Genomic DNA, 57,671 nt, shown 5'->3' on the forward strand with positions numbered 1-57,671 from the left:
ACGAAGCGGGAACAACTCCACAGTCGCCAGGTTCGTGCCCGTGCCTGTCAACACCCCGGCCCGCAAGCCGACTTCGGACGCCTAACCTCGGTCGCACGTAGAAGCGGAAGGTGTCCGGGAGGCCGACGGTACGAACGCTCGCATCGGTCTTGGTCTCGCCGGGAGCCCGCTTGCCGTTGGTCCGCTCCCGCAGGTACGCGCCCTGACCCTCGCGCCAGTCGAGAAGACCGGGCCGACGACGCCACTGCGCGCTGCCACGTAACGGGCGTCTCGGAGCAGGGAAGCAGAGGAGGCAGAAGGATGCAGGCGGTCGACCGGTGCCGTTTCCCAGGGCTGCGGGGCTGCTGTCGAACGTGCCCCGCCCCGTCCTCCTCGTCGGGCCGGCAGGTACTGGGTGTGTGTCGCGGGAGTCCGGCCGGGGGCGGCGACGTCGCGCAGGGGAGCGAGGCAGCAGCGTCTGGCTCAGACGACCGGCGTCCCACCGTCCTCCGTCGCTGCGGGGCCCGAGTCAGGGCGGTCGTGGGATGATCCCTGGTGGGTGAGGGTGGCGAAGCAGCGGTGTTCGCTCGTCCACTGGTCGGTGACGGTGAGGGCGAGGTCGGCGGTGATCCTGTGGAGCGCCGGTCGTCCCAGTCGGGCCCAGGGAAAGTACGGTCCGGCCTGGCCCTGGACGTTCTCGAACCGGGCGGTGCACTGCTCCTGCACGTCCTGGGGATCGACCTCGACGACGAGGCATCCGGTGGGGGCGATGAGGCCGCCGCATCGGCGCAGCAGGCCACGCGGGTCGCCTCCGATGCCGATGTTGCCGTCGATGAGCAGCACCGTTCGCCAGCCTTTCTCGGCCGGCAGCCGGTCGAAGACAGATGCCCGCAGTGCGAGCCCGCCCAGGGCGGTGGTCAGCGCGACCGCGCGGGGTGTGATGTCGACCCCGAGGGCGAAGACTCCCCGGCTCAGGAGTGCTCTGCACATGCGGCCCGGGCCGCAGCCGATGTCGATGACGGGGCCGGCGCAGCGTTCCAGGACGGTGTTGTCGGCTGCCGTCGGCTGTTCGTGCCAGCGGTGGACCGGCATCCGGACGCGGCGCCCGTTGTCCAGCCGCAGGTACACCGGTTCCCGGCCGGGACGCAGGGCGAGCGCGTAGGGATCCTCGCCGGCGTCGTGCAGCTCGTCCTCGTCCGTTGTCACGGTGCTGTGCCGTGCCCGGCGGCGGGTTGGCTCTCGTCGGCGCCGCCGGGCCGGTGTACGCGGCGCAGTCTCACGGCGAAGGCGACCGCGGAGGCCGCGAAAAGCACGCCGGTGATCGCCAGCCATCGGCCGAAGTAGACGCTGTCGGACAAGCCCGTGTCACCGGGGTAGGGGACCGCCAGACGGAGGATGAGAGGAAACCAGACCAGCAGGAGCAGACCTGACAGGAAGGTGGGGACGCGCAGGTGGTTGATCCAGGGCACCGTCGGTCTGGCGGAGATATCGGCGCGGTGTCGTAGTACGGAGAGGGCCGACAGGTCGGCCAGCGAGTACAGGGGCAGCAGGATCAGGTCGTGGAGGATCGCCCCACCGACGAACCAGATCGCCACCTCCCAGGGCCGGACGGCGAACAGGCGCACCATGGCGTAGCCGGTCAGGGCGAACGAGGCGATCAGGACGAGCAGGTGCAGCGGGCCGGAGCCGTACCAGCGGACGAATCGTGCCATGGTCACGCCCTGAAGGTGAGCCGGTGGACCCACTTGGTGTTGTTCACGCCGGGGTTGGCCGGGACGATGATGCGGGCCGGGTAGCCGTGGTCGAGCGAGAGGGCCGCGCCGTTGACGCGGAGGGCGAGCAGCGCCCGGGGGTCGTGGATCTGGTTGCCGCGCAGCACCACCCTGGTCGGACACGGCATCGCGGTTCGGGGCGAGAGACGAGAGCCGTGGTCCACCGGCCCGGCACCTCATCCACCTGACGGTGCGCGGCCTGCCCTGACACGTCGGGGACGCGATCTTTCCGGCGTACAAAGGTGGTTCACTTCGCCGTGCCCAGGTCCTGATCGGTTCCCGCCTGCCTGCTGCGGGACCGGGAGTGTCGCCGACGTCGGTCTCGTACCGGCCAGAGCAGGACATATGCGGTGGAGGCGATGGCGAAGCCCAGGCGGATCAGGCCGCGGGCCGCGTCATCGGGAACGACGAAGACCGTGCCGTACAGGCTGATCAGGCCGATCCAGCTCCACCAGGGCACCAGGCGCCTCTGTCCGATCACATCCCACAGCAGTGTGCCCAGCAGGACGGAGGCGGTGTAGTACGTGTAGACGCTGGGGTCCAGGGCGATCCGGGCGTTGGCGCCGAGCAGGACGACGGCGGGCCAACGGCCTCGCCGGACCGCGACGCAACCCAGCGCCAGCCCCACCGTGGCCTGTGCGGGCCGGTCCCAGGGAGGGGTTCGCGGATCGTCGACGCCGAGCCAGTGCAGCGCGGACGCAGGCTGGTTGGGGATGGCGAACTCGGCTGCGGTCAACGACTGCGGGGCACTGAGGAGGAACGGCATCCAGGCGAGCGCGACCAGAGCCGCGCACCACAGGCCCGCGCGCAGCCACTGCCCCCTCGGTAGTGCGAGCAGCAGCGGCAGGAAGGCCAGCGCGGTCGGTTTGGAGTCCATGGCCAGGGCCAGGAAGACGCCCGTCGCAGCGGGGTTGCCGAGGGTGAGAGCGCGTACGGCAAGGGCTGTGAAGAAGAGCGCCAGTACGTCGTCGAGGTGACCGAAACGGACGGCGACCTCGATCCACATCGGGATGAAGGCCAGGCCCGCGATCAGCACCCGCTGCCGCAGTCGCTGGTGATTGGTGCCCGTGCCCAGGAGATGCCAGGCGGCGCTGCGTCCGACCACCACCAGGACCAGCAGACCCAGCAGGGACATCACAGCGGCGGCCAGGAACTGCCCGACGGACTCGGGAAAAGGGTTGAACAGGCCCGCCGCCAGGAAGCTGACGGGACCCATCTGGAGTTCGGGGTGGTGGGCGTACAGATTCAGACCGCCATCTGCCATGCCCGAGCCCGCGTAGAGCAACTTCCCACCAGTACGCAGGTAGTGCCAGGAGAACCCGCCGTGCGGCTGGACCACGGCGAACCAGAGGATTGTCCAGGCGGTGAGCAGCACCAGGTGTACCCGCTGGCTGATGGCCGACACGCTTTCTCACTTCCGGTTCTTGTCGCCTCGCTCGGTCCCCGCACGTCATGCGCCCCTCCTAGAGATGGCCGGAAGGCAGGGCAGGTTCTCGGTGTGAGGTAAGAGCGGCCGCCTGGTCCGCTGAGCCGGACAGGCTACGGAGCGCAGGGCTGCGGCCGGAAACAGCGGCAGTCGCTGTTGGGCATCCGCTGGACTTGAGCCACCAATGGGAGCTCTCCAGACCTCCGAGTCGACGGGCGTGCCCGTAGCGTGCCCATAAGACCGGTAAACCACGGTCAATGCCTTATCAGGCGCTACGCCATACCGCATAAGACCAGTTCAGAGGCCATCCAGCTCTCCAAGCGCCGTCGCTTCCCAAGCTGAGAGCGCGAGTTCGATTCTTGTCACCCGCTCTTATTGACGCCCCAGGTCAGCGGCCTGGGGTTTGTGTTTTGCCGAAGGTTGTCCGGCAGGTTCCGGCTCGCCAGGCGGGCGAAGTTCGGGCACGCGGTGGGCACGGGTTCCGGGCGGCAGCCGTACGTGCAACGCTTCCAGGCTCGGAAGCTCGGCTTGACCTGCGGCTTCGTGGTTCGGGCCGGAACCTCTCCGCGTCAGGAGACCTCAGCCTGCTGTTCCCTACGCAAGTCTGAACGCCGTTGTGTGCGCAGCGGAGGTGATGCCGGCCGAAGTCCCTTTCGCCGACTGGAACTTCGGTGCCGGAAGTCAGTCGCGGCGGCAGATCGTCGGGCAGGACCCGGAATGCCTTGTGACGACCCAAAGGCCGTACGGCACGGAAGTCACGCGGGTCGAGGGTGCGGATCGCGTCGTTGTCGTAGGTCGTGACCGGTGCCATGTTCGCAGCCGGCCATCATTGTTCGGCCTCGGCTGCCCACTACGGCCGCATCTCGGGGAGCCGAGCGGTTGTGGCCGCCAGGTCGGCGGGTGTGTTCTGTTCGGCCTGCTGCTCGCTGGCGGACTGCTGGGCACGGGCCGGTCGAGGGCCCCGTCGAGCAGGGCCCTTCGACGCCCTCTCGGGCGAGCCGCCCGCGATCGCGTCAGGCAGTTGCTGTCCGCGGTGTTTCCCGGCTCCGGGGTCGGGTGGCCGCCGCGACCGCGGTGGCGGTGCGGACGAAGGCTGCGACGGCCGCGGAACGGGAGCCCTGTGGCCATGCGACCGCCAGGGCCGCAGGCTCCAGGTCGTCGACCGGCCGGTAGGCGATCTCGGGTCGCGGATAGCGCCGGGTGAGCGAGGCGGGGAAGAAGCAGACGAGACTGCCGAGTTCGACGAGCTGGAAGATCTCTGGCAGGTCGGAGGTGCCCTGCGCGGTGCTCGCCGTAGTCATGTCGCCGCGTGACCCGGTCCGGCCGTGCCGGCCGACACCGGGGCCCTGGTCCGCGGGCGAGCCGTCGGGAAGGCTGAGGCCCGCCAGGTCGGCCAGCCGCAGGGACGGGCGGGCGGCCAAGGGGTCGGTGGCGGCCAGGGCGAGCAGGAACGGTTCGGTGATCAGAGGCTCGGAATCCAGGCCACGGTCGTCGAAGGGACACAGCAGCAGCGCGGTATCGGCACGGCCGTCCCGCACCGCCTGGGCCTGCTCGTCGATGCGGCCGAGCACCAGGTCGACCGGCAGGGCCGCATCCTCTCCGGCGTACGCGTCGAGGATCCGCGGCAGCAGCCCGCCGTCGATATCGGGCTTGAGCGCGAGCCGCAGCCGAGGCGTGGGCTCGCCGGCATGCTGGGCGCGTCGGGCGGCGGAGCTGACCGCGTCGAGGGCGATCCGGGCGTCCCGCAGCAGGACTTCCCCGGCCGGGGTGAGCGTGACCCGGCGTGTGGTGCGCCTCAGCAGCGCGACACCGAGCTGGCGCTCCAGCTCCCGGATCGCGCGGGACAGCGGTGGCTGCGCCATGTCGAGCCGCTCGGCGGCGCATCCGAAGTGCAGTTCTTCGGCGACCGCGACGAAATACCGGAGCTGCCGCGTCTCCAGATCATTCATACCCGCAGGGTATCAACCTCGCCGGAATCGGTCCTTCAGGTTCGCCGCCGTACTGGGTTGACTGGCAGCCGTCGGCGCCTCGTTCGTCCACCGGCGGACAGTCGCCGCAGAGCAGGCGCAGAACAGGAGATGAGCCATGCGCGCTGTCGCGGTGCACCGGATCGGTGACACGCCCGAACTGATGGAGCTCCCCGCCTCCGGCCCGGGACCGGGAGAGGTCCTGGTCGAACTGGCGGCGGCGTCGCTGAACCCGGTCGACATGGGTATCGCCGAGGGCCGACTGCCCATGCCGTACGTGACGCCGCTCGTCCTGGGTGTGGACGGGACAGGCCGGGTGGCGGAGACCGGGGAAGGCGTGCTCGGGTTCCGGCCCGGCGACACCGTGCACGGCCAGTTCCTCCGTGCGCCGTTGGGCCACGGCACCTTCGCCGAGTACGCGGTAGTGCCGGAGGTCCCGGACGGCGGGGCACTCCAGCGGGTCCCGGACGGCATGCCCGCCGAGATCGCGGCGGCACTGCCGACCGCGGGCATGACCGCCCTCGGCGTCATCGAGGCCATCGGCCTGCGCGCCGGTCAGTCGGTCCTGATCGCGGGCGCCACCGGCGGGGTGGGCGTAATCGCCGTCCAGCTGGCGGCCGCCCGCGGCGTGGAGGTCATCGCGACCGCCCGGCCCGACGACGCCCGGTGGATCCGCGGTCTCGGCGCCGCCGAGACGGCCGACTACACGGCCGGCGACATCGTGGAGCAGGTCCGCAGGGCGCGTCCCGACGGGATCGACGTCTTCCTCGACCTCACCCGCGACACGGCCCGCTTCGGCGCGTACGCCGGACTCGTGCGCGACGGTGGCGCGGCGGCGTCCGTGTCCTTCTCCGCGCCGCCAGAGCTGCTCGCCTCCGAACGGATCGCCGTAAGCAACTACATGATGCGAGACAAGCCGGACCTGCTCGCCCGGATCACCGCAGAGGCCGCATCGGGCCGGATCGCGGTCCCCGTCCAGCGGACAGTTCCGCTGGAGGGGGTTCCGGAGGCGCTGGCGCGCGGGGGCGGCGCCCGCGGCAAGACGACCGTACGGATCTGATGTCCGGCACCGACCTGCAAGGACTGCAAGGACTGGAAGGACCCTCATGGACTACGTCAAGCTCGGCGGCACGGGCCTCGATGTCTCGCCGATCGCGATCGGCGCGATGACCTACGGCGAGCCGGACCGCGGTCACCCGGTCTGGTCGCTGGGCGAGCAGGAGAGTCGCCTGCTCGTCAGGCACGCCCTGGAGCAGGGCATCAACTTCTTCGACACGGCGAACGTGTACTCGCAGGGCTCCAGTGAGGAGATCCTCGGCCGGGCGCTGCGGGACTTCGCTGACCGCGACGACGTCGTGATCGCGACCAAGCTGCGCAATCCGATGCGCTCGGGCCCCAACGGAAAGGGCCTGAGCCGCAAGGCGATCATGACCGAGGTGGACCACTCGCTCAGGCGCCTCGGCACGGACTACATCGACCTGTACCAGATACACCGCAACGACCACACGACCCCGCTCCAGGAGACCCTCGAAGCGCTGCACGACCTGGTCAAGGCCGGCAAGGTCCGCTACCTCGGTGCCTCGTCGATGCCGGCCTGGGAGTTCGCGAAGGCGCTGCATCTCCAGAGCGAGCACGGCTGGGCCCGCTTCGTAGCGATGCAGGACCACTACAACCTGCTCGCCCGCGAGGAGGAGCGCGAGATGATCCCGCTGTGTCTGGACGAGGGCGTCGGCACGGTCGTCTGGAGTCCGCTGGCCCGGGGGCGGCTCGCGCGCGCGTGGTCCGATGCGAGGTCGACCTTGCGGGGTGGCAACGACGGGTTCGCCGACATGCTGTACACGGCGCGGACCGAAGCATCCGACCACGCCGTCGTCGATGCCGTCGGCCGCGTCGCGGACGCCCGGGGCGTCGGGCGTGCGCAGGTCGCCCTGGCCTGGCTGCACAGCAAGCCGGTCGTCACCGCCCCCCTCGTCGGAGCGAGTACGACACAGCAGATCGACGACGCGGTCGCCTCGCTGGCCCTGGAGCTGAGCGACGAGGAGATCCGCGCGCTCGAAGCGCCCTACACCCCGCGCCATGACTTCCAGGGTGTCTCCGACGACGCGGAGATCCGGGCCATCATGGCGCGCCTGCCCCAGTTCACGCCCGCCGACCAGCCGGGACGAGCAGACCGTTGACCTCGGCTCAAGGAGTGTTCCATGCGTGTGTTCGTCACCGGTGCGACCGGATTCGTCGGATCCGCAGTCGTCCGTGAGCTGCTGGACGCGGGGCATCGCGTGCTTGGTCTCGCCCGCTCGGACAGCGCCGCCGCGACACTGACGTCCGTCGGCGCCGAGGTGCACCGCGGCGACCTCGATGACCTGGACAGGGCGGCCGGATTCATCCCGCTCATGATCTCCATCGCCCGGAGGACGGGAGTGTCGGCCTACGTCGGTGACCGTTCCCCGCGGTGGGCCGCCGTGCACCAGCGGGACACCGCGCGCCTGTTCCGGCTGGCTGTGGAATCGGCTCCCGCCGGCGCCCGGCTGCACGCGATCGGCGACGAAGGCGTGTCGGTGCGGGACATCGCCCAGGCCATCGGCCGGCGCTTGAACCTGCCGGCGACCGGCATGCCCCAGGACGAGGCCGACGGCCATTTCGGCTTCCTCGGCGCCATCCTCGCGCGGGACAGCCCGGCCTCCAGCACCCGGACCCAGCAGCGACTGGGCTGGCAGCCGGTGCGGCCCGGGCTCATCGCGGACATCGAGGACGGCCACTACTTCACGGTTCGATGATCACCGGTGTGAGTTTCGTGAACAGGCCGATCGCTCTTGCTGGAACAGTGCAGAGACGAAATTGCACAGATTGGGAAAATGGTATGGATTACGTGCTCGACCCTGAGTTGGCTGCCGCAGCGCCGATGATTCCGGCCCTCGATCTCTCCGATGTGCCGGGCATGCGCGCTCTGACCAGACGGTTTCTCGGGCAAGCCCCACAGTACGAGTCAGCGAGGGCGTTGCACGTCGAAGACGTCGCGATTCCCGGGTACCAGGCGGCGCCGGACGTCAGGGGGCGTGTCTACGCCCCAGCCGATCGGACCGGCCCCGTTCCTGGTCTGCTTTACCTGTACGGCGGAGCCTTCGTCATGGGCGGACTGGAAAGTGTGGACAATCAGGCCCGCCTGATCGCCGACCGGGCAGGTGTCGCCGTGGTGAGCGTGGATTACCGGCTCGCTCCTGAAAACCCTTATCCGGCCGCCCTTGACGACTGTTACGCGGCCGTCCTCTGGATGGCCGGCGAAGCGGGCCGTGCCCACGGAATCGACGGCGCACGCATCGGTGTCCTGGGAGAGAGCGCAGGAGGCGGGCTGGCGGCCGCCCTGGTCCTGGTCGCCAGGGACCGCGGAGGACCGGTGCCGGCCGTGCAGTTCCTGGACGCCCCGACGGTGGACGACCGGCTGCGGACCCACTCCATGCGGAACCTTCCCGAAACCCCCACCTGGAGTGCCGCCAACTCGCCCTACAGCTGGAAGTACTACCTCGGTGACACGGCGCAGCCCGGCGGTCCGGACGTGCCCGTGTACGCGGCTCCGGCTCGCGCGGGTCTCAAGAACCTGATCGGTCTGCCTCCCGCCTGGGTGGCCGCCTACCAGGTCGACCCCACCCGCGACGAGGGGCTTGATTACGCGCGCCTGTTGATTCAGGCGGGCGTGCCCACCGAGGTGCACCATTACAGCGGGGCCTTCCACCTGGCCCACATGATCCCCGGGACAGCGATCGGCAACCGCATGATCGCCGCACGGGTCGACGCGATCCGGCGACTGCTGAACACGTCGTGAGCACTGTCGTGCGGCACGCAGACGTGGACAAGGGCCGTTCCTCGGATGCAGCTGTGCCACCGGCGGTGGCGGAACACTCCGAGACCGAGGCCCTGTTCCAGTTCGAGCCCGGCACACCCGGGCCCGTACGCCCGGCGCTCGGCATGAACGCCACCCGTATCCGGCACGCCGTCGTGCCTCGTGACGCGGCAAGGCGACCCTCGCTGTCCCGTCTGTGGCAGGTGTACTGGGGACTCGTTGGCCTTCGCTCGCCGAGAGTCCGGCCTCGACCGGGCGCGGTGGCGCTGGGCCTGGCCGTGCCGCTGACCTGGAGTCGCAGCGATCTTCCCGACGGCCGGTGTCGTTGAGATTCCGCGGGCTCGGAGCGGAGTGGGGAACGGGTCGGGATGCGGCCGTCGGAGTCGGCGGGGGCGAGGCCGATCCCGCGGGTCGGATGGCGGGCCCGGCTCGCTGAAGCCGGCGCGCCGCTTGTTCACCGCGGATTCCGGCTGCACTTCGCCGCCCGCCTGCTGTCGTGGTCGGGCTCGGCCGTCGCTCCCCTGACTCTCGCGTTGGCGGCACTGCACCTCGGCGGCGGTCCGCGCGCCCTGGGCCCGGTGCTCGCAGCCGGTGTCGTACCGCAGCTCGCGGTGCTGCCGGTCGGTGGTGTCGCGGCCGCCTGCGGAGAGCCGCGTGCGCGCGTTCACTGGTGTCGTAGGCGACCATGACGCACCGGAGCTTCCGACCGCCGCAGTCATGTCCGCCACCACCGGCTACCGGGTCGGGGGCCTCGCCGAGCCGCGAACCGAACGGATGCCGGAGTTCGGCGGGGGCGGGAGTGGGGATCGGAGAGGCTGACCGCGCACAGCACGCCGTCGCCGCGTTCGAAGAGCCAGGGCGCCCAGCGCTCCTCCAGTGCGACCGGAACGCCGTCGGGCAGGAGGGCGGCGATGCCCGTTCGGCAGTCGGTCAGTGATCGACTTGAACATTGAAATGTCATGATTCAGGCAAGAAGGGCATCGAATCGGCCGAATGAAGCTGCAAACACGGCGATGAGTGCCTCAATCCGTTGACGATGGGGTCGGCGTGGGCCGACTCGACCGGACTGGGGAGGACGAATGGGCAAGCAGGTCAAGTGCGGGTCGACTCAGGCCAAGACCGGTGGACGGTGCCAGAATCCGGCGATGATCGGCTACTCGCGCTGCCAGTTGCACCGAGGTGAGTGGACTCCGCCGCAACGCAAGAAGACGAAGAAGCGCTGACCTGAGGTCTGCTTGTCCGGGTGTCTCGAAGCCGTGCGAGGGATGGTGTGCGGGGCGGAGAGCCCGCCGCTCGCCATCCGTCTCGGGCCCGGAGCCGGCGGGAGGGCCACCACCACCGGCCGGCCGGAGTCTCGGCGTGATCCCTTGCACCGCACCGTCAGCCGGGCATCACTGCGGCCGCCCACCTCGGCCAACGGCGAAGGGCTCACGAGGTGAGCGAACGCGACGGCGGCTCTGGGCTCACACGTCGATGAGGACCTTGCCCACCTCTCCCTTCTCGACCGTGGTGTGCGCGTCCGCGGTGCGTTCCAGCGGGAAGCGGTGCAACGGCAGGCCCGCCTCCTTGCCCACGCGCAGCGACCCGTCGGCGAGGGCGGCGGTGACGGCGGCGACGGCATCCCGCTTGGCCTCAGCCGGCATGGTGTAGACGAGCACGCCCTGGAAGCGCAGGTTGCCGAAGAAGGTCCAGCGGGGCAGTACCACCTCGGCGCCGTCGTCGTAGTACGCGACGACGCCGTTCTGGGCGGTCACCGAGACGTCGAGCTCCGCGTTCGCCGCCAGGGCGACCTCCACGACGATGTCGACACCGTCCGGGGCCACCCGGCGGATCGCCGCCGCCGCGTCCTGGGCCTTGTAGTCGACGACGTGGTGTGCACCGGCGGCCTCGGCCAGACGCGCCTTGAACGGGCTGCTGACGGTGGTCACCACGGTCGCCCCCGCCCAGCGCGCCAACTGGATCGCCATGTTGCCGACCGCGCCCGCACCGCCGGCGACCAGCACCGTACGACCGCGGAGCGCGCCGGGGCCGAGCCGGGCCGGGCCGCCGTCCCGCACGGTGAGGGCGCGGTGGGCCGTCATCGCGGGGATGCCGATGCTCGCGCCGAGGTCGAGGGAGGCTTTGTCGGGCAGCGGTACGGCCTGTTCCTCGGGGAGCACCACGTACTCCTGCGCCGTGCCGTCCGAGCGCTGCCAGGCGGCCTCCCAGATCCAGACGCGCTGACCGGTCCTTCCCGGGGCGACCCCCTCCCCGACCGCGTCGACCAGTCCGGCGCCGTCCTGGTTGGGCACCTGCTCGCCCTCGTCCTGCGGCCCGGCCGTGCGCACCTTCCAGTCCGTCGGGTTCACCCCGGACACCTCGACCCGTACCCGTACCTCGCCCGGTCCCGGCTCCGGCACGGGACGCTCGGTCAGGCGCAGCACCTCAGGGCCGCCGCCTTCCGTGTACACGATGGCTTTCATGATCTGCACAAGGTCCGGCCAAGCCGGATTCTTCCCCGCCCGCACCTCAGGCCCGCTCGGCCTCCTGGCACAACACGGCGGTCCCAGGGGCTTACCTCCCTGGGGCTGCCGGCGTTCAGCTTGGGAGTGCCGCTCACGCAGCGGAGTCGCTGTCCGGCCCAAGGGGAATCCGGGCCTGTCAATCCCCTCGAACTGTGGAGACCTTCCTATGCAGCCAGCTCCTCGGTGAAGCTGGCCCAGTAGTCGTGTTCGTAGTCGATCGGACTCTTGAAACCGCACACACTGTGCAGCCGACGGCCGTTGTAGAAGTCGGTGATCCAGGTCGCGATCCGGATGCGGGCTTCGGTGCGGGTGCTGAAGGTGTGCCGGTGGACGTACTCGACCTTCAGCACGCTGTTGAACGCCTCGCTGGGAAGCCGACGAGCTCGAGGCCGTTCCTCTGGCACTCAACAACAGGCCCCGCAAAACCCTCGGCTGGAAGACACCAGCCGAAGCCCTGAACGAGCATCTGCTATCGATCCAGGAACCCGGTGTTGCGACGATCGGTTGAGCCCGGGTTCGCTGCCGCGGTCCGTGTGGAAAATGACGCCGCGCACGTTCCCGCCGCGGGTCGCCGCGGCCATGTGCAGGGCGGCGGCGACCAGTTCGACATCGTGGCGAGCGCCCATCGCATAGCCCAGCAGGCGGCGGGAGAACAGGTCGATGACCGTGGCCGAGTACAGCTTGCCATCACCGGTTTCGATCTCCGTCATGTCCCCGCACCAGACCAGGTCGGGTGCCTCGGCGGTGAAGTCCCGGCGCACGAAGTCCGGGGGCGGGCTCACCGCTTGGGATACCACGCTGCACGTGGGAAGGCCGGAGTCCGTGTGGCCGAGCGTACTTTTGTGTTCCCCAGACCGCAGCTGAGGAGCGGTGGCCATGCGCGACCGCAACGCCAAGCAATCAGTTGTGCCGCGCGTTGCCCAGGCCCGAACATCGAGTAGGCCACGTCGGCACGGCAGAGTCTTCCTCGTAGCGTCGTGCCCACAAGGGCGGACACCCGCGGTCAATAGCGGGTTCTACCGTCCCGGCCGCATGGCTGCTCAAATGGCGTATGGCCAGGTCAGTGCCGGTGTGGCTCCCCAAGCGCCGTCGTTTCCCAAGCTGAGAGCGCGAGTTCGATTCTCGTCACCCGCTCTTTTCGAAGCCCCAGGCCAGTGGCCTGGGGCTTCTTGCTGTCCAGACCTTTTGTCGACTCTGCGCCCCGAGACGCCTTGAGATAGAGGTGCGCCCTCTTTCCCCGGCGGGGAGTTCGCCCCGCCGGGGAAAGAGGGCGTGTGGCGTGAGTCAGAACACGCCCTTGTGGCTCTGCCAGCCGGTGGCGAGTTTGGTGCGGCCGTCGAAGGAGCCCTTGCCGTTGCCGTTGTTGCGCCAGACGGTGCCGGAGGTGTCGCGGGAGACGAGGTCGGCCCTGCCGTCGCCAGTGATGTCGCCCACGCCGACGATGACGTTGTACGAGGCCCCCCAGTCGTTGAAGACCTTCACCCGGCTCTTGAACTTGCCCGTCGCGGTGCCGTCGTAGCGCCACAGTTCGTTCGACTTGTCCTGCGCCAGCAGGTCGCCGTGGCCGTCGCCGTTGAGGTCGCCGGCACCCACGATCTTCTTGTAGCCCGTCCACTTGGAGGCGATCTTCGTCCGCGCCGACAGCTTGCCCGTGCTCGTCGCCTTGTACAGATAGACGTCCCCGGTGGAGGCCTGGCGGACGATCAGGTCCGCGCGGCCGTCACCGCTGACGTCCCCGGGCGAGGTCAGCACGTCGTACTGCGTCCAGCCGCTGGTGCCCAGCGAGGTGTACGCCGTCGACGGGGTCACCGCCGCCCCGCACGCGGGCCGGTAGGCGCGCAGCGCGCCGCTGGCGTAGCGCACGAGGACGTCGTTGCACCGGTCGCCGTTGAGGTCGCCGTACGGCACGAACTTCGCGCTCGTCGGCCAGCCGGAGCCCGTCTTCTTGGCGGTCAGGGTCCCGGTGCCGGTGCCGTACTGGTACGTCAGTCCGCCCGAGCCGTTGAGGGTGAGCACCTCGCCGAAGCCGTCCGCGGTGGCGAAGTCCCGTCGGACCGGGGTCGCGCCGGTGACCTTGAGCGTGCCGGTCCTGGTGAGGGCCGCGCCCTGGCCGTCGGCCGGGGTGGCGGTGAGCGTCCAGGTGTAGGCGCCGTTGGCGACGAGCTTGCCGGCCGTGTCCTTGCCGTTCCACGACGGCGGGAGCACGCCCTGTGCCGTACTGCCGGACAGCGTGCGCACTGTCGTACCCGTGGCCTTGTTCTTGAGCACGAGCGTCCAGGAGGCAGCCGGCTTCGACAGCCACCACCTGGGGCTCCAGAGCGCGGCGCCGCCCTTGACGTCGACCGAGCCCGCGATGGAGGAGTCGAGCTGGGACAGTGCCGAGACGGGGACGCCGCTGGGCACCAGGTGGGTGTTCTCCTTGGTGTCGACGTAGGCGATCAGGCCGGTGTACGGGTCGACGTCCCACGGCTCCCCGCCCGAGACGGTGGCCACCGAGTGCGTCACCGGCGTGGCACCGCGGACGTCGGTCACCTTCAGCTCGCCGCCGGCGCTGGTGACGACGAAGCCGTCGCCGAGCTTGGCGGTCTCCCAAGCGCCCTGTGTGAGGGTGGTCCTGGTCTGGGTGACGGTGTCGTAGACGCCCTGGCTCTCGCCCGAGCCGACGCACGACCACAGCAGCCAGCGTCCCACGGCCTGGAGGTCCTCCAGCAGGCACTTCGAGCCGAACCACACCGAGTCGCCGCGCTTGCCGGTGCGGACGTCGACCGGCGCGGCGCCGTCGTTGCCGTCCGCCACCCACAGGGTGGTGCCCCACAGCGTCGTGCCGTGCGTCGCCGAGGTGAGCACCGTGGAGCCGGTGTCGAGGTCGACCACCCGCGTCTGCGAACCGGTCGCCGCCGTGTACTCGGTGACCATCGCGACGTGCCGGCCCTTGGCGTCGAACACCACCACATAGTTGTGCTGGGGGTCGATCGCCGTGCCGGGCAGCGTGCCCGTCGGCTGGACGACCCGGGGGACGCGGTCGTCGCCCGAGAGATACGAGTTCCAGACGACCGTACGGCCGTCCCCGGTGCCCACGAGGTTGGGCGCGGAGGTGGTGACGAGGCCCTGGGAGGTGCGGGGGCCGACCGTGAGGGTGTCACCGGTGCTGCCGATCGTCCGGCTGTACATGGACGTACGGCCGGTCTCGCGGTCCCGTTCCGTGACGGTCAACCGGCCGTTGTCCAGGGTGAGTTGGGGCACCGGGTCGGCCACCGGGTCCAGCACGGAGGCGGCGACCTTCTCGGCGACGGGGGTGCCGTCGGCGCCCGCGCGGACCAGGTTCACCCCGAAGTCGGCGGTGTCGGCGCCGCCGCCGGGCACGAGGAGCCCCCCGTCGGGGGTGGGGACGGCGAGGGCGAAGCTCTCCGAGCGGGCCAGCACGGCCTTGGTCGTCGAGCCGTCGGGGGCGAGCGCGTCGACCCGCCAGACGGGCAGGCCGCCGTCCTTGGCGCCCAGCGAGGAGTCGTAGCGGGAGACCAGGAGCTGGTCGCCGACCATGCCCAGCAGGTGGGTCGCGTAGTCGTTCTCCAGCGGCACGGTACGGACGGCCGTGGTCAGGTCGGCGCGGGAGTAGACGGAGACGGTGTCGACGCCGTCCCACGACAGCAGGTGGGTGGGGGTGAGGACCACACGCCCGGTCGTGGTGATGGTCGGGTTGTACGGCAGCTCGACGAACGTGCCCTGGTCGGCGTCTATCCAGCCGCTGTGGAGCGTGCTGCCCGCCCAGTACTGCACCACCGTGCCGTGGGCGTCGGCCACGGGCGAGTGGCCGGTGCTCACCAAGGAGACGTCGGCCGGGACGCCCGACACCGCGCGGTCGCCCACGGTGCCGTCGTCCTGGAGGTCGAGCAGGTGCCAGGTCAGCCGGTCGACCGTCCAGGCGGTCGTGAGGACGGTCCGCCCGAGCGTCCCCCGGTAGGTGTGGCGGTCCGGGAGTGGGATCGTCGTCGCCGTCCCCCCGGCCGCCATGTCCCGCAGCGTCACGGTCCGCGCGCTGTCGTCGTAGCGGGCGACCACGTCCGAGCCGGCGCCGAACTCCGGCATGCCCCGGACCTCGCCGGCCGAGGCGTCCACCACCGTGTCCTCGCCCGTGTAGGTGGTCCACACATGGCCACGGCCGGGTTCGTAGCGCAGGAACCCTGAAGGTCCGGCGCTGAACAGCGCGGTCTGCGGCAGCAGGGACGTCTGCGCCGGGATGACCACCTCGGAGGCGGCGGCCGCATGGACCTCGCCTGTCAGCGGGCCGAGGCTCATGGCCAGGGTCAGCGAGGTGGTGACGGCCAAACCGCCACGGATGAGGGCACGTCTGCCCACTTGGTTCCTCCACGGGAGTGGAAAGCCAGGAATACGAGATCACTTGCACGATCAAGACTCGCCAACGGGCGACAAGGTTGCGGTCGGGGAAGGTCGGGAGGACGTCGGCTCCACGTCAGCGCGAGTTCGATTCTCGTCACCCGCTCCACCACGAACCCCCGGGCCGATGACGACCCGGGGGTCTCTTGTGTCGCCCCGGGCGGGCCGCAGCCGCTCCGCCGAGAGGACACCGGACGAACCTCGCGGCGGGTGTTCGACAGCCGGCGCCCGCAGCCGGCACGGCTGCACTGTCAGGCGAGGGAATCGGCCGAAGTGAACCGCACGGCCTGGCTTGCCGCCTCCAGCCCTGATAGTGACTTTGTCATGGCCATGAATGTGATGGAACTGCACAGCATCAATCGTTGGGAGATGTCCTTCCTGCGCGAGGAGGTGGGCGGCTACTTCACCCACGGCATCGCGTGCGCGCCGGGCGCGACGGTACTCGACGTGGGCGCCAACATCGGCGTGTTCTCGGCGGACGTGTACGAACGGCTGGACGGGGACGTGCGGATCTATGCCTTCGAGCCGTTGCCCCCACTCCACGCGACACTCGAGCGCAACGCTCGCGATTTCTTCAACGGGCGTCTGACCGCGCTCCCTTACGGCTTGGCGTCCCGCGAGGACGAGCTCGATTTCAGCTACGTTCCGGCCGCCACGATCTTCTCGTCTTCCTCGCGAGATCAGGGGAACATCGAGGCTGAGCGGCGCCGGGTCACCGCCAGCATTGTCGAAATGATCAGTCAGGGCGGCCTGGGACCGGTCCTGCGCCGCGTACCCCTCCCCATTCTCACCGTTCTCGTCGGCCGCAAGCTGCGGGTGATGCGGCACCTTGAGACGCACCGGGTGAAGGTCCGGCCCCTGTCATCGGCGCTCGACGAGCAGGGCATCGACCGCATCGACCTGCTCAAGATCGATGTGGAAGGCGCCGAACTCGAGGTACTCAGGGGCATCGAGGAACGGCACTGGCCGCTGGTCCGCCAGGCCGTGGTGGAGGTGGAGCGCTGGCGGCAGAACCGCGACGCAGTCTGCGCGACCCTCACCACACACGGCTTCACCGTCAGCACCGAGCAGAACCCGGTCCAGCGGGCTGGCGACATAGGCATGGTGTTCGCGATCAGGCCCTGACCGCGTGCAGCGCCACTGGATGGTCGACGCATGTGCCGATCTCCCCCGCCGGGCGGCACTCACGAGGGATCCACGCTGCCCCGAGAGGACAACGGCAGGAGCTCAGCCCACGGCACCCCCAAGCCACCCCGACGACCGCCAGGCCCGCTCCGCGATCGGACGATCTCGACCTCAGCCACGCAGCGGTGATGCGGTGGGGTGACCGCCCGTTTGTCCACCGAGACCGGTCAGCCGTCCTCGGTGTCGTCCGCACCCGGACGGCAGCCCGCTTCCCACTCGGAGCGCGGACTGCTCGCCCGCCGCCGGGCATCAGTCGATCCGTCTGCTCATGCAACGGTGCCCGGGGTATCCAACGGCCATGGCGACACCCGCAGCCGGCGGCGCGGCCGGAAGTGTCGTCCAGCGCATCATGAGCCGACCACGTCCACGATGACGTGCCCTGTCCGGCGGTCCGCGCGGAGCACTGCGCGGGCCGCCCCGAGAACCTCGTGGTCCATCTCCGGTCCGGAGGCCAGGACCTGGAGCAGCCGGGTCCGCCACACGTCGGGGTCCGTCTCGTACGCGTACAGCACCCGTACGCCGTATCCGCCCCGCACCCCGTCGCAGCCACCGGACAACCGCCGGCGGACCGCCTCTCTCAGCACGGTGTGGAGGTCCTGGACGACTCCTCGTGAGGTGTCGGTGAGTCCGGCCGCCTCCCCCGTGGCCAACGCCGTGGCCACCAACTCCGCTTCGGTCACTCGGACCCCCTTCGGTTGTGCGGTTTGTGCGATGTCGTCTCCATGACCATGGCTGGGGGTGCTGCAATTCTGATGAAATTTCGATGACGTAGGGAAGCGGAGGCTTCGGGGTGGACGACGGATCTCCTCAGCTGCTGCGGTTCGAAGTGCTCGGACCGTTACGGGCATGGCGGGGCGGGACGCCGCTGGAGCTGGGGCCGGTCAAGCGGCAGGCCGTGCTGGCCGCTCTGCTGCTGCGCCAAGGGGCCATGGTGAGTCATGCGCGGCTGCTCGACGCGGTGTGGGGCGAGGAGCCTCCCGCAGGCGGCCACAAGGTGCTGGCCACTCACGTCAACTCTCTTCGCAGGGTGCTCGATCCGGAAGGCACTCCGCCCGCGGAGTCGGTGATCCGCAGTGGCAAGGGCTGGTACCGCTTCGTCGTCGAAGAGGTCAGGCTCGATACGGCGGATCTGGACGAACGGGGCGGCGAAGCGTTGCGCACTGTCGCGTCGGGCGACCTGGCCTCCGCCTCGGACCAACTCTCGGCGGTCATCGACCTGTTCCGGGGTGAGCCGCTGGCCGGGCTGCCCGGACCGTTCGCGCAGGAGGAGCGGCAGCGGTGGCAGGAGCGCCGACGGACGTTCCGGCTGGAGCGGCTCAAGTGCCTGGTCCTGCTGGGCCGGTTCGGCGATGCCCTCGACGACCTGAGCGGCCTGTCGGCGTCTTCGGCGGCCGACCGCTACGACGAGTCGCTGACGGCCCTGCGCATACGGGCCTTGTACGGCTGCGGCCGTCAGGCGGAAGCGCTGAATGCCTTTGAGGACATGCGAGTACGGCTGCGTGACGAGCTCGGAGCCGATCCAGGTGAGGAACTGCGCCGGGTCCACGCGGCGGTGCTACGCCAGGACGACGCCTTCCTCCTTCGCCCGCAGGCGCGTTCCGGGCCACGCGAGAGCGCCCTGCCCGCCGAACTTCCCCATGGCACCCAGGGCTTCGTCGGCCGTAGCAGCGAACTCGCCCGGCTGAACGGCCTGCTTCCGCACGAGCAGGAGCCGGGGGCGTCGAACACCGTGGTCATCTCCGCCATCGGCGGCGCCGCCGGCATCGGCAAGACCGCACTGGCCGTGCACTGGGCACACCAGGTCCGCGACCGCTTCCCGGACGGCCAGCTCTACGTCAACCTCCACGGCTTCGACCATGACCGGCAGCCCCTCGATCCCGGTGTGGCCCTTGAGTCGCTGCTCCGCAGCCTGGGGCTCGCGGCAGCCGAGATCCCCCCGCACCACGAGGCCCAGGGCCGCGTGTTCCGGACCCTGCTGGCCGGCCGGCGCATGCTCGTCCTGCTGGACAACGCGGCCTCGGCCGAGCAGGTCCGCCCGTTGCTCCCATCCACCCCGACCTGCTGCGTCATCGTCACCAGCCGCAACCGGCTCGGTGACCTTGTCGCCCACGACGGTGCCCACGCCCTGCCGCTGGACCTCCTCCAGCCGGACGAGGCCCGCGCACTGCTGACTCGGACCCTCGGTATGGAGCGGGTCGCCGTCGACGAGCACGCGGTGGGCGAGCTGATCCGGCTGTGCGGCAGCCTGCCCCTGGCGCTGCGGGTGGCTGCCGCCCGGCTGGCGGGGGATCCGGGTTTGCGCCTGGCCGACCTGGTCGCAGAGATGACCGAAGGCAGTCGGCTGGCGGCCCTGGAACCGGACGGTGACGCCACATCCCCTTTGCGTACGGCCTTTTCCGTGTCGTACCGGGTCCTGGCACCGGCGGCGCGCCGACTCTTCCGCCTGCTCGGCCTGTTCCCCGGGGCGGAGTTCGCCGCCGACGCCGCGGCGGCGCTCATGGACACACCGCCGCAGCAGGCCCGACGCCTGCTCAGCGTATTGGCCGCCGCCCACTTGATCGAGCCCACGACCGTGGGCCGGTACCGGTTCCACGATCTCATTCGTGAGTACGCGCAGGGGTGCGCGCAGGCGGAGGAGACGGCGGCGGATCGCGATGTCGCGCTGGAACGGCTCCTGATCTGGTACCTGCACGCCTCGCGCGCTCTCGGGGGAACCTGGCTCTTCCCCAGTCTGCCGAGCGAGCTCGGCCGCGGTGGTCAACCGGGTCTGCCGGCCTCCACGGGAGCCTCACAGTGGCTGGAGGCGGAACGGGCCAACCTGCTCGCCTTCATCCACCATGCCGCCCGCCATGGTCCCCGCCCCGTCGCATGGCACATGGTCAACGCACTGTTCGGCTACTTCTGGTTTCAGCTGCCGCGGGCAGCGTGGCAGGCCACCGCGCAGGCGGCGCTCGAGGCAGCCACGGTCGAAGGCGACCTGTTCGGCCAGGCAGCCGTGCACATCAGCCTGGGACTGATCCAGTCGGACCGGGGGGATCCCAGCCGAGCGCTGGAGCATCACTCCCGCGCACTGGACATCAGCCGGGAGCTCCGTTGGGCGACGGGCGAGGCAGCGGCTCTCGGCGGCAGGGGCCAGGCGGAATGGAACATGGCGCGTCTCGACAGTGCTTACGAGCACGTCACCGCCGGTATGCGGATCGCCCGTGAAGCCCGAAACCTCCACCTTGAAGCGTTGGGGTTGGTTGTCATCGGTCTGACCAGCCGGGATTTGGGCCGACTGCACGAGGCTGCCGAGCAGCTCGAACGGGCCATCATCGCGAACAAACAGATCAGCTGGTGGGACGACAGCCTCGCTGTGCAGAATCTGGGCTGGGTGTACTGGGAGCTCGGCCGTCTGACCGACGGCCTTGACGTCCTCGTGCCCAAGGTGACCGCCGGCGAGCGAGACGGGAACCATAACGCCCGCGCCACGGTGCTCGACACCGTTGCCAAGATCAATATCACACTCGGCCGACACGACGAGGCGCTGGAACAGGCAGAGCGCGCCTTTGCCATGGCCAAGGACAAAGGACGGGTCTGGATTCAGGCCAGCATTCTCACCACGGTGGCCACTGCCCACCGAGAACTGGCGCATTTCGACCGATCGATTCGGCTCGGCACGCAGGCGCTCGCCCTGGCCCGCGAGTCGAGATACAGACGTCCTGAGGCAGACGGCCTCGTTGGCCTCTCCCTCACCCTCGAGGAGATGGGCCGTGACCACGAGGCCCGCGCCCACGCCGAGCAGGCCCTGGCCCTGGCACGCGCCCACTCCTTCCGCGTGGTCGAGGGCCAGGCGTTGACCGCCTTGTGCAACATAGCGGCGTTCGGGGAAACAATCACCACAGCAGTCGAGTTGGGCCGGGAGGCCCTGACCATCCATCGCGAGACCGGCCACCGCCCCGGCGAGGCCCGCACCCTCATGGCACTGGCCCGCGCCCACCGGAAGGTCGACGGCGCTGCCGCTGACCTGATGAGGCGGCAGGCACGGGATATTTTCTCGGACATCGGCGCGCCGGTGACGGAGTGCGAGGATCTCGACCAGTGAGTTCCGCGGCGGGTCCGCCCTCATCGTCCGTCCGCGTACGCAACGGTGTCTGTACGCGCTCTACCGGGCGCCACGCCTGCCGCATCCGCCGAGGACGTGAAGGCGCTGCCGAGTCGTCTGAGTCGAAGCCGTGCCCGATCCGTGCCCGTAAGGGCGGAGAACCACGGTCGACAGGGGCGTGATCAGAGCTTCGCGGCTACCGCACAGGAAAGGTGTCTACGCAGGTCAGCGCCACGGAGCCTGACCAAGCACCGTCGCTTCCCAAGCTGAGAGCGCGAGTTCGATTCTCGTCACCCGCTCCATGACTGAGGCCCTGGGCAAAGACCTGGGCCTTGTTGTTGTGTCTGGCGCTCGGCGTCCGCCGCCTCCTCGGTACGCGGCAGCTTGGCCGCCGCGCGACGCCCGAGGAGCTGGTCGGCGGCCCGCCGTACCTCGCCTGAGAGGAGGCGGAGGGCTGCGAGCAGGGACAGGGCCTGGCACGGGGGAGAGGGGCCGAGCCTGCGGGATGTGCCCGAAGGAGCCCTCTGCCCCACGGACTTCCCGTGGGGCAGAGGGCTCCTTCGTGAGGTGCGGCCGACGATTCAGCCGATGGTCGCGATGCCGTCGGTGGTGACGGTCGGGCGGCCCGCGGTGCCGACCACGACGATCTTCAGCGTGTGCTTGGCGGAGGTCGACCAGGACTTGGTCCAGATCGCCTGGCGGTAGAGGGTGGTGGAGGACTTCAGGTCCACCGTGGTGACCTTGATGCCGTCGACGTAGATGTACGCCTGGCCCGAGGTGGAGGCCCGCGAGACGATCCAGGCCACCGAGCGTCCGGTGAAGGTCCAGCTGATCGAGGCCCCGGCGGACGAGGAACTGTAGGAGTACCCGCCCAGGTAGCTGGTGCTGCTCTTGTGCGTCCAGGTGCCGGTCCGGGTGGTGGAGGTCTCCTGGATGATGTTCGGCGTCCGGTGGACGGAGGCGCCGGTGGCGTTGCCGGCCACGTCGTACGCCTTCAGGGCGAACAGGTTCGACGTGCCGGGCTTGGCGCTGGTCGACCAGGAGGTCGCCGTCGGGCCGAAGGTGGCCGAGGACGGCGAGGTCGCCATGACTTTGGCGAGCGCCGCGTTGTCGGCGGCCTTCCAGGTCACCGTGACCGGAACAGAGGTGGAGTTCACCGTGCCGGTGCGCACCCGCACGCCGGGAGCGGTCGGGAACGTGGGCGCGGTGGTGTCGCCGAACAGGGTGACCGAGCCGGACAGCGTGGTCGCCCCTCGAACGTGGGAGGCGCGCACCTGGACGGTGTGGCTGCCGGAGGCGACCGAGACCGAGGCGGAGCGGGCGGAGCCGGAGGCGTGGGCCACGGCCTTGCCGTCGACCAGGACGTCGAAGCCGGAGATCACCGCGGACGGCGTGGTGGTCGTCCAGCTCACCGTGGCCGCGCCCTTGGTGTAGTAGTTCGTCCCGGACTTGGCCGCCCCGCCGGACATCCCGGTGACGGAGACCGCGCCGACCGGGCCGGCCGCGTAGGAGCGGATCGTGCTCAGGGCGTTGTAGAGCTGGTTGCCGGGGCAGTCGGTGGCGAAGCCGTTGCGGTGCCCGGAGATCGCGTTGAAGCTGTAGCTCTTGCCCAGGGTGAAGCCGTAGCTGTCGGAGGCGCCCTCGGGCAGGGACGCGGTGCCGGTGCCCGGGTTCACGCCGATCATGCCGAACTTCCAGGCCGCGATGCGGGCGATGGAGCCCAGCATCGCCTGGCTCGGCGCGGCCCCGGTGAAGGAGCTGGCCGTGGAGTCGCCGCCGCTGAGGTCGGTGTACGTGCCGATGGCGGCCACGCCCATGCTGTTGGTGTTGAACCCGTAGGTCTGGGCGCCGACGACGGGTAGCGCCATTCCACCGAAGCGGCCCTCGAAGATGGTGCCGCACTTGTCGACGAGGAAGTTGTACCCCAGGTCGCGCCAGCCCTGGTTGAGGTGCTCGGCGTAGATGCCGCGCACGATCGCCGGGGAGTCGGCGCAGGAGTAGTCGTTGGTGGTGTCCGTGTGGTGGACGAACATCACCTTCGCCGCCGAGCCGTACGACGGGTAACCCGATTCCCGCGCGCACTCGTCCGCGCCCCAGCCGGCCCGGGTCACCACGGTGGGCGGCGCCACCGTCGAGACGGTCGCGGCCGGCATCGGGTCGGGCGGGGTCGGCGACGCCGACGCGGACGAGCCGGCCGAGGAGGTCGTGCAGGACGGGTACGCCTCGGACGTCGTCGGAAGCTGGCTGGGCCAGGTCGTCGGGGATGCGCTCGGGGACGCACTCGGCGAGGTCGAGGCGGAGGTCCCGGTGGACGGGGTGGCGGAGGTGGAGCCCGTGGCCGTGGAGGTGTCCGTGGGCGACGCGGAGTCCGTCGCGGTCGGGGTGTCCGAGGCGCCGGTGCCCGTGGTGGCCGTCGCGGTGTCGGTCGGGGCGGAGCTGCCCGTCGGCGAGGTGGTGTCGGTGGCCGCCGGGGAGGCGCTGTCGGTGGCCGTCGCATCCATGGCGTAGTCCGCCAGACCCATGCCGGAGTCCTGTGTCGTGCCGGTGGCGGGCTTGCCCGGATCGACCAGGTCCACCCGCAGCCCGGCGGGCAACGCGGTCGTCCTGCCCGTGCCGGTCGCGCGGACCTGGATTCCGTTCGACGGCCCCGACCACATCGGGGACATCCCGCCGCGCACACCGGGACGGTTCAGCTCAGCGGCGTCGGGGAGCTCGTCCGGCTGCTGCATCTTCAGCCACTGGGTCCAGTGGCCGTCGGCGGCGGAACGGGTCCGCACCTCCACCGTGCCGCGCAGCTTGGCGTGCGCGCCGTTCCAGGTGACACCGACCATGCTGAACGGAGCCGTGGACCGGGCCCCCAGCGTCTTGAGCGACGCACCGGCTCCGGTCAGGGACAGCGAGTGGACATGCGTCTTGATCGGCCCCTGTCCGGCCGGCGCTCCATGGCCTGGTGAGCCGGCCATGGCGACGGTCGCCACAGCCACGCCGCCACCGGCGACGACCGCCCCCCACGCCACCCACGTCCGCTTCTTCGGACCAGCTCGACGCCGACCGCGCCGAACGCTGTGTTCAGTTCTCATGCCCCACCCGCAAGCCCCGTTGTAGTTGTCATCAGCCATCGCAGGGCACAGCCGTCACCGGAGGGCCCTGGAATACCAGCGCACCCGAACGATCAAGCGTCACATTTCCCGAACCAGGGGAGGGACGGACGCACGCCAACGGCGGCTTTCGCGGCCCTTGCACACCGGGAAGCGTGAGGGTCGGCCCTTGGTGCCGAGGCGTCCGCGTCATGGCCCGCCCGAGTGGGCGGGAACTCTGCAAAGGCGTGGCGTTCGAGGAACGCGGCGCAGAAGGATCTTCATTGCCTCCGCACCGGGCCGGGCCACTCCACCCGGCCCAACGCGACCGCCCATCGGGCCCCACCGTCCTCGGGCCGCCTACGCTGCCAAGGAGTCCGCATACGCAATCCGACGTGTCGGGGGACATCCCGCACCCGCAGGCGCAGCACCGCGACGGAGCAGTCGAGCCCCCGCACAGAATCCCCGCGTGGGTTCGTGCCCACAGCGTGCCCATAAGACCGGACAACCACGGTGAACAGCGGGGCGAAGCCAGCTCTCGAAGCCACGCTGAAGTTGATGTATCCCCAGGTCAGAGCCTGCACGGCCACACAAGCGCCATCGCTTCCCAAGCTGAGAGCGCGAGTTCGATTCTCGTCACCCGCTCAAGGCGGCTCGCTCCGCTGCCAGGAGCGCAGGCCCGGCCCCCGGCCGGGCCTGCGCTCCTGGCGCAGGTGAATGCCCCTGCACGGACCTCAACACCCCACCACCACAGTTGAAAGCGTGCACCCCTGTCCGGGATGGGGTGCTGGTGGCCGGCTCGCGGGACCGGAGCCGGTCAGCCGGAGTATCCCTCCAGGTCGGCGATGACGTTGACGGCTCCCTGAGCGTTGTTGATGCGGATGCAGCCGTCTGCGCCGACCGGAAGCACGGCCAGGACAGGGCGGGTCTCTCCGGCAGCCAGGCTGTCGTTGTAGACATTCGGCAGGCTGCCGTCGCCGTAGGCCGTCAGGTGCGTGGCGGTGGTCGGCGCGACACCCGTGAGGTTGACCAGCACCGCGCCGGCGTCGGCCGGGACGCCGTCGACACCAGCGACCTTCACAGTGAGTGTGCCGTCCGCACCCAGCGGCTCGGCAGGGGCACCCGTGCCGTTGCGTGTGTCGAGGAAGCGGGTGGGACTGGTCGGTACGAACGGGCCTCCGCCTGTGGTGTAGAGGCTCTGGAGGTCCGCGATCAGGTTGACATGACCGCCGCTGTTGTAGATCTCGATCTTGCCGTTGCAGACGGGCGTGACCACCAGGTTGGAGACGGTCTGCCCGGCGCTGTAGTTCAGGTTCGATGTACTCGGGCGGCTTCCGCAGTAGACGGTGACCACGCCGCTGGTGGTGCCTCCCGTCGCGGTGATGTCGAGGACGCCGGCCACCGCGGAAGAACTCCCGGGGCGCAGGGTGACGGTCGTGGTGCTGCCCGGCGCGACCTTGCCCTTGGGGACGCCGGTGCCGTTGCGGGTGTCCAGGTCCCGCTCGGGTGTGGTGAGGGGGTACAGACCGCTCAGGTGCGCGCCGGTCCTGGGCACGCTGGTGAAGTAGCCCTCCACGTCGGCAATGAGGTCGACGTCGCCGTGAGCGTTGTAGAGGTCGACGTAGCCGTCGCTGCCGACCCGGACCGTGACCAGGTTCGGGTTGACCCGTCCGGCGGTGAAGTTGAGGTTGGAGGCGGTCGGGCGACTGGTGCCGTCCGGGTACACCGTGACGTAGCTGCTCGCGGTGGCGTCGGCGTCGGTGACGTTCATGGTCACCGCGGTCACCCCGGAAGTCGGAATGCCGCCCGCGCCGAGGACCTTCAGGCGCACTACCCTGCCGGGACCGACCGGCCGCTGGGGTGCGCCCGTGCCGTGGCGGGTGTCCAGGATGCGCTTCGGGCTCGTGACCATGTAGGAGGGGCCGACCGTCGCCTTGGTGGTCGCCGTGGCGGTGCGCCCGTCGGAGTCGGTGATGTGCTGGGTGACGGTGTATGTGCCGGCGGTGGCGTAGGCGTGAGTGGTGGAGCCGCTGGAGCCGGTGACTGTGACGGCCGCCGAGCCGTCGCCGAAGGTGATCCGGTCGCTGGTCATCCGGTAGTAGCCGGTGGCGGTGAACGCGCAGCTCGCGGTGCGGGGTTCGGACGGGTCCTGAGCGCAGACGAGGCCCGCGTCGGGCCCGGGGGGCTGGGTGACCCCGAACGTGATGAACCCGCTCGTGCCCAGCCGGGTGCCGTCGGCTCTGTCCACCGTCACCGCGGCTTGGACGTAGCCGTTCCCGGAGTCCTGCGTGTACGTGTGTGTCGCGGAGCCGGTGGACGATGTGGTCGTGGTGCCGTCGCCGAAGTCGAACGCGTAACTCGCGCCGTCCAGCGAGTCCGACCAGGGGTTGTTCACCTTGGCGGTGAAGGTGGTGGCCACTCCGACGTAGGCGGCCCGCGGCGACATGGCGATCCCGCTCACTGTGAACGGGTCCTGGAACTCCATGGCACCCCGGTCGTACGAGCTGTCACCCGTGCCGGTGTCCGCGACCAGAGGGTCGTTGACCCTGGGTTTGCCGTAGTAGTCCGTGGAGAGTTCTCCGGGGGCGTTGGCGTCCCCCGAGTCGATGAGCGGGGAGTGCTCCGTCAGCCACTCCGTCACGGGGATGGTCAGGTCCGTCTGGTCGAGGTCGTGGACACCCTGCCCGGTGCCGGTCCGCAGGGCCCGGCTGGTTGCGTACGCGGTGCCGGCCCAGTCGTAGTTGGTGCCGGTCGACAGCGGGTTGACCGCGTTGTAGTCCTCGGTGACCTGCGCGGCGGAGGCGGCGTCCACCGTGATCTCGGCCGGTGTGCCGGTGTCGGAGCAGGTGGTGGTCGTGCCGGGCATCACGACGGTGTTCTCGACCGATCCGGAGCTGCCGCCGGTCAGGCTGATCGCGTTCCCGCACACCGTCGAGATGGTGTCGCCGGCGAGGTGGATACCCGTGGTGCCCACGGCCGTGACGCCGCCATGTACGTTCCCGCTGAAGCGGTCGTCGGAGAGCGTGACGTCCTGTGCTCCGGCCGAACTGGCGAAGACCGGCCCGCCCGACTGGAAGACCAGGTCCCGGGTGAGCGCGATCCCGGAGGAGGAACCGTCGACCGTGATCGCCGGGATGGTCGCCGCCGTGTGGAGGCCGGTTCCGACGGTCGCGAGGCGGTAGGTGATGTGCTGTGAGTCCGCGAAGGCCAGGGCGGTGGCTCCGCTCGCCGAGGCATGGATCCCGGCCAGGTCGACGTACTGGGCGCCCGAGAAGGTGATCCCCGTCGTCTGCCCGCCTGCCACCGTGACGGCTGTTCCGTTGCCGGCTACGGCGAAGAATCTGACGGGCGCGTCTGCCGTGCCCTTGCTCGATATGGTCACCGGGGCGTAGACGGTGTTGTTGCCGGTGATGTGAACGATGTCGCCCGCAGTCGCGGCCTGCGCGGCCGGCTGGATCTGGCAGAAGGGCTCCGCCTGCGAGCCGGGGCCGGTGTCGCTGCAGTTGGCGGCGACGTTGTCGACGTACAGCGCGGTACCGGTATCCGCGTGAGCAGTGCCGGCGCCGAGGCCGCTGACCAGGACCGCCAAAACGGCGGGTGTCACGAGTGGTCGTCCGCGGCGCATCGGGTGCGCTCCCCCCTGGCCGGTGAGGGCGCATGGTCGCCGTCGCGCACAGCCTGTCACATCCAGTCAGCTGTCCGCTGGAGCTGAACTGAGGCTAGATCAGCTTCGGGAAGGCGAACAGTTGCGCGAGCGTCTTTTACCCGATCTTGGCCGCTCCGGGGCCTGATTCCTGGATGGCGGTCATCGCACCGCACCACACCGGTTGCGGCTCCGCCGCCGTGGCCGTGCTCTTCTTCCGCTCCGTCATCAGCTGAGCAGGCACTGATGGTCCCTCCCGCCGATCACGACTGCAATGCCCCGATCCGGCCGACAGGGAGGGCAAGTTGCGGCGCGACTGTTGGGACAGGTGACCCCATCCGGTCGGCCCTCGCGATTTTGCGCTGGGCCCGGGTAAGTATGAGAACGGCCAACGCGTGATCATCAGGGGTTGTGTGGACTCCTGAAGCCGTGCGAGGGGCCTGGCTCGCGGGAGCCTTTCCCGGTCTGTGTCCACCGATCGGTGGATGCGAAGTTCAACCGGGTACCTCTGTCTGCCAACTACCCAGGGCAGCAAGGCTTTTGGGCATGAAATCACTCACCGTTCGCATGGCGCGCTGGAGCGCCCGGCACCCCTGGCGGGCCATCGTCGGCTGGCTCGTGTTCGTGGTGTTGTGCCTGGCGGTCGGCAGTGCCGTCGGCACGCACAGCGCTACTACGGCCGACTACCGGGTCGGCGAGGCCGGCCGGGCGGAGGCGATGGCCGCCCAGGGCCATCTGGAACGCAGGTCCACCGAGCAGGTGCTGATCTCCGCCAGGTCGGGCCCCCTCGACCGGGCCGCGGCCGAGGCTGCCGCGCAGGACCTGACCGCCCGGATGAAGCGGCTGCCCGAGGTGGCGGGCGTGGCCGACCCGCTGTTGTCCGGGGATCGCCGGATCCTCATGGTCGAGGTGGCCCTCAAGGGCGAGGAACGGGACGCGAAGGACAAGGTCGACGCGCTGCTCGCGCAGACCGAGGCTGTGGGGAAGGCGCATCCCGGGCTGCTGCTGCAGGAAACCGGGAGTCCCTCCATCAGCAAGGGAGTCGACCAGCAGCGCGGCGACGACCTGGCGCTGTCGGAGGAGATCACGCTGCCCATCACCCTGGTCACCCTGTTGGTCGTCTTCGGGTCGGTGACCATGGCGGGGGTGCCGCTGCTGCTGGCCCTGTCGTCGATCGCGGCGGCCGTCGGGCTGTCGATGGTGGCCTCGCACCTGTCCCCGGACGCCGGGGTCGGCACGAACGTCATCCTGATGATCGGCCTCGCCGTCGGCGTCGACTACACGCTCTTCTATCTCAAGCGGGAGCGCGAGGAGCGGGCCCGCTCGGGTGGCCGGCTGAGCTCCGAGGCGCTGGTGGAGCTGGCCGCGGCGACCTCGGGGCGGGCGGTCGTGATCTCCGGACTCGCGGTCGTGGCCTCCACCGCGACGCTGTATCTCGCCTCCGACGTCATCTTCTCCTCACTGGCCACCGGCACCATCGTGGTCGTCCTGGTCGCGGTGGCCAGTTCCCTGACGGCGCTGCCGGCGTTGCTGGTCAAGCTCGGACAGCGGGCCGAGCGCAGGGCCCGGCGCCGGGCCGAACGCGGCAAGCCGGCGCGCCGGACCCGGGACGACGACGGCGGCCGGGTGTGGGCCGCGCTGCTGCGGCCGGCGAGCAGGCACCCCCTGGCCACGCTGTGCGTCTCGGTGCTCGCCCTGCTCGCGCTCGTGACCCCGCTGGCAGGCTTGAAGATCACGGAGATGAGCCGGGACACGCACTCCCGTGACATCCCCGCCATGCGGGTGTACGACCGCCTCAACGAGGCGTTCCCGGAGCAGCGGGTCACGCACCAGGTCGTCGTACGCGCCGACGCCGCGCGCGCCGCCGAGGTCACCCGGGCACTGCGCGAGCTGGCCCGGCGCGCCGACGCCGACCCGCTGTTCGCCGGCGCCTCGGGCATCCGGACGTCGACCGACCACCGGATCAGCGTGCTCGAACTGAAGGTGCCTTACCTGGGCAACTCCGAGCAGGCGTACGAGTCCCTCGACCACCTGCGGGACGACTACCTGCCCGAGACCGTCGGGCGGATCGACAGGGCGGAGTACGCAGTGAGCGGGGACGTGGCCCGGTACGTGGACTATCCCGCTCACCAGAACAGCAAACTCCCCCTGGTCCTCGGGGCGTTGCTGCTGGTCACCTTCGCGATGACCGCGTACGCGTTCCGCTCCGTGGTCCTGGGTCTGATCGGTGTCGTACTGAATCTGCTGTCCGCGGCGGCGGCGCTCGGACTGCTGGTCCTGGTCTTCCAGGGGACCTGGGCCGAAGGGCTGCTGGACTTCCACTCCACTGGTTCCATCGGCTCGCGCGTACCGCTGTTCCTCTTCGTGATCCTCTTCGGGCTCTCGATGGACTACCAGGTGTTCGTGGTGAGCCGGATCAGGGAGGCCGTGCTCGCGGGCGTGTCCACCCGGCAGGCCGTGCTCGACGGAATCCGCAGGTCGGCGAGCGTGGTGACGAGCGCCGCGGTGGTGATGACGACGGTGTTCTCGAGTTTCGTCTTCCTGCACATCATCGAGATGAAGCAGATCGGTTTCGTCCTCGCGGCGGCCGTGCTGCTCGACGCCTTCGTCGTCCGGATCATGGTCCTGCCGTCGGCGATGCTGCTGCTCGGCGAGGCGAGCTGGTGGCCCTCGCGGGCGGCAGGGCGTAAGGGGGCGGCGGCTCAAATCGCCGACGGGGAACTGGTGGTCGACGTACGTTGATCGGTATGACCGCTCTCGCCGACCCCTTGGCCGACGCCTTCTGGGCCACGTCGCTGCGCCGGTGGAACACGGTGTGCTGGGCGCTCTTCGGTGCGATGGCCGTCGGGCTGGTGACGACGGCTCCGTCCGGCGGGAGCAAGTACCAGGCGCTCGCGCTGCTCGGCAGCGTGGTGCTGTGCTACGCGGTTCTCGACCGCTTCCCGGGGAATCCCGTCGTACGTCCGCAGGTCTATCTCTCGGTGCTGGTGCTCGCACTCGGCGGGCTGGCGTATCTGGGCAGCAGCTATGCGGCGCTGTTCATGGTGACGCTGCCGCACTACTGGATGTTCGGGCGGACTCCGAGGACTTCCATGGGGTTCCTCGGAGCGGCCACCGGTGTCACGCTGACCGGGGCCCTGGTCCGGCAGGGCTGGTCGGCGGAGTTCTTCGGCGAGACGCTGGTGTCCACCCTGATCGTGGTCGCGGTGGGTGTGCTGATCGGCCTGTGGGCGCACTCGGTCGTCGCGCAGAGCAGTGAACGGGCGCGGCTGATCGAGGAGTTGGAGCGGACGGAGGCGCAGCTGTCCGAGGCTCACCAGCGGCAGGGCGCGGCGGACGAACGGGAACGCATCGCACGGGACATCCACGACACGCTCGCGCAGGGCTTCGCTTCGATCATCGTCCTCGCGGAGGCGGCACGGGCGGGCATGTCCGACGATCCGGCGCGCAGTGCCCGGCAACTGTGGTCGATCGAATCCACCGCTCGTGAAAACCTCGCCGAGGCCCGGGAGTTGGTGGGCTCGGCGAGGCAGCCGGGTCCGGGCCGGGCGGCGGCCGGTACGGTGGCGCAGACGCTGCGCCGCACTCTGGACCGCTTCGCGGAGGACACCGGGCTCGCCGTGGATGCCGACCTGGCAGACCTGGAGTGCGACCAGCAGACCCGGATCGCGCTGCTGCGCTGCACCCAGGAGTCCCTGGCCAACGTGCGCAAACACGCCCGCGCGTCCACGGTGGGCGTGGTGCTGGTCCGGCGTCCCTACGGAGTGGAGCTGGAGATCACCGACGACGGCAGCGGGTTCGTGGCGGGGGAGTCGACGGGCTTCGGGCTCGACGGCATGCGCAAGCGACTGGCGGAGCTGGGCGGGAGGCTCACGGTGACGAGTTCGGTGGGCGACGGTACACGGATCCTGGCGACGATCCCGCTGGCGAGTGAGGTGGAGACATGAGTGAACGAGGTCTGCGCATCGTCGTGGTGGACGATCACACCGTGATGCGGGCCGGAGTGGTCGCCCTGCTCGCGGCCGAGGACGGCATAGAGATCGTCGGGGAGGCGGGCGACGGACGCGCGGCGCTCGAACTCGTCGAGCGGTACGACCCCGATGTCGCCCTGGTCGATCTGCGGATGCCCGTGCTCGACGGGGTGGCCACGACGACCGAGATCGTCGCCCGGTATCCACGTACCCGGGTGCTGATCCTGACGACGTACGACACCGACACGGACATCGAACGCGGGGTGGAGGCCGGTGCCATCGGCTACCTGCTCAAGGACACCACTCGGGAGCAGCTCGTCGACGCCATCCACGCGGCGGCACGCGGCGAGACGGTGCTCGCTCCCCGGGTCGCCGAGAAGCTCGTGGCGCGGATGCGGCGTCCCGTCCAGGACCCGTTGACCGACCGTGAGACCGACGTCCTCAACGCGGTGGCCGACGGCCTCACCAACGCCGAGATCGGCAGACGCCTCGTGATCGCCGAGGCCACGGTGAAGACGCATCTGCTGCGCCTGTTCGCCAAGCTCGATGTGAACGACCGGACGAGGGCGGTGGTGGTGGCCATGGAGAGGGGGCTCCTGCGACGGTCTTAGAAGCGCCTCGGCCCGCAGCGACAGGAGATGTCTTCCGGACCGGTGGGCGCGGGCGCAGCACAGCCGCACCATGAGCACCCGCCAGGGTTTCGGTCCAGGCAACTCGGGCCCGCTTCCCGAGCTGAGAGCGCGAGTTCGATTCTCGGCACCCGCTCCAGAGAGAAACCGTGCCCTTTGTGTGACCTGTGCCATCTCCGCGGTCTCAGTCGCCGGCATCTCTCACCTGGTGCGCAGGCGCCGGGGGACAGAAGCTCTCGATGACGGACCGGCTCTGTGGTGCGTCGGCAGGTGTCAGCGCGCCGTCCGACGCTGTCCTCTCAGCGCGTCATCGCGCCGGTCAACGCGGTCCGTGCCAGATCGCGTAGCCAGATGTGCGCGGGGTCGGTGTCATAGCGCTGATGCCATGACAGGTACACCGGGGCCGGCGGCAGGTCGAGCGGGAGCGGGAGCAGGACCAGGCCGAGATCCGCGGCGGCCGAACGCGCCGTGGATTCGGGGGCTGTGACGAGGAGGTCGGAGCCTCGCACGAACTCGAACGCGGCTCTTTCGGTGGGCACGGTCGCCACCACACGTCGGGTGAGGTCCAGTCGCGCGAGAGCGTCGTCGAGAATGTTGCCGAGCCTTCCGCGCCGCGAGACGGTGATGTGCTCGGCTGCGGCGTACCGCGCGGCGGTGACGGCCTTGACACGGGTGACCGGGTGTCCCCGCCGTACGACGATGACCTGCTGGGTCTCGGCCACCCGATCGGCGCGGATCTCGGGTGCGGTCGGGCGGTCCGCGTTCGCCGCGAGATCGACCTCGCCGCGGCGCAACTCGGGTGTGTCGATGCTTGATTCCGCGATGAAGCGCAGCCGCACACCCGGCGCCTGTTCACACACGGCAGCGAGAAGCGCGGGGCCGCTGAGGGCGACGAGTGCGTCGTGCCAGCGGAGTGTGAAGGTGCGTTCGAGCGTCGCGAGGTCGAGTTCACGGCTCGGCGCCAGCACGCCCCGGACCTGCTGGAGCAGGTCGTGCACCTGTTCCCGGACGGCGATCGCGTACGGCGTCGGGGTCATCGTGCGTCCTGTGCGCACCAGGATCTGATCCCCCGTCGTGCGCCGGATCCGGCCGAGGCTGCGGCTCATCGCGGGGGCGGTGACGTGCAGGCGGTCGGCGGCGCCGGCCACGCTGCCTTCCTCCAGGAGAGCGTCGAGCGCGGCGAGCAGATTCAGATCCAATTGCATGGGAGTAATCCTAGCCGTGCTTTACATGCACTTGAAGTTAACGATGGCCGCTCCTACCTTCGAGATGCGGGCGCAAAAGAACCCGGTTCTCGCCCGGTTGGCCTCCATCACCCCTGCTCAGACGGGAGTACCGCCATGCCCGAGTCGATTCAGAACACCGGTAGTACCGCAGCCGCCACCTCCGACGCCGACCTGCTCGCACAGACCGCGATCGCCGTACGCGCGGCGGGCTCGGCGCTGCGGGAGCGCTTCGGCGACGTGGTCCGCTACCAGAGCCGCGAAGAGCTGATGCGCGCGCTCGCCGCCAACGACGACACGGCCCTCGACATCCTGCGCCCCCGCCTCACAGCCCTGCGCCCGGACGCCCGCTGGGTGGAGGACGAGCTGGCGGGCGGCGCTCTGCCGGCCGGCGAATGGTGGGTCGTGGACCCGGCCGAAGGCAACGTCAACCACCTGCACGCCCTGCCGGAGTGGGCGGTGACCGCCACTCTCGTGCGCGAGAACCAGCCGGTGCTCACCGCGGTCCACCTGCCGTTGACCGGCGAGACCTACACCGCGCTCACCGGCGCCGGCGCCCGCCTCGACGAACGGCCGCTGCACGTGTCCCGGACCGCGGACCTCGGCCTGAGCATCGTGGCCACGAGCCAGGCAAGGCCGGACGAGGACGAGAAGGTCGTACGACGCGTCGGCTCCTCGATCACCGAGATGCTCCTCGACGCGCTCGTGGTGCGGACATCCGTGCCCGCCACCCTGCACCTGCTGAACGTGGCCGCAGGCCGGATCGACGCCTTCTGGCAGTTCGCCGGGGCCCGCGCGGACCTGCTTCCCGGGGCGCTGCTCGTCGCGGAGGCCGGCGGACGGATCTCCGACGCCGAGGGCCGCCCCTGGACCCCGGAGAGCGAGAGCTTCCTGGCCGCCGCATCCGGCGTGCACGCCGATGCGGTCGCCACGCTCTCCCGCTGACCCCGGACCACTCGCGAGAACCAGAAAGACCAGGAGGACCAGTTCAGCATGAGCAAGATCACCGTTCTCGGCGGCGGCCGCGTCGGCGGCGGCCTGGCCACCGCCCTCACTCGGGCCGGGCACGAGGTGACCGTGGCGGACCGCTCGCCGGGCGCTGCCGCCGACGCTGCCCGGACAGCGCAGATCGTCATCAACGCCACGCCGGGCGCCGGCTCCCTGGAGCGACTCGTCGCACTGCGCACGGAGCTGCGAAGCAAGATCCTCGTAGACGTCTCCAACGCCACCGTCGACGGACCGGACGGACTGCCCGCCGACCTGCTCTACCCGGGCTCGAGCCTCGCGGAGCAACTCCAGGAGGCGCTCCCCGGGACGCGCGTCGTCAAGACGCTCAACACGATGCTTCACTCGGTGATGACCGCGCCCGCCGCGCTCACCCAGACGCCGACCGCGTTCCTCTCCGGCACGGACCCGGAGGCCAAGCAGATCGTCCGCGGGCTGCTCGCGGACCTCGGCTGGCACCAGGAGTGGATCACGGACCTGGGCGGGATCGAGACCGCGCGGGCTGCCGAGGCCGCGATCCTGTTCGTACCGCACGTGATCCGGTCCAGCGGATTCGCGCCGTTCGCGATCTCGATCGCCCGCTGATCCGCACACAGACCGGCCGGGGCTCCCTGTACCGCGACCGTCATCACATCGCCCTACGTGACAAGCTCGAATTCAAGGCCGTCACCGAGGACGGCGGCCACCTGTACTTTTCGACCGCCGCCGGCATGGGAACGGAATCGAATCGCGCACCCCATGGTGAACCAGACGGCCTCGCCGCCGCGACGGTTGTCAGGCATGTACCAGCCCGGTGTCCACCTCGCACCGGACGGAGGACCAGTCCGTACCGGTGTTGTCGGCGACCTACGACGACCTCTGCTTCGCCAACCACCGCGACCGCCTGTCGGCGCCGGATCCTGAGGAGGTCTTCGTACAGGTCCACGGCATTCGTTAAAGCGGAAGCCGTCCGGGAGGCCGTTCGGAGCACGCTCGCAACCCCGCCTGCCGGACACCGCACTGGCTGGTGCTGGGAGCCCTGGCCACCGTCATGGGCGCCTCTGCGCCGCACGGACGGTGTCACTCCCGTGCCCGAAGACCGCACGCCTCGCATGCCTGCCTGGTGTCAGCCGCCTACGCCTTCGAGTCTCCGCACTTGCGGTATGCATATGCCCAAATACAGTGAGTAGTGATATTTGGGTGGTTCAGTGCGGTTTTGTCGCGATGGACCACCCATTCTGTGCGACTGAGAGGAGCACCCAGATGCAGCCCCACCCTGCGGACCTGCGTGCGGAGGCGACCTACCGCGACGACGGTCACGTCAAGCTTGAGGGCATCTCCCTCACCTGGCAGATCGGCCAGAACTCCCCTGACCAGGGACTCACGGAGCCGCCCGACTGGAACAACGGCCAGTCGGGCTACCCGCACCACTACGAGGTGTGGTTGGACGGGCGGCTGGCACAGACGGTGGACCTGTACTGGGCGGGCTGGTATCCGCACTGGCAGGCGGCGAACCGGCACTGGGTGTGCCTGGGTGAGGCTCCGGCCCGCGAGTACCGGGTGAAGATCCGGGCCCGGCACACGGACGGCTCGTGGGGGCCGTTCACGGACGAGCTCACCGTCGACACGTCCACGTCCAAGCCCTACAACGTGTTCATCCCCGCGCGCACCGAGGAACGTCAGGAGGGCGGCCGGGAGCGGCACGGGAGTCTGGAGTTCCCGGTCAGCAGGGCGATCCGGGCGATCCGCGACGAGGACGATGCGCCGATCTGCCAGAAAGCGCGCGCGCTGAACACCTCGACCACCTGGCAGGAAGTGGTACCTCCCGGCATGGTCGGCAATCCGCCGTGGAACGAGGTCCGCGGGTACCTGGAGTACCGGAAGTTCTTCCGGGGCACCGACGTGGCGTCGGCTGCGAATCCCGCCTTCCAGGGCCTGGACCTGCCCGGCGGGGACGGCCTGGGTGACTGGCCGACCAGCACGCTGAAGGCCGTCGACGGCCGGCACACCTTCACCTACAACTACAGGCAGAACCACATGGGTCCGAAGTGGACGCACCAGTGGTTCATCACCTCGGAGGGCTGGGACCCGGCGCAGGGCATCTCCTGGGACGTGCTGGAGCCGACTCCCTTCATGGTCGAGTACCACGGCGGTGGCACGCACGCCGACCAGGAGCTGCAGTACACGACGGAGGCACTGGCGTCCCGGCGGGGACGGCATGCCATCGTCAACATCTGGGGTGGCGGCGACGCCGGACACGGCTCCGTGGGCGAGTTCTTCGTCAGCGTCTCCGACGTCGAGTTCCACTAGACCCCTCGGCCCCCGCCCGATGCCGGCCGGCCGCCGCGCTACGGCAGCGCAAGCCGTTGGCGCCGGGCGAGCCGGGAACCGCCCCCACCCCCGTCCGAGAGATGAGCCATGAGTACACGCAAGTCCGCCACCCCCTCCGCACAGTCGCTCTACCACGCCATGTCCGGCCTCGGCGGCCCGCTGAGCTCCGGCGAAGGCACCGCGCCCGACTTCGCCGCCGCACCGCGCGCGGCGGCCGGCGAGGAGCCGTCGGTACTGATCCTCGGCGCGGGGGTCGGCGGCCTCACCGCCGCCTACGAACTGGGCAAGCTCGGCTACCGGTGCACGGTCCTGGAGCCCCAGCCCCGCACCGGCGGCCGCAACCGCACCGCCCGCAAGGGGGACAAGCTGTACGAACTCGACGGCGAGGGCAACAGCCCGGTGCTGACCCACACCTGCGCGTTCGACCAGGGCCTGTACCTCAACCTCGGCCCCGGACGCATCCCCTACCACCACCGCCGAGTCCTCCGATACTGCACCGACCTCGGGGTGACGCTGGAGCCGTACATCATGGAAACCACGGCGAACGTCCTGCACCGCGAGGGACACACCCCGCCCGGCCGGCCCTGGCGCAACCGGCGGATCGCCAACGACACCCGCGGCCACCTCGCCGCGCTCCTGTCCGCCACCCTGACCGAGGAGGACGAGTTCACCGGGCTGCTGCGGGACCTGCTGGGCAAGTTCGGCGACCTGGACGAGGAGAACGAGTACCACGGCTCCACCCGCTCCGGCTACGACGAGCCGCTCGACGTCCACGAATTCCCCCGGCCCGCGCCCCCGCTGCCCCTCGCCGAACTGGTTCGGTCGGAGTTCTGGAAGCACAGGTTCTACCAGCCGGTGGACTACCTGTGGCAGCCCACGATGTTCCAGCCGGTCGGCGGCATGGACAAGATCGTCCACGCCCTCACCGAGCGGATCACCTCCGAGTACGACGTGACCGTCCAACTCAAGGCCGAGGTCACCTCGATCGATCTGGCGGGCGACGCGGTCAGCGTCACCTACCGCTCAGGTGGACAGGAACTGACGACGACGGCGGACTACTGCGTGAGCAACATCCCGCTGCCGGTGCTCAAGCAGCTCGCGCTGACCGGCTTCTCCACAGAGTTCCGGGACGCCGTGGCAGCGGTGGGCTTCGCGCCGACGTGCAAGGTCGGCTGGCAGGCCAACCGGCGGTTCTGGGAGGACGACCACAACCAGATCTACGGCGGCATCAGCTGGACCGACCACCCCATCACCCAGTTCTGGTACCCGTCCAACGACTACTTCTCCGAGACGGGCACCCTCACCGGGGCGTACAACTTCGGCGAGTACGCCGAGGACATGGGCAAACGCACGCCGGCCGACCGGCTGCGCCTGGCCCGCGACGGAGCGGCACAGCTGCACCGGGAGTTCCAGGAGAAGACCACCGTGCCCCAGGAGCTGGGGGTAACCATCGCCTGGCACAAGGTGCCCCACCAGCTCGGCGGCTGGGCCGACTGGGACCCGGCCGACCCTGACCACCAGGTCGCCTACAAGCAGCTCCTCCAGCCCGAGGGCGACGGCCGCTTCTACGTCGTCGGCGACCAGGCATCCCCGCTGCCCGGTTGGCAGGAAGGGGCCATGATGTCGGCGCAGTACGTCGTCGCCCAGATCCTCGGCCTCCTCCCGCGCACCGCCCCCACGGCCGTCCAGGTCCCCGACGCCGCCTTCCTCACCCAGGGACTCTGACCACGACACGGAGTCCTGGGCCCGGATCCACAGCGGATCCGGGCCCAGGGCGCGTTCAGACGTGGGCAAGAAACCAGCGCCTGTTGGTCGTGACGCACCAGACGCGAATGCCGTCCTCGCTGGGGTTCTGCTTCCCGTTCTCCAGCCGAGAGACCTTGCCGTGTTGTACTCCGGCGCGTCGGGGCTCGGCGACTCGTCCGCGGCGGCCGGCAGCGCGAGGCCGCACACCTTCACGGGCCGCTCGGTCTGCGCTGCCGTACCGGCGTCGCCGCCGAAGCCCGCGACTACGTAGTTCACCACGCCCCGTCGCCCAGGACGACCGCGCCGAGCGGCAGCCACGCCCGGCGCTTGAGGCTCAGTGGTATGTACGCGTGCGACGTGCGACGACTCACCGATGCCACTGGTTCAGGCGGGGACCCGCGGAGGGCGGCCCTCGTCGGACGTCTCCGCACCTGCCGGTGCCCGCAGGGTGCCGTAGCGCTCCATGCGCTGCCACCGCAGCCGTGAGCCCGACACGGCGGTGAAGACGGACTGGATGACCACCAGGTACATCAACTGGCGGTAGACGAACTGCTGCAGCGGCAGGCTCCACAGCGGGCCGGGGCGTTCTCCGTCCAGGCGGAACGCGTACAGGCCCATCAGCAGTTGCAGGAGCAGGAAGGCGAGCCAGAGGGCGGTGATCCGCAGCGGGTCGAGGAAGACCAGGCCGTAGAGGGCGAAGACGTCGACCACGGGGGCGAGCAGGGGCAGCAGGACCTGGAAGAGGAGGAGATAGACCAGGCCCCGGCGGCCGAGCCGGCCTGCGGCGCCGCCCTGCACCAGCGCGCCGCGGTGCTTCCACATCGCCTGCAGGGTGCCGTAGCACCAGCGGTACCGCTGCCGCCACAGGGCGCCCAGCGATGCGGGCGCCTCGGTCCAGGCAACCGCCCCTTCCTCGTACACCACGCGCCAGCCGGCGCGGCACAGTGCCATGGTGAGGTCGGTGTCCTCGGCGAGGGTGGCGTCGCTGACCCCGCCGAGGGCGAGCAGCGCCCGGCGCCGGAACGCCCCGACCGCTCCGGGCACGGTCGGCATGCACTCGGCGAGGTCGAAGAGGCGACGGTCGAGATTGAAGCCGACGACGTACTCGATGTGCTGCCAACGGCCCAGCAGGCCACCACGGTTGACGACCTTCGCGTTGCCGGAGACGGCGCCCGTGCGGGGGTCGGCGAAGGGCTGCACGATCGTGCGGACGGCGTCGGGTTCGAAGACGGTGTCGCCGTCGACCATGACCACCAGGTCGCAAGTGGCGGCTGCCAGGCCGGTGTTGAGCGCGGCGGGCTTGCCCGCGTTCCGCTGCCGGATCACCCGCACTCCCGGCAGACCGAGGGACTCCACCAGGTCGGCGGTCCCGTCGGTGGAGCCGTCGTCCACCACGATGATCTCCACCGGATGGTCCGAGGCGACCAGGGAGCGTACGGCCGCCTCGATTCCGGCGCTCTCGTTGTACGCCGGGACGATGACGCTGACCGGTTCGGTCACCGGCGGTCCCCAGGGCCTGGCCCGGCGCCCGGTGCGCAGCCGGCGGTGCCGGCGGGCCGCGACCAGTACGACCGCCGCGCGCAGCACGCTGATCGCTCCGGCCGCGTACATCAGCATGCCGAGCAGCCGGATGGTCCCGTCGCCGAGCTGCAGCATCTTGATGAGGGCGATGCCCTGGAGGCGGTTGCCCAGCCCGGCGGGCTGGACGGGGCCGGCCATGCCGACCGCGGCGCCGACCGTCGTGAACCGGAAGCCCTGTGCCTTGAGCCGGGGGATCAGGGTGTTCAGGGCGGCGACGGTCTGCGAGCGGTCACCACCCGCGTCGTGCATCAGCACGATCTGCCCGGCCTTGCCGTGCGGTGTCGCGTTCGCGAGGACGCGGGCGGTGCCGGGGCGCTGCCAGTCCTCGGCGTCCAGGGTGGAGAGCACCGTGACGTACCCGGCCGAGTCGGCCTGCTTGAGGACGGACCAGTCGGCGTCGTCCAGCGCGTCGCTCTCCGAGGAGTACGGCGGCCTGAGCAGCGAGCTGGTGATGCCGGCCGCGCCGGCCAGCGCCAGCTGGGTCTCGCGCAGTTCCAGGGAACGCTGCCACGGGGCGAGGCGGGAGAGATCGGGGTGGGTGAAGGTGTGGATGCCGATCTGGTGGCCCTCGGCGACGATCCGGCGGACCAGTTCCGGGTGGGCGACGACCTGGGTGCCGACGACGAAGAAGGTCGCGTGCACATGGTTGCGGCGCAGCACGTCGAGGATGCGCGGGGTCCAGACCGGGTCGGGGCCGTCGTCGAAAGTGAGGGCGATGGTGCCGGCCTTCGGGCGGGCGGTGTGCGGGGAGCCGGCGGCGTCCGCGATCACGGGGCCGCCGTGGGCCACCTGACCGGGCACCGTGTCGGCCCGGCCGCGGGGGCCGGTCACGTCGTCCGAGGTGATCCCGAACATGTGGTGGGTGTAGCCCTGCAGCAGGAGGGCTGCCGACAGGGTCACCACGAGCACGCAGAGCAGCAGCCAGTGGGTGCGGGGGACGACCCGGCGGGTACGGCCGCGGAGGCGGGGCACGGAGTGGCGTCGGGGCACGGCGGTGCGGTGCCGGCGATCGGTCGGATCGGTCACGTCGGGGCCTTGGGTCACTTCACGGGCTTGTGGGACGCGGCCTTGGCGCGCCCCTTGGCGGAGGGTGCGTCGGTGCTGGTGGCACTGGCGCTGGTGGTGGGACGTGCGGTCGTGGTCGGGGAGGTGGTTCCGGTGGGCGTCGCGGTGGTGGCGGACGTGGCCACGGGGGTGGTCGCGGCCGTCTGCCCGCCGGTCTGGCCGGAGGCCGTCCGCGGCGTCGTGGGACGGGCGTTCTCGTCCCCTGCGCCGGAGACCGTGCTCCGCGCCGTGTGCCCTGTGCCGGCGGGAGAGCCGGGGGTGGTCGCGCGGGGTGCGGCCGGGTGCGTGGTGTCAGGAAGCGGGACGAACGGAGCGCTGAGGGTGGGGCCACCCAGCAACGTGCTGACCAGCAGGGCGACATAGACGCCCGCGGGGATCACCAGCAGCCGTGCGGCGCGCCGCACGCGGCGCTGGCGGCGCCCCGAGGCGTCCACGAAGACGGGCCGCGCCGGATCGCTCTCCGGCGTGTCCTGCTCCGATGCGGGACGGTCGGAGTCGTCGAGGTCCGTCGGCAGCACGGTGATGACGGCACCGTGCGGAGAGTCCCACTCCGTCCTGGCGAGGTGGTCCGGCCCGGCAACGAGCAGTGGTGCACCGGCGGTCCGGGTCTCCGGCTCCGCCGTGGCCGTGTCGGCGGTGGTGCCGCCGGTGCCCTCGCGACCGTGGGCGTACCCGTACCCGACGTCGGCATACGGCTCCCCGCCGTACCCTGCGCCGCTGTCGTCCGTCCACTGCACGAGTCCCGCCTCCTCTCCTGGCCGAGCGACATGGTCGTCCGCATGGAAAGAGCGCAGCTGGCCGAAACTGTTACACCTCCCGCCTCGGACCGTCATATGTCCCACTCCGGACACTCACATGAACGGCACTTCACCACCGCGTTCCCGCACGCGGCCGTGTGCGCGTAGAACTCCCGCAGCTCCCGGTGCGCCACGGCGAACGCACGCGCCGTCTCGGGCTCCGCGGTCCTCCCGCCGTAGCGGGGCAGGAGTGCTGAGCGCTGGGAGACGGGTGATACCGCGGGGACTCCTGTGCCGTTGTGACATTTCTGTGAGCGCGTGCGCTGGTCACCATGGGGCCGTCGGTGCGACCGGAGCACGGCGGACGACGTGGACTCGGCTGTGATCGGTGCGAACGAGGGCAATCTTGGGCCAGGTACGGCAACCCCGGCGCGTGCAGGAGTACGACGGGGAACTGGGCGCGGCGGTCGCGCGAGCCCAGGACGGCGACGAGGCCGCCTTCGCGGTCGCCTACCGGATCGTGCAGCCGGGCCTGCTCGGCTACCTTCGCGGCATCGTCGGCGACGAGGCGGAGGACGTGGCGTCCGACGCCTGGCTGGAGATAGCCCGCGACCTCGGGCGGTTCCAGGGCGACGGCGCCGGCTTCCGCGGCTGGACCGCGACCATCGCCCGGCACCGGGCACTGGACCACCTGCGTCGCCGGCGGGTGCGGCCCCAGGCCGGCGGTACCGACCAGGACGTACTGGATCTGGCCGGCCCGCACAACACCCATGAGCAGGCCCTGGAGTCCCTCTCCACCGAGCGCGCCCTGGAGCTGATCCGCGGACTGCCGCGGGACCAGGCCGAGGCCGTGCTCCTGCGGGTCGTGGTCGGTCTGGACGGACCCGCTGCCGCGCGCGCCCTGGGCAAGCGACCGGGCGCGGTGCGCACGGCCGCGCACCGGGGCCTGAAACGCCTCGGCCGTCAGCTGGGCATCGGTAGCGAAGTCGAGGAGGGTGTGACGGATGTGGCTTCCCGCGCGCTGGGGGAGTCGACATGAACGACAACCGCGGCAGGACCGACCGGCAGGCGCCGGATCCGGAGCAGCGGACGAATCGAAGCGGTCGGACGGGAACGGAAACGGACATGGGTGAACGGCTGGGCGGTGACGGGGTACAGGGCCGTCGACGTGTGCAGCCCGGCGGCGCCCCGTCCGACCCCCGGGACGCGGGTGACGACGCCGCGCTGGAAACGGCACTGGCCGCCGCCGTCCGGGCAGACGATCTCGCGTCCCAGGGCGAGCGGCAGGCCGTGGCCGCATTCCGGGCCGCCCGCGCCTCGGGTGCGCATCGCGCACGTACCCGGCGCCGGGACGACTGGCGGCCGACGGCCGAGCGGCGGGCCCGGCGCCCGGCGAAACTGACGTTCGGCGTGGTCTTCGCCAGCCTCGCCCTGGGTGGTGTGGCGGTCGCGGCCATCGGTTCCGCCGGTTCCGCCGGCGAGGGCGCGGGCGACGGCCGGGGAACGACGCCCCCGTCGGCGACCGCCTCGCACCGGGCGGTCGGCGGGGCCGCGTCCCACCCGTCCGGTAGTGCTCGGCCGACGGACCGGCCCGCCACCGCCCAGGACACCGAAGCCCACTGCCGTGCCTACGAGCACGTCCAGGGCCATGGCAAGGCGCTGGCTGCGACGGCCTGGCAGCGACTGGTCGCGGCGGCCGGCGGTGCGGACAAGGTTGCCGCCTACTGCTCCGAGCAGCTGACACGAGAGACGGCCAAGCCGAGCCACTCGGCCGGTGCGGGCAAGTCCGGCAAGGGTGCCGCGAACTCCGCCAACGGCACGGCGGGCGACACCGGCGCTTCCGGCAACGCGTCCGCCAACAGCCAGGCGAACGGCGGCCAGGGCAACGGCAAGAACAAGTAGCCCCCGTCTCCCCGCATGGTCGGGCCGTGGTGGTCGACAGCGGTGTGACTGCGGCGGACACGAGAACACACCCAGGTCGGCCGAGGCGACGGGAGGACGTCCAAACCGTTGCCGGGGGTTTCTTGGCCGCTCCAGCTGGGGCGGCATTTCCTCCGTACACCCTGACGGCGCCTTGGGTCAGACCTTTTCCGTGCTCACGCGTGGATGCACGGCGGTGAGCAGCTCGATGTCTTCTACGTCGGAAGTCAGGCCGTCGCGCAATCCGCTGCGGCTTTGCTGCGCGCAGCGGGGCTGCACGGCCACAAATACGCCATCGACGCCATGCTGTGCGCGACCGCCCTGCGGCATCCCGGCCGTGTCACGGCGCAGCGCCCGCGGCGGCGGGAATCCGGCGCGGTCGTGCGCGACCGGTGAGTACCGGGTGAAGCAGGAACCCGGAGCCGGTGATCTCGATGACCCGGGCCATGGCCCGTGACGGGTAGTGCAGTCGCAGGGCCGTACCGGCATCCGTGACAAGCCGGAACGCCGTGAGGAAGGCGTTGAGTCCGCTGGCGTCGCAGAAGGTGACCGCCGTGAGGTCGACGTCGATGCTGCGGATGCCGTCGCTCAGGCACTCGGCCAGCGCCTCGCTCACCTGCGGTGCCGTGGCGAGGTCGATCTCTCCCACGAGGGTGATCAGAGCGCGGGTGTCGCGGTCGCGCCGGTAGACGTTCAGTTGTGGAAGGGGCATGGATCCTCTGTTCGGATGCCAGGAGTGTGGGTGGAGTGGCCGTGCGCGGTGACGGGTGAAAGGAACTCCCGGTGCGGTGAACCGAGTTGATGAACCGGGTTCCTGGAGTCGGCTGCTGGCTACGGACTGCGCGGCGTGCGATCGGGGGCTACCGGCGGGGAGCGTCGGCCGGTACACGAGTCCGGTCGGCGGGGGTGACGCCGGTGGCGGTGCGGACGGCACGGACGGTACGGCCTTCGACGGCCAGACGGCCGGGCCTGTCGTCCCGGGCGCCCGCGTCGAGGCCGAGGTGGCGTGACCGCGCCAGGGGGATCACGGGGACTCACCCGTTTCCTTCCAGGGGCGGCGTGTCCGCGCGGTCGTCGGGGAGGGGCCGCGGTGGAAAGCGGTGATGCCGTCGCTGTGCCGCCGGTCGAGCAGGTGGATGAGGAGCACGCCCAAAGCGATCATCGCCATGACGACGACAACGGTCACGAAGGTCTCCACGGTCCTCACATCCCCAACGGTCGGTTCGAGGCCGCGGCGGGTGCGGCGGCTCGGTCCCCGACCGTGGCCGCGACCGCCGGGATCCGTGGCCGTGCGGCCGGATCGCGGGCCCCGTGTCCGCCCTCGGAGTCCCAGACCGCCTCCACGGCCCGGTCGGTCTCGGACACCGTCCGCAGACGCGCCGCCTCCTCCATCAGCCGGCTCGCGGTCGACGTACCCAGCGGGTCGCTCGCGGCGGTCATCAGCCAGGCGGCCGAGACCTGATCCGTCCGCGGCGGTATCACCAGCAGGTTCCACCGGCCCACGCGGTAGGAGAGCAACAGGAGTTCGTGCGGGTCCTGTTCGGGCAGGAACCAGCTCACCTTCACCACATGCCCGGCCACGGACACCTTGCGCGGAACGACCGGCCAGTGGGTGGGATTCACCGCGACCCGGGTGATCCGCCCCCACAGTGGATCCAACACGGCGGTCAGGGCGGGGAGTTCCACCCCGAGATCACGGGAGCGGGGCCACCATGCGCCGTCCAGGAGAGCCGGTGCGGGACCCACGGGAGCCAGCGACAGGCGGAGCGGAGACGAAGAGGGAGCGGGCGGCGGAGACGGAGCGGACGGCGACAACCGGTCTTCGAGTGTCGGCGAGAAGGGAACTGTCGGCGAGAAGGAGATGGTCGCAGTCATCACGCGAACCCTGCCCCGGGCCGACCGCGGTCGGCCCGGACTGTTCAATCGCCGAAAACGACACGAGCGTGGTGGCCGGTGCGCGAAATATCCTCGGTCATTTCAGCGTACTCCTCGGACAAGCCGAACGGACCGGGCGGGAAGACCGCGGATTGCCGGGGGCCCGAGCTGCGCACGAAACCCTTGATGCCCGAAATGCGCATCAGGCATAGGGTGAAAGCGGGTCGGCACACTCTCACGTGCGACCGGCCTGGAAGGGCGACCCCGGTGTGCCTACGCCGGGGTCGTTGGATGACGACCGGCGCGCCGTCGGAAGCAGGCCATGGCCACCGTAGGCCCGGTTCGATCGGACCCGCACTCCGGACCCGGCCCGCGCACCGGCCGACGTGCCGCCTATGGCGTAATCGGCTCGTCGGACCAGTCGGCGATGCAAGCCTGGGCCGGTCCACGGCGTTGTGCCACGCCGATCGCCGAGGACCGCCGGGTGGATCCGAGAGGGCAGGGGTGTGCGTTGCGTCGGGACACCCTGAGTCGGGGCAGGCGGTCGGGTGGTGAAGGCGCCGGCGCCGCTCCGGCCGGCACCGCCCCGCACCGGCCGCGGTTCGACGGGGCCGGGGCGCCGGGCCGCCCTGGCGAACACCGTGTGGACACGGCCGCCCCACGGGTTTCCCGGGCATATCGCGTCCCGGGACGAAGGGAAGCAAGCAGCGATGACGGACGATGGGCAGAGGCCGGGCGGGATCGGGGTGGACCGGTCGGAGGGGTTCGGCGAACGACTGCTGGGTGTGCTGCTGGACCGGGCCCACGAGATGCCGCCGGAGTTGATCGCCCCACTCGTCGCGGAGGAGGTGGCCAGGGTCGGGGGGCGGGACGTCTCCATCCTCCTGCAGGACTACGAACAGGTGCTGCTGGTGCCGCTGCCGGGCCGGAGGCTGAGGGTCGGCGGCCCGGAGTCGGTCGAGGACTCGCCCGCCGGCGAGGCGTTCCTGAGCCGCAGAACGGTGGAGGTGCCACAGGACGGCAGCGTGCGGATGTACCTGCCGCTGCTGGACGGCAGCGACCAGATCGGGGCGATGGCCGTCACCCTGGACAGGGTCGATGACGACGACCGGCGACTGCTCCGCAGACTCGCCGGTCTGGTCGCGGACATGATCGTCACCAAGGACGCCTACACCGACCTGTTCTTCCAGGCCCGCCGCAGCGCCCCGATGAGCGTGGCCGCGGAGATCCAGTGGTCGTTGCTGCCTCCGCTGTCGATGACCGTTCCCCAGGTCGAGGTGGCCGGAATCCTGGAGCCCGCCTACGACGTGGCCGGAGACAGCTTCGACTACGCCCTCAACGGCGACATCCTGCACGTGGCCATGATCGACGCGATGGGCCACGGACTGGATGCCGCGACCATGGCGACGGTGGCCATCGGCGCCTACCGCCACACGCGGCGGTCCGACACGGATCTGTCCCGGGTGTACGCGTTCATGGACAGGGCCATCGGTGAGCAGTTCGGCCCCGACCACTTCGTCACCGCGCAGATGATGGTTCTGAACATCGCCACAGGACGGCTGCGCTGGGTCAACGCCGGCCACCCGGCCCCGTTCCTGATCCGGGACCGCGCCGTGGTGGACCGGCTGGAGAGCCCGACCACGTTGCCGGTCGGCTTCGGTGGTGAGGAGCCGGTGGTCAGCGAGCGGATGCTGCGCCCCGGGGACCGGCTGCTGTGCTTCACCGACGGCCTGATCGAGGAGCACCATGCCGGCGGGGAACAGTTCGGTGAGGAGCAGCTCGTCGAGTGGACCAACCGGGTCCTCCGCCGACGCACCGAGGTACGGGCGGTGGTGCGAGCCCTCTCCCACGCCCTGAAACAGGAACGCGGCGGCACCACGAGCGACGACGCGACCATCTTCCTCATCGAGTGGCGAGGCGGCGACGCCGACCATCTCGCCGCCCTCGACTGAGCTCGCGGCGAAGGCGCGCCGGCCCTGGTGGGTGCTGCGGGTCCACGCCTCGCCGGATCGAAGCGGCCGCACGCGACCGTGCACGCCGGCCGGTCCACGTACCCCGCACCTGCACCCCGCCCCTGGACCGGCCCGGAAGGCCCCCGCACCGCCCCGTCCACCATGCCCTTCCGGCACGGCATGGCCCTGCTGTTCGCCCCGGCGAAGAACAACGAACAGCCCTGAGCGACCACCTTTCCGTCCGCCGCACCGACCGTGGGCAGATGATGGCGGGTATGCGTATCCGTATCGAGGCCGTCGACCTGCCCGGCCGCACCCGCCCCGCTCCCGCGGGCAGCGACGGCCCCGCGTACGCCGACATCCACGTCGCCGTGCAACGCCGCGACCGTCCGGCCGAACTCCTCGAACCACATCCCGGCGACGCCGCGTCCGCGACCTGGACCCTGGAGTGCACCGCGACCGCCACACCCGACGGCATCGATGTGACGGGCCCGTACGTGCAGGACCGTCTGGGCCGCCGGTTCGTCTACCTGTCCTGGGGCACGGTCGACGACTCGGGCGTCTTCACCATGTTCCGCCGCGCCAAGCTCATGCTCGACGCCGTCCCCGCCGACGTACTCGCCGCCGCCGCGCACCGCGGCCTGCTGGTCGGCCGTCTCGGTCTGACCGACGTGGACGGCGGCCCCCTGTGCGCACGCGTCGAGCCCCCGCACATCACCTGGACCGCCGAACCCGGCGACCAGGACGGGCCGGCACCGGGCCATGAGGACACGATCCCCCCTCGGTGACGGCCGACGCTTCTTCTTCATCGCCGTCACCCGGGTGGTCGGCGCGAACGTTCCGGCCGTCATCGGTCCCGACCGGCGTGGTGGCCGGCGTGATGTGGTGGTCGGCGTGACGACGGCGGCCATGACGAGCGCGAGCCCTGCCCGCCGAAGCGGTCGGCGCGTACGGTCCCGGTGGTGCCCGGGCGGGTCGGCCAGGTGAGATCAGCGGACGCCGGTCGGCTGCCGGGGCTGTGGCCCACGACGGGAACCCCCTGTCGTCCCCGGCATGTTCAGCCCTGTTCTTCGCCGCGAACCGGTCGTACTCGGAGTCCCGAAGTGAAGGTCCTCGGTCTGCAGGCGGCCGGCGTGGTGGTCGGACCCGGTGCCGATGAGGTCGCCGAGGGCCTGGGCGCCGCCCTGGAGCCGGCGGTCGCGCTGGCTGGTGCCGAACGCGCCGAGCCTGCGCAGGGAGGCGTCCAGTGCGCCCTCCAGCTCGACGAGGCCGAGCGCGCCCACCTGGACGACCTCGCGCGCACCGCGAACACCACGCGCCGCCCCACCCGCCGACGGGCCGCGCAGCCGATCCGCCCCAGCCTGCAGCACCTGCTCGACGCGATGACCGAGGCCCCGGCGTTCATCCGCAACGGCCGCCTGGACATCCTGGCCACCAACCGGCTCGGCCGCGCCCTGTACGACCCGGTCTTCGCCGACCCCGGGCGGCCCGTGAACCTCGCCCGGTACGAGTTCCTCGACCCCGGCGCGGCCGACTTCCTGCCGCACCTGGAGGCTCAGGCGGCCCGCGCGGTGGCGCTGCTGCGCACCGAGGCGGGACGCGATCCGTACAACCGGGACCAGATCGACCGGGCCGACGAACCCCGCGCCCAGCGGAGCTGCGGGAAGGGCGACGACAGCACCGGCAACCACCTCCGAGGCGGTGCGCACGACTTCTCCGCGCGCCTCCTCGGCGAGGTCTGCGGCATCGCCGGCGACGAAGAGCTGCCCCGCGTCTCCATTCGCCTCCGTCGGGCTGTCAACAGTGCCGGTCTGCACTGAGGAGGGAGGTTGTCGGGCAGGATCCGGAACGTCCTGTGGCGGCCCGAGCGACGTACGGGCCGCACGTCCCGTCGGTCGAGGGGGAGAAGATCACGTCGGTGTCCGTTCGCGAGGCGGCTCTGGTCGCCGCGACAGCCCTCATCCCGGCCGACGTCACCATGGCGCTCGACCGCTTCCTGGAGATCGTGTACCCGTGACAGAACCCAGCAGCGCCCCGCGACCGACCGGACGCCGCCCCGCCTGGCTGACCCGCAACGTGCAGGTGCTGTGCGGCGTGTCGTTTTTCCAGGACGCGGCCAGCGAACTCCTCTATCCCATCCTGCCGATCTTCCTGACCGTGGTGCTCGGCGCCCCGCCCGTCGCGGTCGGCGCCATCGAGGGAGCGGCCGAGGGGGCCGCCTCGATCACCAAGGTGGCCGCCGGGCGCCTGGCCGACCGGTTCGCCCGTCGTCCGCTGATCGGTGCGGGATACGGGCTGGCCGCGGTGGGCAAGCTGCTGATCGCGCTCGCGACCGCGTGGCCGATGGTGCTCGTCGCCAGGGTCACCGACCGGCTCGGCAAGGGCATGCGCGGGGCGCCTCGCGACGCCCTGCTCGTCGAGGGCGTTCCGAACGGACAGCGCGGCAAGGTGTTCGGCCTGCACCGGGCCGCCGACACCGCCGGCGCGGTGGTCGGCCCGCTCGTCGGGCTGGTCCTGTACGAGGCGCTCGACCACCGGCTGCGCCCGCTGTTCTGGATCGCCGTGATCCCCGCCGTCGCGTCGGTCGCGCTGGTCACCGCCGTCCGTGACCCCCGAACCGACGGGGCGGGCGGCTCCTCGGCGCGGGCCGCCCGCACACCCTGGCGGTCCCTGCCCCGCCCCTACTGGCGGGTTCTCGGGGTGCTGCTCGCCTTCAACCTCGTCAACTTCCCTGACGCCCTGCTGCTGTTGCGTGCGCACGACCTGGGCCTCTCGACGGCCGGGGTGGTGGGCGCGTACGCGGTCTACAACCTCGTGTACGCCGCCCTGTCCTACCCCGCGGGGGCGCTGTCCGACCGACTGCCGCGCCCGCTGGTCTTCGCCGCCGGTCTGGCCTTCTTCGCGATCGGCTACCTGGGTCTCGGCCTGATCCACAGCCCCTGGGCGGTGTTCGTGGTGCTGCCGCTCTACGGCGGTTTCGCGGCCTGCACCGACGGCGTCGGCAAGGCCTGGATCTCCACGCTCGTCCCCGACCACCAGCAGGGCACCGCGCAGGGCCTCTACCAGGGCGCCACCGGCGCCGCCGTCCTGCTCGCGGGCGTGTGGGCCGGGCTTGCCTGGGGCACCGACGGCCACCTCCCGCTGCTGGTCTCCGGCGGCATCGCGGCGGTCCTCGCCGGTGTGCTGCCGGTCGTCGCCCGCGGGCGGACCGCGGCCCTCTGACCCGGAGCGGCCTGCGAAGGCGCGGCGGGGCCTGCGAAGGCGCGGCGGGGCCTGCGAAGGCGCGGCGGGGCCTGCGAAGGCGCGGCGGGGCCTGCGAAGGTGCGGCGGGGCCGGTCGACTTCCGGCCATCGATAGTGACAGGTTCTGGTCAAGGGCTGTCCAAGTGCCGGACTCCTCCTGCCTCCGGTGGTCGGGTCGTCCCCGACGGCTGTATCCGTGCCCGTTCGGGAGGACCTGGTGTCAGTACCGACCCGCAAGAGACGTTGGTTCACGATCTGTGCCATCACCGCATCCGCCGCACTCGTGGCGATACCCGCCGGCGCCGCGCCCGGCGGAGACAGCAGCCCCTTCGGGGCCCGGGCACTGGCTCAACTGGCCGCCCAGCGAGGGCAGTCGGTGGGTACTGTCAGCCCAGAGGCGAAAGCCGGGGACGACGACGGCGGCGGTGACGACGGCAACGAGGCCGACGAGATAGCCGAGGGTGCGGACCAGTACGCCGAGGCCCGCACCTCACCCGGCATCGTCGCACCGGGCGCGTACGGCGCCGCCTGGACGAGTCTGACCAACCTGCCGAGCACCGGCGGCAGGTGGCGCAACATCACCGACCTGCCGTACAACTCCGACGACCCGCGCTACCGCGACTACGACTCCAACTCCAGCGGCGGCTCGGGTGATGTCACCGGCCGGATGGCGGCGATGGCCGCCGACGACGACGGGTACGTGTACGCGGGCAGCGCGGGCGGCGGAGTGTGGCGCTCGCACACCGGTGGCGGTCACTGGCAGCCCATCAGCGACAAGTTGCCCTCGCAGTCCACCGGCGCGCTCGCGCTGGACGGCGCCGGGCGGCTGTGGCTGGGCACGGGCGAGGCGACGACCAACGCGGACGCGTATCTCGGCAGCGGCGTCTACGTCCTGTCGAACCCCCGCCATGGCACCTTCTCCTCCCGCAGCCGGGTCGGCGGCGACGAGCTGGAGTCCACCACCATCCACGAACTGCGCTTCGGCGGCGGCAAGGTGTGGGCGGCGACCAGCGAGGGCGTCTGGAGCCACTCCACGAAGAGGCTCAGCGGCGCCTGGAAGCTGGAGTTCGCACCCAACCCCGACTATCTGCCGGGCGGTTCGCTCGCGCACGACGACTCGGCCGCGTACAAGAACATCGCCAACGACATCGCGATCGACCCGAAGGACCCCTCCAAGGTGGTCCTCGCGGTCGGCTGGCGCAGCGGTGACGACTACAACGGCTTCTACACCAAGGGCGCGGACGGCACCTGGACCCGGATCACCAGCGGCCTGGGCGACCTGCCCGCCGACGCGGACGACGTCGGCAACGTCACCTTCGCCCGCTCCGCCGACGGCTCCCGCTACTACGCCATCGACCAGTCCCCGGAGCAGCTGAACACCAACCCGGACAGCGGTCTGGAGGGCATCTACGTCTCCAAGTCCGGTTCTCCCACCGGCCCGTGGACGAAGATCGCCGACTACCAGGGCCTGGCCGCCGACGGCTCGGCGCTCACCTCCAGCGGCTACATGCCCGGCGTGCAGGCCTGGTACAACCAGTTCCTGACCGTCGACCCGGCGAACGCGGATCACGTCTACGCCGGCCTCGAAGAGGTCTACGAGACCAAGGACGGCGGCAGCACCTGGTCCACGGTCGGCCCGTACTGGAACTTCGGTTTCCCCTGCTGGAGCATCGACCCGGCCAAGCAGACGGGCGACTGCAGCCCGACCACCCACTCCGACCAGCACGGCGTCGCGATCGGCAGCTACCACGGCAAGAGCTTCGTCTACGTCGGCAACGACGGCGGCGTCTACAAGCGCCCGCTCAACGGTTCACAGGACGCCTCCGGGCACGCCACCGACTGGACCTCGCTCAACGACGGCACCATCGACACCCTCCAGTACTACTCGGTGGGCGTCGGCAAGGACCTGACCTACGGCGGGGTGTCCGTCACCGGGGGCCTGCAGGACAACGGCCAGTCCATCCTGCGCAGCAACGACACCGTCATGGGGTCCAACTTCGGCGGCGACGGCGGCGACACCCTCACCGACCCGGCCAACGGCTGCAACATCGCGGAGGAGTACGTCTACCTCGCCATCCAGGTGACCCAGAACTGCGCCGTGAACGACGGGAGTTGGGTCACCGACCCGGGCAAGATCACGTCGTACAACGTGGCTCCCGCCGACAACGCGACCGGCGAGGCCCGCTTCATCGCCCCGATCACGGCCGACGCGAAGAACAGCTCGACCTGGATCGCCGGCGGCCGCCACATCTGGGTCCAGACCCACGGCTACGCCATCCGCAGCGGCGACGAGTGGACCAGCGTGTACGACCTCGGCGCCGGGCGTACCGCGACCGCCGTCGCGGCCTCGGGCGGCAAGGTGTACGCGGCCTGGTGCGGGCCCTGCAACAACCAGGGCTTCGCCCGCGGCATCTCCGTCGGCAACGCGGACGGGACCGGCTGGCACGACATCAGCCTCCCGGCCACCGGCGCGGACGGCACCGTACCCAACCGCTACCTCGCCGGCTTCGCCGTCGACCCCAAGAACGCCGACCACGTCTACCTCGCGGTCAACGGCTTCTCCCGGCACTGGACCGAAGGCCCCGGCGCCGGCGTCGGCCACGTCTTCGAGTCGACCGACGGCGGAACCACCTGGAAGGACATCTCGAAGAACCTCCCCGACGTGCCGACCGACTCCGCGGTCGTCACGCCGAACGGCGGCCTCGCCGTCGCCACCGACCTCGGCGTCGTCTACCGCGCGCCGGGCCGTACGACCTGGCAGCGGGTCGGGAACCTCCCGGCCGTCGCCGTGCTCCAGCTCAAGCTGAGCCCGGACGGCAGGACGCTGTACGCGGCGACCCACGGCCGCGGCATCTACACGATCGACGTGCGCGACTGCCACTGACGCGGTGACGTCGCAGGGGTGGTCCCGGAGTGCCGGGGTCACCCCTGCGTCGGGTACGGCACCACGTTCACGTGCAGCGTAAAGGCGACCCTCGCCGCACCCGCCACATCCGGCGCCTTCGCCGACGCGGTGACCTCGGCCGCACCGGCCCGGGTCCCCGCACACCGCAGCGAGGCGTGGGACGTACCGTCCGCGTCCACCCGCCATCCGGACGCCAGGACGAGAACCGGCGCGGAACTCCGCACGGCTGTCCACCGCCTGTCATCCGTGCGAGGCCGCAGGACCAGCGACACCACAGTCCCGGGCCGTGCGCAGAGCCGCTGTTCGACCGCGTCACCAGGACTGACGGTGACCTCCGCATGCCCAGCGGCACAGCTCTCCGGCGCAGGGGAGGGACTGGTGGCCGACACCGACGGGCTTCCCCCGGTCCGGCTCGCGGACGGCGCTGCCGGCGCGTGCGTCGACGCACTGGCCGACGGCCCCGCCGAGTTGTCGTTCTCCGACGGTTCTCCCACCGATCCGCCGGCTTCCGACGCGTGGCATCCCGCCAGGACGACCACCACGGCGACCATCCATCCCCCGGCCCACCACCGCATCCCAGCACCTCCCGGCCAACGCTCGATTCCCGAACTCGGTCGCCCGCCGGCCACGTAGAGCGGTCGTCCACGACTCCGAGTCGACGACGTGTCCCTAGCATGCCCTTACGACCGGCAAACCACGGTCGACAGCGGTGCGATCCCACACCCCCGGACGCCATACCGGAGCGCATGTGCCCAGGTCAGAAGCTATCCAGGTCGGCGAGCGCAGGAGCCCGGGTCGGCACGTCGGGGAAGCCCGCGTCAGGAGCCGACAGCGTCCACGATGACGTGGTCCGCCCGGCGATCCGCGCGGACCACGGCGCGGGCCGCCATGAGGATCTCCTCGTCCATGTCCGCCCTGGAGGCTGTCAGAACCTGGAGCAGGCGGGCCCTCCACACGTCGGGGTCCGTCTCGTACGCGTCCAGCACCCGTACGCCGTAGCCGCCCCGCACGCCGTTTTCGCCACCGCCCAACCGCCGGCGGACTGCCTCTCGCAGCGCGGCGTGGAGGTCGTCGATGACCCCGCGTGAGGTGTCGGGGAGTCCGGGCGCCACCCCCGTGGCCAACGCGGTGGCCACCAATTCCACTTCGATCACTCGATCCTCCCGTTCGGTTGTGCGGGTTGTGCGATGTCGTTTCCATCACCATGGCCGGGGGTGCTGCAATGCTGATGAAATTTCGATGACTTACGGGAGCGGAGGCTTCGCGGTGGACGGGGGATCTCCTCAGTTGCTTCGATTCGAGGTGCTCGGGCCCTTACGAGCCTGGAGGGGCGCCACGCCCCTCCAACTGGGCCCGGTCAAGCGGCAGGCCGTACTGGCCGCGCTGCTGCTGCGCCGAGGGGCCGCGGTCAGTCACGAGCGGCTGCTCGACGCGGTATGGGGACCAGAGCCGCCTGCGGGCGGTCACAAGGTGCTGCCGACTCACGTCAATTCGTTACGCAGGGCCCTTGATCCGGAGGGCATTCAGCCCGCGGAGTCGGTGATCCGCAGCGGAAAGGGCTGGTACCGCTTCGTGGTCGAGGGAGTCCGCCTCGACACGGCGGATCTGGACGTGCAGGGCGACGAGGCACTGCGGACCGTCGCCTCGGGCGATCTGGTCGCGGCGGCGGTGCAGTTGTCCGCGGCCGTCGAGTTGTTCCGGGGCGAGCCCCTCGCCAACCTGCCGGGACCGTTCGCGCAGGAAGAGCGGCAGCGGCTGGAGGAGCGCAGGCGGACGCTCCGGCTGGAGCGACTCAAGTGCATGATCCTGCTGCGCCGATTCGCCGAGGCACTCGACGGCCTCGGCGCATTGTCGGCATGGTCGGTGGCTGACCGCTACGACGAAGCGCTGACAGCGCTACGCATGCGGGCCCTGTACGGCTGCGGACGTCAGGCGGAAGCGCTCAAGGTCTACGAGGACATACGCGTACGGCTGCGTGACGAGCTCGGAGCCGATCCCGGTGAGGAACTGCGCCGGGTGCACGAAGCGATGCTGCGCCAGGACGACGCCTTCCTCCTGCGTCCGTCGGCAACTTCCCAGCCCTGGCTCACCAGGCCGCGCGAGATCCTCGTGCCCGCCGAACTCCCGCACGACACACCGGGCTTCGCCGGCCGCACGGGCGAACTCGCGCGGCTCCACGCCCTGCTGCCGCCCACACAGCACCAGACGGCTGCGAACACCGTGGTCATCTCCGCCATCGGTGGCGCCGCCGGCATCGGCAAGACCGCGCTGGCCGTGCACTGGGCCCATCAGGTCCGCGACCACTTTCCGGACGGTCAGCTCTACGTCAACCTCCACGGCTTCGACCACGACCGGCAGCCCCTGGAGCCCGGCGAGGCGCTTGAGGGGCTCCTCCGCGGCATGGGGCTCACGGCGTCGGAGATCCCTCCGCGCCACGAGGCCCAAGGCCGGGTGTTCCGGACCTTGCTGGCCGACCGGCGCATGCTCGTCCTGCTGGACAACGCGGCCTCGGCCGAGCAGGTGCGTCCGCTGCTGCCGTCCAGCCCGACCTGCTGTGTCGTCGTCACCAGCCGCAACCGCCTCGGCGACCTCGTCGCCCACGACGGTGCCCACGCCCTGCCGCTGGGCCTCCTCCGGCCGGACGAGGCTCACGCGCTGCTGAGACGAACCCTCGGCGCAGACCGGGTTGCCGCCGACGAGCGTGCGATCGGCGAACTGATCCGGCTGTGCGGCAGCCTTCCGCTGGCGTTGCGCGTGGCGGCCGCCAGGCTGGCGGGCGATCCGGGCCTGCGGGCGGCCGACCTGGTTGCTGAGATGACCGAGGGCAACAGGCTGCAGGCCCTGGAGCCGGAAGGCGGGGTCAACTCGCCCTTGTACACGGCCTTTTCGGTCTCGTACCAGGACCTTTCAACCGGCGCACGCCGGCTGTTCCGCATGCTCGGCCTGTCCCCGGGGGCGGAGTTCACCGCCGAGGTCGCGGCGGCCCTTCTGGACGCTCCGCCGTCGCGGGCCCGGCGCCTGCTCGGAGAGCTGGCCGCAGCCCACCTGATCGAACCGGTCACGGTGGGGCGTTACCGGTTCCATGATTTGCTTCGCGAGTACGCGCAGGAGCGGGCGCTGGCGGAGGAAGCGGCCGTCGATCGCGACGCTGCGCTGGACCGGCTCCTGATCTGGTACCTGAACGCCACCCGCTGGGCCGCGGGAACCTGGCTCTTACCGGAGCTGCCCTCCGACCTCCACCCGGGCGGGTACCCGGGCATGCCGTCGGCCTCCGGAGCCGACAGGTGGTTGGAGACGGAGATGGCGAACCTGCTCGCCGTCATCAACCACGCCGGTCGCCACGGGCCGCGCCCCGTCGCCTGGCACCTGGCCAACGCGCTGTTCGGCTATTTCTGGCTCCACCTGCCGCGGGCGACGTGGCAGACCATGGCAGAGATGGCGCTGGGCGTGGCCACGGCTGAAGGCGACCTGTTCGGCCAGGCGGCCATGCACACCAGCCTCGGCGTGATCAAGTGGGACCGGGGGCATGCCAGGCAGGCGATGGAGCACGGCGAACGCACACTGGACATCAGCCGGCAGCTCGGTTGGGCAACAGGCGAGGCAGCCGGCCTCGGCGTCCGAGGCTTCATGGAATGGAGCATGG

At 70.7% G+C, this 57,671-nt stretch carries 45 protein-coding genes and 5 pseudogenes (1 of these 50 running past the window's edge); 27 read left to right on the forward strand and 23 right to left on the reverse strand.

Translation table 11 applies throughout. From position 1 onward, the window contains the following. Positions 1-462: 462 nt before the first annotated feature. From ABT137_RS44750 to ABT137_RS44775, 6 genes and pseudogenes are all read right to left on the reverse strand, one after another. The gene (locus ABT137_RS44750; protein ID WP_351718335.1) at positions 463-1,185 is read right to left on the reverse strand and encodes a class I SAM-dependent methyltransferase; all 723 of its coding nucleotides are present in this window, start codon (positions 1,183-1,185) and stop codon (positions 463-465) included. Then, positions 1,182-1,691, reverse strand: a complete 510-nt coding sequence (locus tag ABT137_RS44755) for a hypothetical protein (protein WP_351718442.1) — start codon at positions 1,689-1,691, stop codon at positions 1,182-1,184. Before ABT137_RS44755 ends, ABT137_RS44750 begins: the two co-directional genes overlap by 4 nt. A 2-nt stretch (positions 1,692-1,693) precedes the next feature. After that, positions 1,694-1,861: pseudogene (locus ABT137_RS44760) on the reverse strand (molybdopterin-dependent oxidoreductase); the annotation flags it as partial. Positions 1,862-1,998: 137 nt separating this feature from the next. Then, entirely contained in the window at positions 1,999-3,156 is a 1,158-nt protein-coding gene (locus tag ABT137_RS44765) for a hypothetical protein (RefSeq protein WP_351718337.1), read from the reverse strand. 712 nt (positions 3,157-3,868) lie between these two features. Next, positions 3,869-3,970 (reverse strand): annotated as a pseudogene (locus ABT137_RS44770) (VapC toxin family PIN domain ribonuclease); the annotation flags it as partial. 220 nt (positions 3,971-4,190) lie between these two features. Beyond that, a complete protein-coding gene (locus ABT137_RS44775) occupies positions 4,191-5,126 on the reverse strand; it encodes a LysR family transcriptional regulator (protein WP_351718339.1) in 936 nt (311 codons plus the stop codon). 136 nt (positions 5,127-5,262) lie between these two features. On the opposite strand from ABT137_RS44775, the gene ABT137_RS44780 reads away from it, so the two are divergent. The 4 genes from ABT137_RS44780 to ABT137_RS44795 all read left to right on the forward strand — a co-directional run bounded on the left by ABT137_RS44780 (position 5,263) and on the right by ABT137_RS44795 (position 8,961). Further along, a complete protein-coding gene (locus ABT137_RS44780; RefSeq protein WP_351718341.1) occupies positions 5,263-6,204 on the forward strand; it encodes an NADP-dependent oxidoreductase in 942 nt (313 codons plus the stop codon). Between the two features lie 46 nt (positions 6,205-6,250). Next, positions 6,251-7,321 carry an aldo/keto reductase gene (locus tag ABT137_RS44785; protein WP_351718344.1) on the forward strand — a complete coding sequence of 357 codons (1,071 nt, stop codon included), beginning with the start codon at positions 6,251-6,253 and terminating at the stop codon, positions 7,319-7,321. Between the two features lie 21 nt (positions 7,322-7,342). Further along, on the forward strand, positions 7,343-7,918 hold the full coding sequence (locus ABT137_RS44790) for an NAD-dependent epimerase/dehydratase family protein (RefSeq protein ID WP_351718346.1): 576 nt from the start codon (positions 7,343-7,345) through the stop codon (positions 7,916-7,918). A gap of 83 nt (positions 7,919-8,001) precedes the next feature. Further along, positions 8,002-8,961 carry an alpha/beta hydrolase gene (locus ABT137_RS44795; RefSeq protein ID WP_351718348.1) on the forward strand — a complete coding sequence of 320 codons (960 nt, stop codon included), beginning with the start codon at positions 8,002-8,004 and terminating at the stop codon, positions 8,959-8,961. Positions 8,962-10,442: 1,481 nt separating this feature from the next. Here the strand turns inward: ABT137_RS44795 and ABT137_RS44800 are convergent. Together ABT137_RS44800 and ABT137_RS44805 are read right to left on the reverse strand one after the other, a co-directional pair. After that, entirely contained in the window at positions 10,443-11,441 is a 999-nt protein-coding gene (locus tag ABT137_RS44800) for an NADPH:quinone reductase (RefSeq protein WP_351718350.1), read from the reverse strand. Positions 11,442-11,647: 206 nt separating this feature from the next. Next, entirely contained in the window at positions 11,648-11,833 is a 186-nt protein-coding gene (locus ABT137_RS44805; protein WP_351718353.1) for an IS3 family transposase, read from the reverse strand. Between the two features lie 14 nt (positions 11,834-11,847). On the opposite strand from ABT137_RS44805, the pseudogene ABT137_RS51160 reads away from it, so the two are divergent. Beyond that, a pseudogene (locus ABT137_RS51160) lies at positions 11,848-11,991 on the forward strand (IS30 family transposase); the annotation flags it as partial. 19 nt (positions 11,992-12,010) lie between these two features. Here the strand turns inward: ABT137_RS51160 and ABT137_RS44810 are convergent. Further along, positions 12,011-12,361, reverse strand: a pseudogene (locus tag ABT137_RS44810) (DDE-type integrase/transposase/recombinase); the annotation flags it as partial. 406 nt (positions 12,362-12,767) lie between these two features. Further along, entirely contained in the window at positions 12,768-15,839 is a 3,072-nt protein-coding gene (locus ABT137_RS44815) for an FG-GAP-like repeat-containing protein (RefSeq protein ID WP_351718355.1), read from the reverse strand. Between the two features lie 312 nt (positions 15,840-16,151). Between ABT137_RS44815 and ABT137_RS44820 the strand changes: the two genes are divergently transcribed. Continuing rightward, positions 16,152-17,003: an FkbM family methyltransferase gene (locus tag ABT137_RS44820; protein ID WP_351718358.1), complete on the forward strand. Its 852-nt coding sequence runs from the start codon at positions 16,152-16,154 to the stop codon at positions 17,001-17,003. Between the two features lie 407 nt (positions 17,004-17,410). Here the strand turns inward: ABT137_RS44820 and ABT137_RS44825 are convergent, their stop codons facing one another. Further along, positions 17,411-17,743: a hypothetical protein gene (locus tag ABT137_RS44825; protein WP_351718360.1), complete on the reverse strand. Its 333-nt coding sequence runs from the start codon at positions 17,741-17,743 to the stop codon at positions 17,411-17,413. A 110-nt stretch (positions 17,744-17,853) separates the two neighbouring features. On the opposite strand from ABT137_RS44825, the gene ABT137_RS44830 reads away from it, so the two are divergent. After that, entirely contained in the window at positions 17,854-21,147 is a 3,294-nt protein-coding gene (locus tag ABT137_RS44830; protein ID WP_351718362.1) for an AfsR/SARP family transcriptional regulator, read from the forward strand. Positions 21,148-21,728: 581 nt separating this feature from the next. On the opposite strand, the gene ABT137_RS44835 is transcribed toward ABT137_RS44830, so the two are convergent. Next, positions 21,729-24,164 (reverse strand): N-acetylmuramoyl-L-alanine amidase, encoded by a 2,436-nt coding sequence (locus ABT137_RS44835; protein ID WP_351718364.1) that lies wholly within the window; start codon positions 24,162-24,164, stop codon positions 21,729-21,731. 877 nt (positions 24,165-25,041) lie between these two features. Beyond that, positions 25,042-27,828 (reverse strand): PKD domain-containing protein, encoded by a 2,787-nt coding sequence (locus ABT137_RS44840; RefSeq protein ID WP_351718367.1) that lies wholly within the window; start codon positions 27,826-27,828, stop codon positions 25,042-25,044. A 585-nt stretch (positions 27,829-28,413) separates the two neighbouring features. Between ABT137_RS44840 and ABT137_RS44845 the strand changes: the two genes are divergently transcribed. The 3 genes from ABT137_RS44845 to ABT137_RS44855 are packed head-to-tail and all read left to right on the forward strand — an operon-like array spanning position 28,414 to position 32,449. Continuing rightward, on the forward strand, positions 28,414-30,609 hold the full coding sequence (locus ABT137_RS44845; protein WP_351718368.1) for an MMPL family transporter: 2,196 nt from the start codon (positions 28,414-28,416) through the stop codon (positions 30,607-30,609). A 5-nt stretch (positions 30,610-30,614) separates the two neighbouring features. After that, complete coding sequence (locus ABT137_RS44850; protein WP_351718371.1) at positions 30,615-31,814, forward strand: sensor histidine kinase; 1,200 nt, start codon at positions 30,615-30,617, stop codon at positions 31,812-31,814. Further along, a complete protein-coding gene (locus tag ABT137_RS44855; RefSeq protein WP_351718374.1) occupies positions 31,811-32,449 on the forward strand; it encodes a response regulator in 639 nt (212 codons plus the stop codon). The genes ABT137_RS44850 and ABT137_RS44855 overlap by 4 nt, the downstream gene beginning before the upstream one ends. A gap of 317 nt (positions 32,450-32,766) precedes the next feature. On the opposite strand, the gene ABT137_RS44860 is transcribed toward ABT137_RS44855, so the two are convergent. Further along, positions 32,767-33,672, reverse strand: a complete 906-nt coding sequence (locus ABT137_RS44860; RefSeq protein WP_351718377.1) for a LysR family transcriptional regulator — start codon at positions 33,670-33,672, stop codon at positions 32,767-32,769. A gap of 135 nt (positions 33,673-33,807) precedes the next feature. On the opposite strand from ABT137_RS44860, the gene ABT137_RS44865 reads away from it, so the two are divergent. The 5 genes from ABT137_RS44865 (at position 33,808) to ABT137_RS44885 (ending at position 38,730) form a co-directional block, all read left to right on the forward strand. Next, positions 33,808-34,635: an inositol monophosphatase family protein gene (locus ABT137_RS44865; protein ID WP_351718379.1), complete on the forward strand. Its 828-nt coding sequence runs from the start codon at positions 33,808-33,810 to the stop codon at positions 34,633-34,635. 48 nt (positions 34,636-34,683) lie between these two features. Beyond that, positions 34,684-35,280, forward strand: coding sequence for an NADPH-dependent F420 reductase (locus ABT137_RS44870; RefSeq protein ID WP_351718381.1), 597 nt, complete (start codon positions 34,684-34,686; stop codon positions 35,278-35,280). A gap of 208 nt (positions 35,281-35,488) precedes the next feature. After that, complete coding sequence (locus ABT137_RS44875; RefSeq protein ID WP_351718384.1) at positions 35,489-35,632, forward strand: hypothetical protein; 144 nt, start codon at positions 35,489-35,491, stop codon at positions 35,630-35,632. A gap of 305 nt (positions 35,633-35,937) precedes the next feature. Then, positions 35,938-36,984 (forward strand): lytic polysaccharide monooxygenase auxiliary activity family 9 protein, encoded by a 1,047-nt coding sequence (locus ABT137_RS44880; protein ID WP_351718386.1) that lies wholly within the window; start codon positions 35,938-35,940, stop codon positions 36,982-36,984. Between the two features lie 108 nt (positions 36,985-37,092). Beyond that, entirely contained in the window at positions 37,093-38,730 is a 1,638-nt protein-coding gene (locus tag ABT137_RS44885; RefSeq protein WP_351718389.1) for a flavin monoamine oxidase family protein, read from the forward strand. A gap of 405 nt (positions 38,731-39,135) precedes the next feature. Here the strand turns inward: ABT137_RS44885 and ABT137_RS44890 are convergent, their stop codons facing one another. Together ABT137_RS44890 and ABT137_RS44895 are read right to left on the reverse strand one after the other, a co-directional pair. Further along, positions 39,136-41,358: a bifunctional polysaccharide deacetylase/glycosyltransferase family 2 protein gene (locus ABT137_RS44890; protein WP_351718392.1), complete on the reverse strand. Its 2,223-nt coding sequence runs from the start codon at positions 41,356-41,358 to the stop codon at positions 39,136-39,138. Positions 41,359-41,372: 14 nt separating this feature from the next. Next, positions 41,373-42,134, reverse strand: coding sequence for a hypothetical protein (locus ABT137_RS44895; protein ID WP_351718394.1), 762 nt, complete (start codon positions 42,132-42,134; stop codon positions 41,373-41,375). 406 nt (positions 42,135-42,540) lie between these two features. On the opposite strand from ABT137_RS44895, the gene ABT137_RS44900 reads away from it, so the two are divergent. From ABT137_RS44900 to ABT137_RS51165, 3 genes and pseudogenes are all read left to right on the forward strand, one after another. After that, positions 42,541-43,173, forward strand: coding sequence for an RNA polymerase sigma factor (locus ABT137_RS44900; protein WP_351718397.1), 633 nt, complete (start codon positions 42,541-42,543; stop codon positions 43,171-43,173). 86 nt (positions 43,174-43,259) lie between these two features. Beyond that, the gene (locus ABT137_RS44905; RefSeq protein ID WP_351718399.1) at positions 43,260-44,036 is read left to right on the forward strand and encodes a hypothetical protein; all 777 of its coding nucleotides are present in this window, start codon (positions 43,260-43,262) and stop codon (positions 44,034-44,036) included. Positions 44,037-44,279: 243 nt separating this feature from the next. Further along, positions 44,280-44,450 (forward strand): annotated as a pseudogene (locus ABT137_RS51165) (DNA-binding protein); the annotation flags it as partial. On the opposite strand, the gene ABT137_RS44915 reads toward ABT137_RS51165, so the two are convergent. The 5 genes from ABT137_RS44915 to ABT137_RS44935 all read right to left on the reverse strand — a co-directional run bounded on the left by ABT137_RS44915 (position 44,395) and on the right by ABT137_RS44935 (position 46,132). After that, complete coding sequence (locus ABT137_RS44915; protein WP_351718402.1) at positions 44,395-44,766, reverse strand: STAS domain-containing protein; 372 nt, start codon at positions 44,764-44,766, stop codon at positions 44,395-44,397. The pseudogene ABT137_RS51165 and the gene ABT137_RS44915 sit on opposite strands and share 56 nt — an antisense overlap. Positions 44,767-44,914: 148 nt before the next feature. Beyond that, entirely contained in the window at positions 44,915-45,082 is a 168-nt protein-coding gene (locus ABT137_RS44920; RefSeq protein WP_351718405.1) for a hypothetical protein, read from the reverse strand. Beyond that, positions 45,079-45,240: a hypothetical protein gene (locus ABT137_RS44925; protein WP_351718408.1), complete on the reverse strand. Its 162-nt coding sequence runs from the start codon at positions 45,238-45,240 to the stop codon at positions 45,079-45,081. Before ABT137_RS44925 ends, ABT137_RS44920 begins: the two co-directional genes overlap by 4 nt. 17 nt (positions 45,241-45,257) lie before the next feature. Continuing rightward, the gene (locus ABT137_RS44930) at positions 45,258-45,929 is read right to left on the reverse strand and encodes a DUF5994 family protein (protein ID WP_351718409.1); all 672 of its coding nucleotides are present in this window, start codon (positions 45,927-45,929) and stop codon (positions 45,258-45,260) included. Between the two features lie 44 nt (positions 45,930-45,973). Further along, positions 45,974-46,132 (reverse strand): hypothetical protein, encoded by a 159-nt coding sequence (locus ABT137_RS44935; RefSeq protein WP_351718412.1) that lies wholly within the window; start codon positions 46,130-46,132, stop codon positions 45,974-45,976. Between the two features lie 507 nt (positions 46,133-46,639). Here ABT137_RS44935 and ABT137_RS44940 point away from each other — a divergent pair. The 7 genes from ABT137_RS44940 to ABT137_RS44970 all read left to right on the forward strand — a co-directional run bounded on the left by ABT137_RS44940 (position 46,640) and on the right by ABT137_RS44970 (position 54,007). After that, positions 46,640-47,881: a PP2C family protein-serine/threonine phosphatase gene (locus tag ABT137_RS44940; RefSeq protein WP_351718414.1), complete on the forward strand. Its 1,242-nt coding sequence runs from the start codon at positions 46,640-46,642 to the stop codon at positions 47,879-47,881. 27 nt (positions 47,882-47,908) lie between these two features. Beyond that, positions 47,909-48,106 (forward strand): hypothetical protein, encoded by a 198-nt coding sequence (locus tag ABT137_RS44945; protein WP_351718416.1) that lies wholly within the window; start codon positions 47,909-47,911, stop codon positions 48,104-48,106. Between the two features lie 50 nt (positions 48,107-48,156). Beyond that, complete coding sequence (locus ABT137_RS44950) at positions 48,157-48,669, forward strand: DUF5990 family protein (protein WP_351718418.1); 513 nt, start codon at positions 48,157-48,159, stop codon at positions 48,667-48,669. A gap of 315 nt (positions 48,670-48,984) precedes the next feature. Then, positions 48,985-49,701 (forward strand): MmyB family transcriptional regulator, encoded by a 717-nt coding sequence (locus ABT137_RS44955; protein ID WP_351718421.1) that lies wholly within the window; start codon positions 48,985-48,987, stop codon positions 49,699-49,701. Positions 49,702-49,736: 35 nt separating this feature from the next. Beyond that, on the forward strand, positions 49,737-49,898 hold the full coding sequence (locus ABT137_RS44960; RefSeq protein WP_351718423.1) for a hypothetical protein: 162 nt from the start codon (positions 49,737-49,739) through the stop codon (positions 49,896-49,898). Then, positions 49,895-51,103 carry an MFS transporter gene (locus tag ABT137_RS44965; protein ID WP_351718426.1) on the forward strand — a complete coding sequence of 403 codons (1,209 nt, stop codon included), beginning with the start codon at positions 49,895-49,897 and terminating at the stop codon, positions 51,101-51,103. The genes ABT137_RS44960 and ABT137_RS44965 overlap by 4 nt, the downstream gene beginning before the upstream one ends. A gap of 237 nt (positions 51,104-51,340) precedes the next feature. Then, positions 51,341-54,007 (forward strand): WD40/YVTN/BNR-like repeat-containing protein, encoded by a 2,667-nt coding sequence (locus tag ABT137_RS44970; RefSeq protein WP_351718428.1) that lies wholly within the window; start codon positions 51,341-51,343, stop codon positions 54,005-54,007. Positions 54,008-54,045: 38 nt separating this feature from the next. On the opposite strand, the gene ABT137_RS44975 is transcribed toward ABT137_RS44970, so the two are convergent. After that, complete coding sequence (locus ABT137_RS44975; RefSeq protein ID WP_351718430.1) at positions 54,046-54,252, reverse strand: acetyl-CoA synthetase; 207 nt, start codon at positions 54,250-54,252, stop codon at positions 54,046-54,048. Positions 54,253-54,406: 154 nt separating this feature from the next. Here ABT137_RS44975 and ABT137_RS44980 point away from each other — a divergent pair, with 154 nt between their 5' ends. Beyond that, the gene (locus tag ABT137_RS44980; RefSeq protein ID WP_351718431.1) at positions 54,407-54,661 is read left to right on the forward strand and encodes a hypothetical protein; all 255 of its coding nucleotides are present in this window, start codon (positions 54,407-54,409) and stop codon (positions 54,659-54,661) included. A 185-nt stretch (positions 54,662-54,846) separates the two neighbouring features. Here ABT137_RS44980 and ABT137_RS44985 read toward each other — a convergent pair whose 3' ends face one another. Further along, positions 54,847-55,164 (reverse strand): hypothetical protein, encoded by a 318-nt coding sequence (locus tag ABT137_RS44985; protein ID WP_351718432.1) that lies wholly within the window; start codon positions 55,162-55,164, stop codon positions 54,847-54,849. Here ABT137_RS44985 and ABT137_RS44990 point away from each other — a divergent pair. Then, positions 55,145-57,671: the 5' portion of an AfsR/SARP family transcriptional regulator gene (locus ABT137_RS44990; RefSeq protein WP_351718433.1), read on the forward strand. It continues 932 nt past the right edge of the window; 2,527 of the gene's 3,459 nt are visible here — the first part of the coding sequence; it begins with the start codon at positions 55,145-55,147; the stop codon falls past the right edge of the window. The two genes, ABT137_RS44985 and ABT137_RS44990, sit on opposite strands and share 20 nt — an antisense overlap.

The sequence above is a fragment of the Streptomyces sp. NPDC001980 genome, from assembly GCF_040296885.1.
Lineage (GTDB): Bacteria > Actinomycetota > Actinomycetes > Streptomycetales > Streptomycetaceae > Streptomyces.

Excerpts from the sequence above, each read along its gene's own strand:
- ABT137_RS44755 (WP_351718442.1), bottom strand. The coding sequence starts at position 1,691 with ATGGCACGATTCGTCCGCTGGTACGGCTCCGGCCCGCTGCACCTGCTC.
- ABT137_RS44775 (WP_351718339.1), bottom strand. The coding sequence starts at position 5,126 with ATGAATGATCTGGAGACGCGGCAGCTCCGGTATTTCGTCGCGGTCGCC.
- ABT137_RS44780 (WP_351718341.1), top strand. The coding sequence starts at position 5,263 with ATGCGCGCTGTCGCGGTGCACCGGATCGGTGACACGCCCGAACTGATG.
- ABT137_RS44785 (WP_351718344.1), top strand. The coding sequence starts at position 6,251 with ATGGACTACGTCAAGCTCGGCGGCACGGGCCTCGATGTCTCGCCGATC.
- ABT137_RS44790 (WP_351718346.1), top strand. The coding sequence starts at position 7,343 with ATGCGTGTGTTCGTCACCGGTGCGACCGGATTCGTCGGATCCGCAGTC.
- ABT137_RS44795 (WP_351718348.1), top strand. The coding sequence starts at position 8,002 with ATGGATTACGTGCTCGACCCTGAGTTGGCTGCCGCAGCGCCGATGATT.
- ABT137_RS44800 (WP_351718350.1), bottom strand. The coding sequence starts at position 11,441 with ATGAAAGCCATCGTGTACACGGAAGGCGGCGGCCCTGAGGTGCTGCGC.
- ABT137_RS44845 (WP_351718368.1), top strand. The coding sequence starts at position 28,414 with ATGAAATCACTCACCGTTCGCATGGCGCGCTGGAGCGCCCGGCACCCC.
- ABT137_RS44850 (WP_351718371.1), top strand. The coding sequence starts at position 30,615 with ATGACCGCTCTCGCCGACCCCTTGGCCGACGCCTTCTGGGCCACGTCG.
- ABT137_RS44855 (WP_351718374.1), top strand. The coding sequence starts at position 31,811 with ATGAGTGAACGAGGTCTGCGCATCGTCGTGGTGGACGATCACACCGTG.
- ABT137_RS44860 (WP_351718377.1), bottom strand. The coding sequence starts at position 33,672 with ATGCAATTGGATCTGAATCTGCTCGCCGCGCTCGACGCTCTCCTGGAG.
- ABT137_RS44865 (WP_351718379.1), top strand. The coding sequence starts at position 33,808 with ATGCCCGAGTCGATTCAGAACACCGGTAGTACCGCAGCCGCCACCTCC.
- ABT137_RS44870 (WP_351718381.1), top strand. The coding sequence starts at position 34,684 with ATGAGCAAGATCACCGTTCTCGGCGGCGGCCGCGTCGGCGGCGGCCTG.
- ABT137_RS44880 (WP_351718386.1), top strand. The coding sequence starts at position 35,938 with ATGCAGCCCCACCCTGCGGACCTGCGTGCGGAGGCGACCTACCGCGAC.
- ABT137_RS44885 (WP_351718389.1), top strand. The coding sequence starts at position 37,093 with ATGAGTACACGCAAGTCCGCCACCCCCTCCGCACAGTCGCTCTACCAC.
- ABT137_RS44905 (WP_351718399.1), top strand. The coding sequence starts at position 43,260 with ATGGGTGAACGGCTGGGCGGTGACGGGGTACAGGGCCGTCGACGTGTG.
- ABT137_RS44915 (WP_351718402.1), bottom strand. The coding sequence starts at position 44,766 with ATGCCCCTTCCACAACTGAACGTCTACCGGCGCGACCGCGACACCCGC.
- ABT137_RS44930 (WP_351718409.1), bottom strand. The coding sequence starts at position 45,929 with ATGACTGCGACCATCTCCTTCTCGCCGACAGTTCCCTTCTCGCCGACA.
- ABT137_RS44935 (WP_351718412.1), bottom strand. The coding sequence starts at position 46,132 with ATGCGCATTTCGGGCATCAAGGGTTTCGTGCGCAGCTCGGGCCCCCGG.
- ABT137_RS44940 (WP_351718414.1), top strand. The coding sequence starts at position 46,640 with ATGACGGACGATGGGCAGAGGCCGGGCGGGATCGGGGTGGACCGGTCG.
- ABT137_RS44950 (WP_351718418.1), top strand. The coding sequence starts at position 48,157 with ATGCGTATCCGTATCGAGGCCGTCGACCTGCCCGGCCGCACCCGCCCC.